Origin of the sequence: Catellatospora paridis, assembly GCF_009720365.1 — a bacterium.
Taxonomy (GTDB): domain Bacteria; phylum Actinomycetota; class Actinomycetes; order Mycobacteriales; family Micromonosporaceae; genus Catellatospora; species Catellatospora paridis.
This window is the reverse complement of sequence record NZ_WBZD01000037.1, coordinates 57,672-114,554: the sequence shown is the minus strand read 5'-3', so window position 1 is coordinate 114,554 and position 56,883 is coordinate 57,672. Positions and strand designations below refer to the sequence as shown.

Sequence of the window (56,883 nt, the reverse complement as noted above, 5' to 3'; positions counted from 1 at the left end):
GTGAGCACGGCCGCCGCCGTCACCAGCTTGGTGTTCGACGCCGGAGTGATCATCGCGGTGGGGGTGCGCTCGTAGAGGACCTCGCCCGTACCGACGTCGACCACCGAGGCGCTGACTTTGCTGCCCAGCGGCGAACCGGCGATCAGCGGGTCGAGCACCTGCTTGAGCAGCGCGGCGTCCGGCACCGGGGCACCGGTCAGCGCGGCCAGCACCGGCGCGGCCGCGGGCTCCGCGGGTGGAGCCGCGCTGGGCGACTGCCAGTCGGGCGCGGCCAGCAGGCTCGACATCAGGTCCGGCTTGAACACGGCGACCCCGCCGAGGCCCGCGCCGAGCGCGACCACCAGCGCCAGCACGGTGACGAGCACGCCCTTGCGGCGCTTGCGGGGCTTGCCGGCCTTGGCACCGGCGGGCGAGGGCTCGGCCGGGCGGCCGTACTCAGCGGGGCGGGGCTGCGCACTCTGGCCAGCGGGCGGCGCGCCGAACCCGGACGCGGCCCCGGGTCCTTGCTGGACCTGGGCCGAGCCGTACTGGCCCTGGGGCGCCTGGGGCGCGCCGTAGCCGGGCGACGCCTGGCCCTGCGGGACCTGGGCGGAGCCGTACTGGCCCTGCGGGGCCTGGGCCGAGCCGTAGCCGGGTGAGGCGTGACCCTGCGGGGTGCCGTAGACCTGTGGATTGCCGCCGTGGGGCTGGCGATCCTGGGGAGAGCTGTGCACATCCTGTGGATAAACACCCGGTCGCGGGGCCGTGTCCTGTGGATAAGCCGGTGGATACCCACTGCGCCCCTGGTCCGGGGCCTGTGGATAACCGCTGTGGAGCTGCCAGACCCACTCCTGGCCGTTCCACACCCACTCGCCCGGCGGGCCGGACGGCGAACCCGCGGCATCTCCGGGTTCGGCCCCGTAGTGTGAACCTTGCCTCCCCAACGCGGCCCTCCTCCAATGCCCGAAACCAGCCAGGCGAGACTAGCTAAAATTCGCCAACGTCGGCGAACTAACAGGCCAATGGGAGTGTGAAATGGATTTCGACGTCACGGTTGAGATCCCTAAGGGGCAGCGCAACAAGTACGAGGTCGACCACAAGACCGGGCGGATCCGGCTGGATCGCACCCTTTTCACCTCCACCCAGTACCCCGCGGACTACGGGTTCATCGAGAACACCCTGGGCGAGGACGGCGACCCGCTCGACGCGCTGGTGCTGGTCCAGGAGCCGACGTTCCCCGGTTGCCTGATCAAGTGCCGTGCCATCGGCATGTTCCGCATGCGTGACGAGAAGGGCGGCGACGACAAGGTCCTCTGCGTGCCGGCCGACGACCCGCGCCTGGAGCACCTGCGTGACATCCATCACGTCGCCGAGTTCGACCGGCTGGAGATCCAGCACTTCTTCGAGGTCTACAAGGACCTCGAACCCGGCAAGAGCGTCGAGGGCGCGACCTGGGTCGGCCGCACCGAGGCCGAGGCGGAGATCGTGCGCTCCTACGCGCGCGCCAAGGAGGACGGCGGCCACTGAGGCCGGACATGTCGAAGGGGCGCGGCCGGAGGGTTTCTCCGCGCCGCGCCCCTTCGTCGTGCTGCCGGGTGGCTCAGAACGCGGGCAGCTCGGCGAGCTGCACCAGGCGCGAGCCGCGGCGGGTGATGAGGCGGCCCCGGCCGGGCGGCATCCGGTCGTACTTCATCCGGCTGCCGAACGGCGCGGTCACGATGTTCTCGGCGGAAAGCATCAGGTACGGCGCGTTGGCGGCGGCGAGCCGCGACAGCGCCGTGTCGTAGCTCGACCGGTTGCCGCCCCAGTTGGCGCCGGCGGCCGCGATCAGGTGCAGGCCGACGTCGCGCGCCTGGAAGAGGAAGTCCGCCAGCGGCTCGATCGGGTGGCTGCCGCCGGAGACGACCACGTCGTAGTCGTCGACGATGAGGAAGAACTCGCCGCGCCCGGCCAGCCAGGGCCGCAGCGGCATGTCCTGCGGGCGGGTGCCGTCGGGCGGCCGCCGCTCCTCCATCCGGACCCGGATCGCCTCGACGTAGTCGCGGATCTGGGACAGGTTGCTGATGTAGGCGAGCTGGTGTTCGGTGGTCACCGCCCCGAGCAGGCTGCGCCGCGGGTCGATGATGATCATCTTGGCCTGGTCGGGGGTGTACCGCTGGGTGATCGTCCGGGCGATCTGGCGCAGCAGCGTCGACTTGCCGCTCTCGCTCTCCCCGAACGCGGTCAGGTGCACGTCGGCGTAGAAGTCGACGGTCGCCGGGGTGAGGTCGTCGGCGAGGCCGATCGGCAGCGTCCACTCGCCGCCGGTCTCCAGGGGCATTCGCTCGTACGCGTACACGTTGGGCAGCATGCGCACCCGCGGCGCGGGCATGCCGTCCCAGTGCTTGGCGATGTGCTGGATCAGGTCGTCGCGGTGGCCGACGGCGTCCACGTCCGGCCGCAGCGCGAGCGAGAACAGCCCGTCGGGGGTGAGGCCGAAACCGGGGCGCGACGGCACCTGCGGCGCGATCTTGCGGACCCGGCAGATGGTGTCGCTCGGGTCGCCCAGGCGCAGTTCGAGCTTGCTGCCGAACTGGTCCTGGATGTTGGCCCGGAAGTCGCGCCAGCGCAGCGAGGTCGCCACGACGTGCACGCCGTAGGCCAGACCGCGGGTCGCGAAGTCAGTGATGACCGGGTCCAGGTCCTCGTAGCTCTCCTTCAGCGTGCTCCAGCCGTCCACGACCAGGAACACGTCGCCGTACGGGTCGTCGGTGAACCGCCCCGCCGCGCGCAGCCGCCGGTACGCCGCCATGGACTCGATGCCCTGCTCGGCGAAGCGGGTCTCACGCATGTTGAGCAGCTGCGCGACCTCGCTGACGGTGCGCCGGACCATCAGCGCGTCCTGCCGTCCGGCCACGCCGCCGACGTGCGGCAGTTCGCGCAGCGCGCCGAGCGAGCCGCCGCCGAAGTCGAGGCAGTAGATCTGCGCCTCCTGCGGCGTGTGCGTCAGCGCCAGGCCGGTGATCAGCGTGCGCAGCAGGGTGGACTTGCCGCTCTGACCACCGCCGACGATCGCGACGTGGCCCGCCGCGCCGTCGGCCAGCCGCAGCCACTGCAGGTCGCGCAGCTGCTGCGCGGGCTTGTCGACGACGGCGACCGGCACCCGCAGCGCGCCGCGCAGATCCGGGTTGGCCACCGTCAGGCCCCGCCCCTCGACCAGGCCGAGCTGCCCGAAGGCGAGGTCGAGCGGCTCGGAGACGTCCAGCGGCGGCAGCCACACCTGGTGCGCGGGCGGGCCCTGGCCCACCATGCGCTCGATCATGACGTCCATCAGGCTCTCGCCCGGCTTGACGTCCCAGTTGACCTCGGGCTCGGCGTTGGCCGGGCGCTGCGGCACCGGCACGAAGTGGTTGCCGAAGTCGTAGACCAGGTCACGGCCGTCGACCCGGCGGGCGGCGGCGGTCTCGCCGGCCTTCTTGAACGAGCCGGACACGTACGCGCCCTTGAACCGCTGCAGCGGCTCCGAGCCGAACTTCAGGTAGCCGTGGCCGGGTGCCTTGGGCAGGTCGTACGCGTCGCCGACGCCGAGCACCGCGCGCGACTCCATCGCGGAGAAGGTGCGCAGGCCGATCCGGTACGACAGGTGGGTGTCCAGCCCGCGCAGGCGGCCCTCCTCCAGGCGCTGGCTGGCCAGCAGCAGGTGGATGCCGATGGACCGGCCGACCCGGCCGATCTGGACGAAGATGTCGATGAAGTCGGGGTTGGCGGTCAGCAGCTCGGAGAACTCGTCGCAGACGATGAACAGCGAGGCCAGCGGGGCCAGCGCCGCGCCGCCGGTACGCGCCTTCTCGTAGTCCTTGAGGTTGGCGAAGTTGCCCGCGGCCCGCAGCAGCTCCTGGCGGCGCAGCACCTCGCCGGTGATCGCGTCGCCCATGCGGTTGACCAGGTGGCTCTCGCCCTCCAGGTTGGTGATGACCGCGGAGGTGTGCGGCAGCCGGTCCAGCGAGGCGAACGTCGCGCCGCCCTTGAAGTCGACCAGCACGAAGTTGAGCTGCTCGGAGGAGTGCGTGGCGGCCAGGCCGAGCACCAGCGTGCGCAGCAGCTCCGACTTGCCGGAGCCGGTCGCGCCGACGAGCAGGCCGTGCGGGCCCATGCCGTCCTGCGCCGACTCCTTGATGTCCAGCTCGACCGGTGAGCCGTCCGGCCCGACGCCCAGCGGCACCCGCAGCATGTTGCGGTTCGCGCGCGGGGACCAGCCGTACGCCACGTCGAAGCGCTCCGGGTCGGGGATGCCGAGCAGGTCGGCCAGTCCCTTCTCGGACGTCATCGCGTTGCTGCTGGTGATGGTCGTGGCGGACAGCCGCAACGGGGCGAGCCGGCGGGCCAGCGCCTCGGCCTCCACCACGCTGAGCCGGTCGGCGACGCCGACCTCGGCGACCGAGGCGGAGGTGACGGTGTGCAGCGCCCGCTCCCGGCCGCGCACCTCCAGGGTCAGCATGCCGCGCTCCAGCAGCCGCGGCGGTGGGGAGTCCAGGTCCAGGATCGTCATGCCGGACAGGCCCTCGGGCACGGCCAGCGGCCCAGCCCCGGCCATGTCCGCGCCGTCGAGCACGATTACCACGTGCGGCGCGCCCTCGCCGGCGCCGAAGCGCGGCCGGCCCGCGAGCACCTCGGCGAGCAGGCCCTCCATCTCCTGGGCGGAGGTGGCGAACAGCCGGGCCGGGCCCAGCGCGTCGACCTTGCTCGGGTGCTGGTGGTGGGGCAGCCACTTGGCCCAGTCCCACGCCTCGCGGCGGTAGGACGAGCCGCAGATCGCGATGATCAGGTCGTCGGGCGCGTGGAACACCGCCAGCTGCGCGAGCATCGCGCGGGCCAGGCCGTGCACGTCGCCGCCGTCGCGGTGGTCGGCGGCGAAACCGGTGGTGTACATGCCGTCGTGGCGCGGGGCGGCGCTGTCGCCGCGCAGGAACACCCGGCCGAAGCCGCGCAGGGACAGCGCCACGGGCAGGTCGGGGACGACGGAGTAGGCGTCGAGGAAGCGCCGCAGCGCCCCCGCCGTCATCGGCTCCAGCTCCTCGAGCGGGCGGGTCTCCGGCGGCAGCAGCGGGGTGGCCAGCGACTGCGGGCCGAGGCCCACGCGCACGATGCCGAAGTCGGGGTCGTGCGGGCGGCGCTCCCAGAGCCGGAAACTGTCCACCGTGGACCACAGCCGCTGCGGGTCGGGGTGGCGGTAGAACAGGCCCGTACGTTGCTGCTGGACGGCTTGGCGAGCCCGGCGGCGCAGGCCCGCCAGGTGGCGCAGGTATTCCCGGCGCGCCGCCATCATCTCGGCCTTCTTCGGCTGGCCGGCGCCGTTCATCAGGCTCGCGGCGATCATGCCGAGGCTGGACACGCCCATCATGCCGCCGGCCACATAGGACATCTTGTCGCCGTTGCCGCGGCCGACCATCATCGCCATGCCCAGGCCGCTGCCCAGCATCGGCAGGATCATCATGGCCTGCTGCCACCGCCCGCCCGCGGCCTGCGGAATCTCCGGCGGCGCGTCGATGACGAGCTCCCCGGCCGGGATCTCCGGCGCGGGCCGCCGGGGCGCCCGCTTGACGATCACCGTTCCCATTGCGACGCCCTCCCCAAGACGGTCGGCCGCCCGTCATGCTAGGCCATCTCACGTTCGGCCGCCCGTGCGCGGGCTGCGCGGGATGACGCGCTGCGGCACGACGTGGTAGACGTACCGGGTGAGCTACCCCGCCGCCACGACCGCGTCCCCCACCGGCCTTGCCCGCATCACGCTGCACACGCCGCAGCGCCGCGTCGACGTGGCGCTGCCCGAGCAGGTGACCGTCGTGGATCTGCTGCCGGATCTGCTGCGCCACGCCGGGGTCGGCCTTGCCGACGACGGCGAGCAGCACGGCGGCTGGGTGCTGCGCCGGGCCGATGGCAGCCCGCTGACCGAGAGCATGTCGCTGCAGCAGCAGTCGGTGCGCGACGGTGAGATCCTGCACCTGGTCCCGGCCCAGGAACAGTGGCCGGAGCTGGAGTACGACGACGTCGTCGAGGCGATCGCCGAGGGCGCGCGCCGCCGCGGCACGGTGTGGACGCCTGCGGCCACCCGGATGGCCACCCTGGTCGGCGCGGGCGTGCTGCTGGTGGCGGGGGTGCTGGCACTGGTGCACGGCGGTCCGGAGTGGACGCCGGGCGGCTACCTCGGCCTGACCGTGGCGGTGCTGCTGCTGGTCGGCGGCGTGCTCGCGTCCCGGGCGTACGGGGACGGCGTCACCGGCAGCGCCCTGGCGGGCTTCGCCCTGCCGTACGCGTTCGCGGGTGGCGCACTGGTGCTCGGCGGTGCGGACGGCGCGGGCGCGCCGGGGCTGCCGTCCTGGCTCGGCGCGTCGCAGCTGCTGGTCGGCTGCGTGGCGGTGCTGCTGTTCGCGATGCTCGGCGCCGCGGGGGTGGGCCACGGCCTGCGGGTGTTCACCGCGGGCGGCACCGCCGGACTGCTCGGCGCGCTGACCGCGCTGCTGGCCGGGCTGGGCGCGGCCGGTGCGGCCGCCGTCCTGGTCAGCGCCCTGGTCTGCGGCATCGGCCTGGTGCCGGTGCTGGCCATCCGGTTCGGCAAGGTGCCGGTGCCCTCGGTCACCCCGCCGCGCCCGGCCGACGGCGAGAACGCGTTCGCGATGGTGCCGGCGAGCCGCGGGGCCGCCACGGACCTGCCCGACCGCTCCCGCGTGTTCGCCGCCGTGGCACGCTCGGAGGAGTTGCTCACGGGCATGCTGATCGGATACGCCGTGCTGATGGCGGCGGCCGGCCTGATCCTGGTCACCTCGGGCGGCACCGCCGGCCGGGTGCTGGTCGCGGTGTGCGCGACCGCGCTGCTGCTGCGCTCGCGCCTGTTCGTCACGGTGCGCCAGCGGGTGCCGCTGGTCGCCGCGGGCCTGTTCGGCCACCTGCTCCTGCTGGGCGCGGCGGTGTGGCTGTCCGAGGGCAGCACCCGGGCGTTCTTCGCGGTCGGCACCGTGGTGCTGGCCATGGTGATCGTGCTGGCCGGGCAGACCTGGTCCCGCAAGGCCCCCTCGCCGTACGTCGGCCGCGCCGCGGACCTGTTCGACCTGCTGGTGGTCGTCTCGGTGGTGCCGGTGGCGGCCTGGGTGCTGGGCATCTACGGACTGATCCAGGGCTGGGCGGCATAGTCGGCTCGTCGGCCCGTCTCAGTGAGACGGGCGGCGATTCTTCCTCCGCGCGGAAAGCCGTGTGAGAATGGCGGCACTGTGTCCAGACTCCGGACTCCCCGCCTGGTCAGCGCCGTGCCGCGAAAAGATGCGACGGCGCTGCTACGCGTCGTGGGGGCGCTGATACTGGCCGCGTTGGGCAGCCTGGCCGCGACCACGCCGCAGGACGCCGCCACGCCCGAGGTCGCAGAGCTGCGGGCAGGCGCCGCGGAGCAGCGCGCGTCCCGTGCCGGCACCGCCGACGACCAGTGGCAGCTGGCCACGCTGCACGCCACGCGGGCGTGGCAGCTGGCCGACGGCGCGGGCGTCACCGTCGCGGTGGTCGACTCCGGCGTCGGCGACCATGCCGATCTGAACGGCCAGGTGCTGAACGGCCTGGACCTGGTGGACAACTCCGGCGACGGCCGCGACGACCCGGTCGGCCACGGCACGACGGTCGCCGCGCTGATCGCCGGCCGCGCCGACGACGGCCGCGGGGTCGTCGGGCTCGCGCCGAAGGCGAAGATCCTGCCGGTACGGGTGCTCGACGAGGGCAACAAGTACGACGACGCGCGGGTGGTCGCCGAAGGGGTCCGCTGGGCGGTGGACCACGGCGCGCACGTGGTGAACCTGTCCCTGGGCGGCGGCATCGCCAGCGACGCGCTGGCCGAGGCCATCGACTACGCGTTCGCCAAGGACGTCGTCGTGGTCGCCTGCGTCGGCAACGTGAGCACCGGAGGCCCCACCGAGATCTGGTATCCGGCCCGCGAGCCGGGCGTGCTCGCGGTCACCGCGATCGCTCCTGGCACCCAACACCAGCTCTGGCAGGGCTCGCTCACCGGCGAGCAGGCCGTGCTGGCCGCGCCCGGCACCGACCTGGTCGGCGCCCGGCCCGGCGGCTACTGGAAGGTGCAGGGCACCAGCTTCGCCGCCCCGCTGGTGTCGGCGACCGCAGCCCTGGTCCGCTCCCGCTGGCCGGACATGCCCGCCGCCGAGGTGGTGCAGCGCCTGATCACGACCGCGCAGGATCTCGGGCCGGCGGGACGCGACGACGAGTACGGCTACGGCCTGGTCGATCCGGTCGCCGCGCTGACCGCCGAGGTGACACCGGTCCGGACGAACACGCTGGACACCGCGCCGCCGCCGGGCAAGGCGGGCTTCGGCACGGCACCGGCCCAGACGAGGAGCCCCTCGCCGGCCACATCGCCGTCCGCCACGGCCGAGGCCACCGCCGAGGCGCTGCCGCGCCGCGAGCGCGGTGGGCTGAACCTGGCCCTGGTCGGGGTCGTCGCGCTGGCGGGCGGCGCGATCACCGCGCTGCGCCGCGCGGACCTCAAATCGAGCAGGCTGCCCGACGGCCGGTGACACCGAGCCGGGCTGCCCGAAGCCGCTGAGTCCTCAGCAGGCGCCCGACGGCCGGTGACGGCTCAGGCGCACTTGCCGGTGCCCACCCCGCTGGTGCGGGTGCGGCCCATCAGCGCGACCGTGGAGGCCTCGTCCGCGGTGACCGCGTAGCCGACGTTGGGGTCGTCGGCGGCCGCCGCGAAGATCACACCGAGCACGCTGCCGTCCGCGGCGACCAGCGGGCCGCCCGAGTTGCCGCTGCGCACCAGGCCGCGGATGGTGTAGACCTCGCGGGTGACGGTGCCGTCCTCGTAGATGTCCGGGCCGGTGATGTCGCCGACGTCGCGCACCCGCGCCGACTGCGCGTCGTACGGCCCGTCCAGCGGGAAGCCCAGCACGATCGCGTCGGCGCCGGTCTTGGCGGGCGAGTTCGCGAAGCGCATCACCGGCGCGTTCAGCGACGGCACGTGGATCACGGCGAGGTCGCGCTCGGGGTCGTACACCACGACCTTGCCCGTAAGCCGGGCCCCGTTGAGCTCGATCCGGATCGTCTTCGTGCCGGCCACCACGTGCGCGTTGGTCATCACGTGCTCGTCGGCGAAGACGAAGCCGGAGCCCTCGATGCGGCGGCTGCAGCTCGGCGCGCTGCCGAGCACCTTCACCACGGACTTCTTGGCGTTCAGCACGACCTGCGACCCCTTCAGCTTCGGATCCGGCGCAGGCACCTCCTTGACCTGGGTCGGCACCAGGTCGCCGAACACCTCGGGGAAGCCGTTCGTGTCGACGGTGTCGCGCAGCGCCTCGGTCAGCGCCTTCGCCTCGCCCGGCATCACCGAGTCGATCGCCGCGAGCAGGCTGCTGCTGCGCACCGCCTTGGCCAGCCCGGGCTGCGCGGCGTCGCTCAGCGGCACCGCGACCAGCCAGGCCACCAGCGACACGGCGAGCACCGAGACCACCGCGCCGCCCAGGTCGTCGACGGTCTGCCCGGCCCGGTTGGTGATCGCCCGCCGCAGCTTGCCGCCCCACCAGCCGGCCAGCGACTGGCCGAGCACGGCCAGGCCGAACACGGCGATGAGCGACACCACGAGCTTGAGCACCGAGTCGTCGAGCAGCCCGGCGAGCAGCGGCCCGAGCTGGAGGCCGATCAGGGCGCCCCCGAAGAATCCGATGAACGAGAGCACGCCCACCACGAAACCCTGCCGGTAGCCGCTCACACCGAACAGCAACAGCAGGATGATCAGGACACCGTCGACGACCGACATCGGCTCAGCCTACGGAAGGGACATCGGCGGTGCCACTAAGCGTGGCGGGCGGGGTGGGCAGGGCCTCGATCCGGTCGGTGGGCCAGGGCCGCGCCCAGCCGCCGAGTTCGAGCAGCGTGGACAGCACGCCGGCGGTGAAACCCCAGACGAGCATGCCGCGCGACTGGAACGCCGGGCCGATCCACCCGCTGGAGTGGCGCACCCGCAGCCGGTGGTCCGGATCCGCGAGCTCGGCCAGCGGCAGCCGGGCCACGTGCGCCACCTCGCGCGGGTCGTGCGCGCCGACCGGGTGCGGCGCATGCCACCAGGCCAGCACGGGGGTGACCAGGAAGTCGGTGACCGGGATCCACAGCGTGGGCAGCTGCGCCAGCACGGTGACGCTGGTCGGGTCCAGCCCGACCTCCTCGTTCGCCTCGCGCAGCGCGGTCGCGGTCAGGTCGGCGTCCTCCGGCTCCACCGCGCCGCCGGGGAACGCGGGCTGGCCCGCGTGGTTGCGCAGGGTCGCGGAGCGCTGCATGATCAGCACGTCAGGGCCCTGCTCGCCCTCGGCCAGCAGGATGAGCACGGCGGCGGGCCGGCCGCCCTCGTCGGGGGTCGGGATGCGGGTGAAGTCGACGGCACGCGCGGCGCGCACCCGGGTCAGCAGCGGTTCGAACCATGCCGGCGGCTGCCTGGTGGCCACTTCGCTCATGACTTCCCCTCGTTGCGCCCGTTCATGCACGGCCGAAGTGCTGCTCGACCCGTTGCGCCAGGGTCTGGTCGGTCAGCGCGACGTCGCGGTAGACGGTCGCCCGGCCGTCCGCCCCGACGAACAGCGTCAGCGGCAGCAGGTTCTCGCCGACGGCGGTCTTAAGCCCGCCGGACCGGTCGTACACGGTCGGCAGGCTCACCTTCAGCTCGTCGGCGAGCCAGGCCGCCGCGTCGCGGCCGTCCTCGGTGACCACACCGAGCACCGGCACCCGGCCGCTCTCGGCCAGCCGCTGGAAGGCGGGCAACTCCTGGCGGCACGGCGGGCACCAGGACGCCCACAGGTTGATCACCAGCGGCCCGCGCAACTCGGCCAGGCGCACCGGAGCGCCCCCGGCCATGCAGTCGAGGGACAGGTCCGGCAGCCGGATCACGCGGGTCTTGCCGCCGCCCGAACCGGCCCCGCCGGACGCGGTGGCGGCCGTGCCGCCGGGTGCCGCGGTGTCGCTCGACGGGAGGGTCGCGTTCGGGGCGGCCGGGCCGCCGATGAGCGGAGCGCAGGCCGCGAACGGCTGCGGCACCGGCTCATCGGGCTGCGCCGCGCCCGAAGCCGTGCACCCGGCCAGCAGGGTCGCGGCGGTCACGGCCGCAGCCAGGGCGCCCGTCACGGAAAGACGCCGCTTCACGGCGGCGGGTGGCGACATTTTCCCGGAAAGCGCGGCCTGGTGCAGGCCCTGACGGCGGGCCCGCTGGGTGGGCAGGCTCATGCGCCGACCCCGGCGAGGGCGGCGATCTCCGCGGCACGCGGACCCTTGAGCAGCTTGACCGCCTCGGCGGGATCGGTCGGGCCGGTGCCGTACGACGGGCACATGCTCGCCAGCGGGCAGGCGCCGCAGGCGGGCTTGCGGGCGTGGCAGACCCGGCGACCGTGGAAGATCACCCGGTGCGACAGCATCGTCCAGTCGCGCTTGTCGACCAGCGCCCCGACCGCGTGCTCGATCTTCACCGGGTCGGTCTCCGCCGTCCACGCCCAGCGGTTGACCAGCCGCTGGAAGTGGGTGTCCACGGTGATGCCGGGGACGCCGAAGGCGTTGCCGAGGATCACGTTGGCGGTCTTGCGGCCGATGCCGGGCAGCGTCACCAGCTGCGGCAGGGTGCGCGGCAGCTCGCCGCCGAACCGGTCGACGAGCTGCTGGCCCAGGCCCATCAGGGAGGCCGCCTTGTTCCGGAAGAAGCCGGTCGGGCGGAGCATCTCCTCCAGCTCGACCCGGTCCGCCCCGGCGTAGTCGGCGGCGGTGCGGTACTTCGCGAACAGGGCCGGGGTGGTCAGGTTGACCCGCACGTCGGTGGTCTGCGCCGACAGGATGGTGGCGACCGCCAGTTCGAGGGGGTCAGTGAAGTCCAGCTCGCAGTGCGCGTCTGGATGGATGACGGCGAGTTCGCGCGCCATCCGCCGGACCCGGCGCTTGCGCGCCAGGTCGGTCTCGCCCGTCACCGATACCACGGCAGAGAGCCTACGTCGCGGGTGCGCTGATCGCCCCGTCCGCGCTCAGCACCGCGCCGCTCGCGCCGAAGTCCTCCTTGGTCATCTGGGTGATCAGCCCGAGCGCCCGCTCCTTGGTGTCGGGCTGCGGGACGCCGTGCGTGCCGCTGAAGATCGTGGAGTGGAACTGCCCGGAGACGAAGCCGCCGTCCGGGTTCAGGGTCACCTTCAGCACGCCGCCCCAGCCCAGCCGGCCCTCGCTGCGCAGCTGGCCGCCGCCGGCGAAGTTGCCCAGGCTGTACGCGATGAGCCGGCCCTTGTAGAACTCCATGCCGCGCACCACGTGCGGGCCGTGCCCGATGATCAGATCGGCGCCGGCGTCGATCACGGCACGGGCGAAGGCGTGCGGATTGCCCCGGTTCTCGCCCAGGAAGTTCTCGGTGCCCGGCCGGACGTGGCTCTTGTCCGCACCCTCGGCGCCCATGTGCACCTGCACCACGACCAGGTCCGCCTGCTCCGCGGCCTTCGCCACGATCGTCTTGGCCGCAGTCAGGTTGAGCAGGGGGTTGTTGCCGGCGTACGAGGAGAAGCCCAGCACCGCGACCTTCACGCCCTTGACGTCGGCGACGGTGATCTGGTTGGTGGCCCCGGTGTGCTTGAGCCCGGCGGAGTCCAGCGCCCGCTGGGTGTTGGTGAACCCGGCGTTGCCGAAGTCACGGCTGTGGTTGTTGGCCGTATTGAGCAGGTCGAACCCGGCGTCCACCAGGTGCTGGGCGTAGGACGGCGGCACCCGGAACTGGTGGCAGTTGACCGGCTCGCCCGGTTTGGGCTGCGGGCACTTGCCGGTGCCCGTCTCGTCCGTGATCGGCTGCTCCAGGTTGCCCATCACCAGATCCGCGGGCAGCAACGGCTTGATCTTGTCGAAGTAGCCCTTGCCGCCGTTCGGCGGAAGATCCTGCGGCGCGTCGCCCATGATGATGTCGCCGGTCGCGGACATACTGATGGCGTTGGCCGCCGGGTCCGCGGTGGGCTCGGCGGGGGCGGTCGTCGGCGTGACGGCGGCACCCTCCGGGGTGTGCCACTGCGCCGTGACGGCGTCGGCCGGCGAGGTCAGGGCCGAGAAGCCCAGGCCGACGACTGTGACAAGGAGCACGATCGCGCCCGCGGCAGAGACCCCCGGACGCGCGCGAAGCGACCCGAACACCCGGTCCATGGTGGAGCGGGGCGGCGTTTGCGCGGACGATGCGGGGGTATCGGGGCGGCTCAGGGGGTGTGTGGACATCGCCGGGCACTCTACCCGCCCGGTGCCACGACCGGCACCGGCCGAGGTCGCAGGATTACGGGGGTTGGCGTCCGGTTGCCACCTGCGTGCGCCTAGACTGACCTCGCGCGGCGTACGTGTAGCGACGAGTTAATCCACGGTATGCCCACGATCCGCGTCGATGGAGGTAGGCGATGGACGAGGTGCTGGCTCGTAGCGGGATCTTCCAGGGTGTCGACCCGGAGGCCGCCGAGGCACTTGCTCGTGAGATGGAAACGATCGAGATCCGCAAGGGCGAGATCGTGTTCAACGAGGGTGAGCCTGGAGACAGCCTCTATATCGTACTCTCCGGCAAGATCAAGTTGGGCCGACGCGCCGCCGACGGCCGGCAGAACCTCGTCTCCGTGATGGGGCCTTCCGACATGCTCGGCGAGCTCTCCCTGTTCGACCCCGGCCCGCGCACCGCCACGGCCACCGCGGTGACCGACGTGCGCCTGGCCCGGCTGCGCAAGCAGGCCCTGCGCCCCTGGCTGAACAACCGGCCCGAGATCGCCGAGCAGCTGCTGCGCGTGCTGGCCCGCCGCCTGCGCCGCACCAACGACGCGCTGGCCGACCTCATCTTCACCGACGTGCCCGGCCGGGTCGCCAAGAACCTGTTGCAGATGGCGGGCCGATTCGGCACCCGCGACGGCGGCGTGCTCCGGGTGACCCACGACCTCACCCAGGAGGAGCTGGCGCAGCTCGTCGGCGCCTCGCGCGAGACGGTGAACAAGGCCCTGGCCGACTTCGCCTCGCGCGGCTGGCTGCGCCTCGACGGCAAGAGCGTCATCATCCTGGACCCGGAGCGCCTGGCCCGACGCGCCCGCGTCTGACCTTCCGCACCACCCCGCGCCCACCTCCCGTGCCCACCGGCACGCGACGGTGGGCGCGACCATGTCCACACCCAATGCCCCACGACCACCCACGACCGCGCACCGCGCCGGACCGCGCCGGGCCGGGCATGATCGCTCGGCTTGCCCGGCACATGGGCGAATGCGCGCTCAAGATACGCACACCTGCCGGGCAAGTCGGATGATCTTGCGCGGCACGGCGTGGGCGCATCCGGGGCCGCGCAGGGGTGAGCGTCGGCGGGTGGCGACTGGTGAGGTCATACGTTCGGACGATGTGGGGCAGCCGAGCGACGGATGAGGGGCCGCGTCGTTAGGTGTTGCGGCGGGTGGTCCGTGGAACCTTCTGGATCGTGGTCAAATCCGGACAAACCTGTACATATTGGCTGGTCAAAGTGTCGGGAACTTGTCGCTGACATGTCAGCCCCAGTGGGACTTCGTTGGTCCGAGTGGTCGCGAACCTCGCAAATTGAGCGCGGCTAGACGTGTCCACATTGACCGATCGTGCGGTGACCTTTCGCCTGTGCCTGGGCGAACTGGACACCTCTTGCACCGCCTCGATCGGTCGGTCGGATGTCTCCGACGATCGAAAGAGGTCCCTACCACTATGAACACGTGGGTTCGACGCTCACTGAAGGCCGGCGCTCTCACTGCCGGCGCGGTCATGGCCACCGGCACCGCCGCGTACGCCGAGGCCACCGTCATCAGTGCGGGCAACACCGGGGTGCTCAACGGCACCCAGGTCTTCGCTCCGATCCAGGCTCCGATCAACCTCTGCGGCGTCGCCGCGAGCGTGGGCGGTGACGCGGTCGCCGGCTGCACCGGCGGCAGCGCCGCCGAGCTCGACGGTGTCTTCGACGCCCGTCTGATCAGCACCAACAACCACGGCATCCTGAACGGCACGCAGGTCTTCGCGCCGATCCAGGCTCCGATCAACGTGTGCGGCGTGGCCGCGGGCGTGCTCGGCAGCGCCTCGGCGTGGTGCGACGGCGGCGCGAGCGCCGACATCGACGGCGACCACCACAAGAAGAAGCACCAGTGCGACAGCCGCTGCGACCACGACGACGACCACGACGGGTACGGTCGCGAGTCGGCCGAGTCCGGCGACCTGCTGGGTGGCCTGCCGCTGGTGGGCGGCCTGGCCAACGGCGGCCTGCCGCTGGTGGGCGACCTGACCAAGGGCGGCCTCCCGCTGGTCGGCAACCTCGGCAACGGCGGTCTCCCGCTCGTCGGCAGCCTCGGCAACGGCGGCCTGCCGCTGGTCGGCGACCTGACCAAGGGCGGACTGCCGGTGGTCGGCGGCCTGCTGGGCAACCAGGGTGTGGCGCGCGGCGCCGACGCGATCGACATCGGCGCGCTGGACGCGGTCGGCACCATGGGCCGCTTCGACACCGAGAGCGACGCCACCGAGGGCAACAACAGCACCGGCGGCAACGGCGGCGGCAACGGCACGACCTGCAACAGCGGCTGCGGCGGTCACGGTGGCGGCAACAACCACCACCCGAAGCCCAAGCCGCGCCCGCGGCCGCAGCCCTGCCCGGACCACGGTCACGACCACAGCCACAACCACCAGGGTCGCCACCACCAGCACGACGGTGACGTCAAGATGATCAGCGCCGGCAACCACGGCATCCTGAACGGCACCCAGGTGTACGCGCCGATCCAGATCCCGATCAACGTCAGCGGCGTCGCCGTGGGCGTGCTGGGTGACGCGGCCGCCTGGAGCGTCGGCGGCGCGTCCGCCAACCAGTAACCGTCCGGCCTGCCGGCGGGCACGGCCCACGATGACTTGAGAAGTCACCCGCGGACCGGAACCGGCGAAACACTGCACCCGCCTCACCTCGCCGGCAGGCCGGCAACCAGCGCGACTCCCTTTCGCTGACCGAAGACCCGCGCTGACCAACGCACCACCGAAGGACGTCCCCCGGACCGGACACCATCCAGTCCACCGGGGGGCGTCCTTTCTCGTCCCCCGTCAGGCGCTCCCCCAACAACCGCCCCAGTCCCGATCCCTCGGCCACCCGGCCACCCGACAAGTCTTAAAGATTCGCGCCCACAGGAAGCTCCTGTGGGCGCGAGTCTTTAAGAGTTACGGCAGGTGGGGCCAGGTAGGACCGGATCAGGCCGGGGTGAGGACGGCGAGGAGGGCGCCGGTGTCGACGAGTACGCCGGGGCGGACCGTGACCACGGCGACCACGCCGTCCGCGGGGGCGTGCACCGGGTGCTCCAGTTTCATCGCCTCGAGGGTCAGCAGCAGGTCGCCGGCACCGACGCGCTGGCCGGGCGCGACCAGCACCCGGCCCACCGCACCGGGCAGCGGCGCGGTCAGCGAGCCCTCCTCCAGCTCCTGCACCGGCTCCGGGAAGCGGGGCAGCCGGCGCAGGGCGAGCGAGCCCTCGGCGCTGTCGACGTACGCGGTCTCGCCGACCTCGTGCACGTGCAGGGCGAGCCGGATGCCGGCCACGTCGAGCACGACCTCGTCCGGGGCGGCCGAGACGACTGCGACGGGCGGGTGGTCGTCGACCGGGCCGACCTGGCCCAGCCCGGCGAGGTCGAGCTCCTCGGGGTCGACCGCGCGGACCCACCACTGCGCGAGCGCGCCGGTGCCGTCGAGGCGGTAGCCGACCTCGACCGGGCCGGCGGGTCCGTCGTACACCACGGTCTGTGCACCGGTCGGCACGTTGCGCCAGCCGGACGGGATGCCGCGCTGCACCGGGGCCGCCGCCCGCCGCCCGGCGGCGGCGGCCAGGGCCGCGGCCAGGCAGCTGAGCCGGACCGCCTCCACCGAGGACAGCAGCGGCGCGAACACCTCGGGCTGCCGGTCCAGCAGGCCGGTGTCGATCTGGCCGGTGAGGAACGCCGGGTGCCGCAGCACCCGGACCAGCAGGTCGCGGTTGGTGACCAGGCCGTGGATGCGGGTCCGCGCCAGCGTGCCGGCCAGCATGCGGGCGGCCTCGTAGCGGGTGGGCGCCCAGGCCACGAGCTTGGCCAGCAGCGAGTCGTAGTGCACGCCGACGACGGTGCCGGGCTCGACGCCGGAGTCGACCCGGATGCCGGGCTGGAGCATGGGCCGGAACTGGGCCGAGACCTCGGGCACCTCGAACCGGTGCACTTGCCCGGTGGCGGGCAGCCAGTTGCTGGCCGGGTCCTCGGCGCACAGCCGCACCTCGATCGAGTGCCCGCGCATGGGCGGCGCGGACGCGAACGGCAGCTGCCCGCCCTCGGCCAGGTACATCTGCAGCCGGACCAGGTCGAATCCGGTGACGCACTCGGTGACCGGGTGCTCGACCTGCAGCCGGGTGTTCATCTCCAGGAAGTAGAACTCCCCGTCCGGGCTGAGCAGGAACTCCACCGTGCCGATGCCGACGTAGCCGATGGCCTCGGCGACCAGCACGGCCGCGGCGCACAGGTTCTCGCGCAGTTCCGGGGAGACGGCCGGCGACGGCGCCTCCTCGATGATCTTCTGGTGCCGGCGCTGGATGGAGCACTCGCGCTCGCCCAGCGTCACGATGTTGCCGTGCTGGTCGGCGACGATCTGCACCTCGATGTGGCGGGCCTGCTCGACGTAGCGCTCGCAGAACACCGTGGAGTCGCCGAAGGCGCCGAACGCCTCCCGCCGGGCCGAGGAGACCGCCTCGCCCAGTGATTCGGCGTCACGCACGATGCGCATGCCGCGGCCGCCGCCGCCGATGGCCGCCTTGACCAGCACCGGATACTCGTCCACCGCGGACGGATCGGTCCAGCTGGGCAGGACCGGCACCTCGGCCTCGGCCAGCAGCGCCTTCGCGTCGATCTTCGAGGCCATCACCGAGATGATTTTGGCGGGCGGGCCGACCCAGGTCAGCCCGGCGTCGGCCACCATCGCGGCGAAGTCGGCGTTCTCGGCGAGGAAGCCGTAGCCGGGGTGGATCGCGTCCGCACCGGTCTTGCGGGCGGCCGCGAGGATCAGGTCCCCGCGCAGGTAGGTCGCGCTCGGGGCGGAACCCGGCAGCTGTACGGCGTAGTCGGCCTCGGCGACGTACGGGGAGTCGGTGTCGGCGATCGAGTAGACCGCGACGGTCTCCACCCCGACCGCGCGGCAGGTCGCGAAGATGCGACGGGCGATCTCGCCCCGGTTGGCCACCAGCAGTCTGCGGATCATGACGCCACCTCACGCTCTGGCGCGTTGCCCGGTGCCTTGCGGGCCGGCGACGCGCTCACCGATAGGCAGATGCCCAGCACGGTCCTGGTGTCGCGCGGGTCGATCACGCCGTCGTACGGCTCAGTGGACCCCTCGCCCACCGGCCAGCTGAACCGGAAGCCCGGCCCGGCCAGTGCCCAGGAGCCGGGCGAGGTGCCCAGCACCAGGGTGATCCGGTCGGCCTGCGCCAGCGCCCGCAGCAGCAGCGCGGAGCTGTCCGGCAGGGTGTGCCCGGCCGGGTTGGCCAGCACCAGCACCGGCACGCCCGCCTTGCCGGCCAGCCGGACCAGCTCCACGCCCTTGTCGGCGCTGTCGGGGTCGATCGCCGGACCGGTCGCCGCCAGCACCGCCACCGGGTGGCCGTGCACCGCGCCGAACCCGGCCAGCAGCGCACCGCCCCGCTGCGGACGGAACTCGTCCAGGTCGGAGCCGTCGAGCACCCGGGCCAGCACCTCGCGCGGCTCGGTCACCGCGGCCGGGTCCGCGCTGGCGACGGCCAGCAGCTCCTCCACCTCGTACCGCGGCGGCTCGACCGCACTCGGCTGCGCCCCGTGCTGGTAGGTGACCAGCCGGCGCACCGTCTGACGCACCATGCGCAGCGCGTCGCGCTCGTCCTCGGCGACCATGTCCATCCGGGCCGCATCCCCGCGCCCGCGCACCGTGATGGTGTGGTCGGCCAGGTCGGGCAGCGGGCCGAGCCAGGCGTCCAGCGGGCCGAACACGGCACAGAGCACCGGTGCGGCCATCCGCCCCAGCCGCGCGAAGCAGGGATCGGGCACGCCGAAGCGGCCCGGCTCCTCCGGCGTCGACTCCAGCAGCAGCACCAGCGGCAGCAGGTGCCGGTCGGCCAGCTCGACGGCGCGGGCGAACTTCGCCCGTCCCGCCTGGGCCGGTCCGCCGACGTACACGGTCGGGTCGTTGGCGATGAGCATGCATTCGATGCCGTCGACCACGCCCAGCGCGGTCACCAGCCCGGCGCCGACCGGCTCGCCGGCCTCGCGGCCCGCCGTCGCGGCGAGTTCCAGCAGCGCCGTGTCGGAGTCCACGAGCAGCTCGATGCGCTCGCGGGGCAGCAGTTTGCCACGGGCGTGGTGCCGGGTGACCTCTTTCTCGCCGCCGCCGTCACGGGCCTGCCCGTGCGCCTGTTCCAGCGCACGCAGGGCCGCCTGGGCGGTGCTTCGGTTGTCCAGGAACGAGGGCGCGCGGGGGTCCAGCGCGGTGTCGAGAGTCGCCATGGTGAACCTGCTCCTCGGTGCTCCACCGCTTGTTGACACCAGAGCAACGAGTGGTTCAAGGAGGGCGACACGCGCCCGACGGCGCGTCGTGACTTACACCCGGGGGTGATCGAGGCCCCGGACGGGCCGCCGGGACGGCCCGGAACCCGGTTCGATCACTGGAACAGTTTGTCGATGAGGTTGCCGAAGAAGCCCTGGCGCTGGGCCGGGATCTCGGGCCCGGCGACGTTCGACACGTCCACCGTCGACTGGTTCTCCTGCGCCGGGCCGTCCAGGTCGACGTCGGCCAGCAGTTCCTCCAGCGCCCGCGCGGTGGGCCGGGCGGCGGGATCGTTGTCCATGCCCTGGCGCAGGATCGCGCACAGCGCGGCGGGCACCTCGGGCAGGTCCGGCACCGGTTGGGCGAACATCTCGATCAGCGTGAGCAGGCCGGGCGGGTGGTCGCGTTCCCAGCGCGGCGGGGCGCCGCGCAGCAGGGCGTACAGGGTGGCGCAGAGCGCGTACACGTCGCCGGGCGGCGCGGGCTCGGCGCGGCGGAACGCCTCGGGCGGCGCGTACGCCGGGGTCATCACGTCGAGGGTGATGTCGGGGTCGCGGATCTCGGCGAGGATGGCCAGCCCGAAGTCGGCCAGCGCCGGCTCGCCGAAGTGGCTGATCAGGATGTTCGCCGGCTTCACGTCGCGGTGCACCACGCCCCGCTCGTGCGCGTCGGCGAGCGCGTCGGCGATCTTCACGCCGAGGTCGCGCACCTCGTGCGGGCGCAGCGGCATGCGGTCCTGGTACGAGCCCGCGTACAACTCCATGATCAGGTAGGGGTGGTTGTCCGCGGTCACCCCCGCGTCGAACAGGTCGGCCACGTGCGGGTGGCCGGACATCTTGCCCGCGGCCCGCGCCTCGCGCAGAAAACGCGACCGGTCCCGGTCGCTGTCGATGGTGCGGTTCTCCACCTTGACCGCGACCTCACGCCCGACCGACCCCTGCACGGCACGGAAGATCGTCGCGTAGCCGCCGATGGCGAGCAGCGACAGATCCGTGAGTCCGGGGATCTCCGGGAAGGCGGGCGTGTGCTTCACGGGCTAGACGGTAGCGCCTCGCCCCGACGTGACGGCACCCCATGTCGCCAATGCAACGGCGCGCTCACTCGTCTGCTGGGTCCCGTCCGCCAGCGCCCGGGCCCGCTCGGCTGCGACCAGCGCCTGCTCGTCCCGCCCGGCCGCGGCGAGCACCCGGGCGTACACCGCGGCGGAGCGCACCAGGCTGCGCACGTCCACCGCGGGCAGCAACTCGGCCAGCTCGGCGGCGGCCAGCGCCTCCTCGATCTGCCCTGCGGCGAGCAGTGCTTCGGCGTACAGGGCGACGCCCTGGCGGCGGGAGTAGAGCATGGACGGCGCGTGCGGCGCGGCCGCCACCGGCGTCAGCAGGCGGATCGCCATCGCGGTGTCGCCCGCGGCCAGCCGGGCCGCGCCCAGCAGCGCCCGCGGGCCGACCCGCGCCGGGTCGAGCACGCCGTACGGCGACACCATGGTCAGCACGGACCGGGCGTCGAGTTCGGCGGCCTCGAAATCGCCGCGGTCCAGCGCCACGAAGCCGCGGACCGTGCCGGCCATGCCCACCAGCAGCGGGTGGCCGACCTTCTCGCCCTCCTCCAGCGCCTCGCCGAGCAGGTCCTCGGCGTGGCCGTACTCGCCCAGCCCGCGCGCCACGACGCCCCGGGCGACCAGCGCGAAGCCGCGCCCCCAGACGTCCTTGGCGGCGGCGAAGTCGCGGTAGGCGCGGCGTGCCTCCCGGTCGGCCTCGCCCAGCTCGCCCAGCTCGGCGGCGGCGAACGCGGCGACCGCGCGCAGAGTGCCGACCGCCCAGGCCTCGCCGACCCGCTCCCCGAACGGCAGGAACACGTGCGCCAGGCGCAGCGCCTCGTTGAGCCGGCCCGACAGCAGCCGGGCGAACGCGGTGGTGCCGCGCAGCCAGGCCCGGCCCACCGGGTCCTTGGCCTCGGCGAACAGCCTGGCCGCGCGGGCCAGCGCCGCGTCCGCGCCGGCGAAGTCGCCGCGGGTGGTGGTCACCCAGGCCAGATTCTGCAGCGACCAGGCCTGCGACTTGCGGTCGCCCGCGGTGACCGCGATCTGGTACGCCCCGGCGAACCGGCTGGACGCGTCGCCCAGCCGCCCGCCGAGGAAGTCGGCCATGCCCAGCCGGCGCATCGCCTCGGCGCGCTCGCCGGGCAGCTCGGCGTCGGTGGCCGTGGTCAGCGCCTCCGACCAGAGCCGGTAGGCGTGGTGCGGGTCACCCTGCGCCACCTGTGCCCGGCCCGCCAGCAGTAGCGCCCCGGCGCGGGTGCGCGGCTCCTCGGTGGCGTCGGCGACCAGCTTCTCGGCGTCGTGCAGCGCCTCGGCGATCCGGCCGTACTGCAGCAGCGAGCGGGCGTGCACGAGCCGGTCGGGCAGCGGCAGCGCGCCGGGGGCCAGCCGCGCGGCGCGCTCGCCGTAGCCGACGGCCTCGGCGGGTTCGCCGGACTGTCCCGCGCGGCGCGCGGCCCGGCCCAGCGCGGCCACGCCGAGCGGCGCGACCTGGCGGGCGGGCACGTCCGGGCGCAGCCGTACGGCGTCGGCCAGGCGGGTGGCGCGTTCGGCGTGCTCGGCCACGAAGGCGTCGCGCATCGCCTCGTCCACCCCGGTGAGGCCCGGCACGGTGCGGCCCGAGGAGACCTGCACCGGCGGCTCGCCGGGCGCCGCCCAGCGGGCCAGGAAGGCGTGCCGGTCGGCGAGGTCGGCCTTGCCGACGCCGCCGTACGCGGCCTCGCGCAGCAGCGGGGTGGCGAAGGCGAACCCGCCCCGCACCCGGCGCAGCATGCGGCGCTGCAGCAGCTCGTCGACGGCCCGTTCCAGCTCGACGGCGACCACGGCGGCGGGCCGCCCGTCCCGGCCGGAACGGCGTTCGCGCAGCGCCTCCAGCGCGCCGGTCGGCACGGTGTCGCCGACCACGGCCGCGTCGCGCAGCACCGCCCGCGCCTCGGTGGGCAGCGCGTCGATGCGGGCCGCGAGCACCGCGGCCAGGTCCCGGGAGAGCAGCTGGTTGCCCAGCGAGCCGGGGGTGAGCCGCCACTGCGCGCCGGCCTTGGTCAGGGCGCCGCGCTCCATCAGCAGCGTGGTCAGCTCCGCCAGGTAGAACGGGTTGCCCTGGGCGGTGGTCAGCAGCCGGTCCTCGTCGGCCTGCGGCAGCCGTCCGCCCTTGAGGTATGCGGTGAGCAGCCGTGCGGCGTCCGCACCGCGGAGCGGCGGCAGCGTGTTGGCCTCGGCGTCGGCGACCCGGGTCAGCTGCCCGGCCCGGCGCACCAGTTCGGGGCGGCCCAGCAGGATCACCAGCACCGGCCCGGTCAGTTCCTCCAGCGCGAAGCCGAGCGCGTCGAGGGTCTCCGGGGTGCCGTCGTGCAGGTCGTCCACGATCACGACCAGCGGCGACTCGGTGGCCAGCGCGTCCAGCAGCCGCGCCACGGCGACCGCGAGCGTGGCGGTCTCCCGGCCGGGCTGCTCGGGGTCGTCCCCGGACAGTCCGTGCCACTGCGCCAGCTCGTTCGGGTCGGCGTAGCCGAGCAGCGACAGCAGCGCGTCGACGTCCACGCTGACCGGCTTGCCTGGCTCGCTGCGCTGGGTCAGCCGGGTGGTCAACCGCCGCAGCCGCTCCTCGGCGACCTGCCGGGTGACCGCCGTGGCGGAGTCGGCGGGCAGGCCGATGGCAAGTTTGACCAGGTCGGACAGCGGCGCGAGGCGGCGGCGCTCGCCGTACGCGGCGCACCGCACCGGCAGCACCCGCGCCTGGGTACGCGCCGCGAAGCGGCCCGCGCTGACCTCATACCCGTTGGCGAAGCGCTCCACCTCGGTGGCGAACCGGGTCTTGCCGATGCCCGCCTCGGCGGTGAACACCAGCACCCGCGGCTCGTCGCGGTCCACGACCTCGGCCAGCCGGCCGGCGACCCGACCGAGTTCGGGCTCGCGGCCAACGAACGGGCCCTCCTCGCCCAGCCCGGCCCGGCTGCCCCGGGCATCGTGCAGGCCCAGCAGCTCGTACGTCTCGACCGGCTCGCGCTTGCCCTTCAGCCGCAGCGGCCGCAGGTTGCGCCAGCCGGCCACGGAACCGGTCGCCGCGACCGTGCGCGCCCCCGCGTAGACCGCGCCCACGGCAGCCGCGTCGGCCAACCGGGCGGCGGTGTTCACGGTGTCGCCGATGACCGTGTACTCCAGCCCGGCCTGCACGCCCGCGACCACCGGCCCGGTGTTCAGCCCCAGCCGCAGGCCGGTCGGCGCGCCGCCGCCGCGCTCGTCGTCGAGCACCCGGCGCACCGCGCGCTGCATCGACAGCGCGGCCCGCACCGCCCGCTCGGCGTCGTCCTCGTGCGCCACCGGGGCCCCGAACACGGCCATGATGCCGTCGCCGGTCAGCTTGTCCACGTGCCCGCCGAACGTCTTCACCGCGCCGGCCAGCGCGGACAGCACCCGGTCGGTGACCGCGCCGACCCGCTCCGGGTCCAGCTCCTCCGACCACGAGGTGAAGTCGGAGAGGTCGCCAAAGAGCACGGTGACGACGCGCCGCTCGGTGGCGGGCAGCGTCGCCGCCGCGGGCAGGGCCGCGCCGCAGTGGTGGCAGAAGCGGGCGGCGGGCACCGGCACGGTGCCGCAGACAGGACACGTCATGACGGCTTCACAGCTCGCTCAACGTCGCGAGGTACGCCAGTTGTGCCCGCACGGTCCACTCGGCCGCGAACCGGATCCCCGGCTCGACGTCGGCGTAGACGATGTTCACCACGTCCTCGGGGGTGCGGGCGCCCTGCTTCAGCGCCGCGCGCACCTGGTCGAGGCGTTCCAGCCGGTGGGCGCGCAGCCAGGCCGCGGCCACCGCACAGTTCGGCAGCACCGGCCCGTGTCCGGGCAGACCCGGCACGGGGTAGCCGGTCAACGTGTCCAGGCTGGCCAGGTATGCCCCGACGTCGCCGTCGGGCCAGGCGACCACACTGCTGCCGCGGCCGAGGACGGTGTCGCCGGTGAACACGACGCGTGTTCCGTCGCGCTCCGCGAGGAAACATACCGAATCGGCGGTATGTCCCGGACTGTCCAGGACGGTCAGCCAGTCCGGCGCTTCGCCGACGCTCGCGCCGGTCATCGCGGCCAGGCTGGCCACGCCCTCGACGTGGTCGTGGTGGCCGTGGGTGACCAGGATGCGGCGCACCGGCCCGGCCGCGACGATCGCGTCGAGGTGGGCGGGGTCGTCGGGGCCCGGGTCGATGACGGTGCCGTCGTCGAGCAGCCAGGTGTTCGTGCCGTCGAGGGTCATCGGGCCGGGGTTGGGTGCCCGTAGCCAGGTCACCCACGCCGGGAGGAGCTCCGAGGTCAGCCGCGCCGTCATGCCGAGAACTCTACTGAGCCCGGGGCGCGTCGCCCGCTCCCGCGGCGGTCAGCTTTCATCCCACTGGCCGCCCGCCCCGGCTTGACATAAACGTTGGCCTATCTGGATGAGAAATTCGCGATCGAACTCATCCAGATAGGCCGACGCCTATTGAAGTGCGGGGCGGTGAACCCGGGTCAGTCGCGGACCTCGGCGATCAGCTCCACCTCGACCGGGGAGCCCAGCGGCAGTTCGCCGACGCCGACGGCGCTGCGGGCGTGCTTGCCCGCCTCACCGAAGACCGCACCGAACAGCTCCGACGCGCCGTTGATGACGCCGGGCTGACCGGTGAAGCCGGGGGCGGAGGCCACGAAACCCACCACCTTGACGATTCGGACGACCTTGTCCAGGCCGACCAGCCATTCGAGTGCGGCCAGGCCGTTGAGCGCACACCGAGCGGCCAGCTCCTTCGCCTGCTCGGCGCTGATCTCGGCGCCCACCTTGCCGGTGGCCAGCAGCTTGCCGTCGGCCATGGGCAGCTGGCCGGAGACGTACACGTGGTTGCCGGAGCGCACCGCGGGCACGTACGCCGCCACGGGCGGGACCACCTCGGGCAGCTTCAGGCCCAGCTCAGCAAGCTTTTCGTACGGGTCAGACATCTTTGTCTCCTTCACCGCGGGATCCGCGGGGTTGTGCTCAGGCGGACTTCGGCCGCTTCAGGTAGGCCACCAGCTGCTCGGGGTTGGGGCCGGGCACGACCTGGACCAGCTCCCAGCCGTCGGCACCCCAGTTGTCGAGGATCTGCTTGGTCGCGTGGACCAGCAGAGGCACGGTGACGTACTCCCACTTCGTCATGGGCATAACCTAACGTGCCGGGAAGATCCGCCCGGTCGATCCCTGCTGCGACAGGGTGCGAGGTGCGGTTAAGCTGAGCCGCCGCGGGGGCAGCTGAGTGTCGCGGCCTCGTTAGAGAAGACCAGGGGAGATCGCATGACCCAGCCGCACGACGAGCAGCAGCCGACCGCGCCGCAACCGACGCAGCCCGCGTACCCGCCGCCGGCCGACCCGTTCGCGTCGGCGACGGTGACGCCGCCGACCGCGCCGCAGCCCGCGGTGCCGCTGCCGCCCGAGGCGGAGCCGACCCCGGCCCAGCCGGCCACGCAGCCGACCCCGGCCACGCCGACTCCGGCCACGCTGCCGATCGCGGAGGACCCGCCGGCCTCGCCGGCGTCCGGCGCCCCCGCCCCGGTCTCGGGCACTCCCGCACCGGCCTTCCCCACCCCGCCGCCGACCGCGGCGTACCCGACCGTGCCGCAGTCCGGCTACCCGGTCTCCGGCCAGCCCGCGTACCCCGCGCAGCCCGGCTACCCGGTCTCGGGCCAGCCCGCATACCCGACCTCGGGCCAGCCCGCATATCCGGTCTCGGGCCAGCCTGCGTATCCGGTCTCGGGCCAGCCCGCGTACCCCGTGTCCGGCCAGCCCGCCTACCCGGGCATGACCTACCCGGGCACGCCCGGGGTGCCCGGCGCGCCGGCCAAGAAGAGCAAGGCTCCGCTGATCATCGGCATCGTGCTCGGCCTGCTCCTGCTGCTGTGCGGTGGCGGCATCGGCGCGTACGTGCTGCTGACCCGCAACACCGAGGGCACCGGCGCGACGTCGGCCAAGGACGCCACGCAGAGCTTCCTCACGGCCGTCTACAAGAGCGGCGGCAACGCCGCGGCCGCCGAGAAGCTGGTCTGCGGTGACGCCCGCGACCGCAAGGAGATCGAGGCGAAGATCGCCGAGATCAAGTCCCAGACGGCGCAGCTCAAGGGCCCGAACTTCACCTGGGAGAGCCCGAAGATCTCCGGCGAGACGGCGACCCAGGCGACCGCCGAGGTCACCGTCAAGCTGGTCACCAGCGACGAGAAGATGTCCGAGCAGAAGCTCACATTGACCCTCGTCAAGCATGAGGGCTGGTTCGTCTGCGAGGTGAAGTAGCCACCTGGCACCATCGAGGGGTGCTGAACGACGGTAGTGACGGGCCGGCCCGGCGCAGTGCACATGACACTGCCTGGCCGGCCCGTCTGCATGTGGTGACCGGCAAGGGCGGGGTCGGCAAGACCACCGTCGCCGCCTCGCTGGCGTTCGCGCTGGCCGCGGGCGGGCAGCGCACGCTGCTGGTGGAGGTCGAGGGGCGGCAGGGCCTGGCCCAGCTGTTCGAACTGGAACCGCTGCCGTACGCCGAGCGCCGGCTCGGCGAGGTCGGCGTGGACGTGCGGCTGCTTGCCGTCGACCCCGAGGAGGCGCTGCTGGAATACCTGGAGCTGTTCTACCGGATGGGCGCGGCCGGGCGGGCGCTGCGCAAGCTGGGCGCGATCGACTTCGCCACCACCGTCGCCCCCGGCCTGCGCGACATCCTGCTCACCGGCAAGGTGAAGGAGGCGACCACCCGCACCGACGACAGCGGCCGGCGGGTGTACCGGTCGGTGGTGCTCGACGCGCCGCCCACCGGCCGGATCGGGCGCTTCCTGAACGTCACCGCGGAGGCCGCGAAGCTGGCCAAGCTCGGCCCGATCAAGTCGCAGAGCGAGGGCGTCGCCGCGCTGCTGCGCTCGCCGATGACTGCGGTGCACCTGGTCACCCTGCTGGAGGAGATGCCGGTGCAGGAGACCGCCGACGCGCTGCGCGAGCTGACCGCGCTCAACATCAGTGTCGGGAGGATCATCGTGAACTGCGCCCGCCCACCGCTGCTCGACGAGGGCAGGGTCACTCAGGCCGAGCTCAAGCGCGGGCTGGCCGCAGCAGGTCTGCCGACCGACCGGCGTACGGTGACGGCTCTGCTCGACGAGTCGCGCGACCACCAGGCGCGGCGCGCGTTGGAGGAGGAACTGCGCGGCGAGCTGGAGACGCTGGGCCGGCCCGTGGTCGAGCTGCCGCTGCTGCCGGACGGGGTGGATCTGGCCGGTGTGCAGCACCTTGCCGGACTGTTGCGCTCCGCCCCTTAGGCTGAGCACATGCTCGACGTGGACGCCCTGCTGGCTGATCCCGGCGTACGCATCGTGGTCTGCTGCGGTTCGGGCGGGGTCGGCAAGACGACCACCGCCGCGGCGCTGGCAGTGCGAGCCGCCGAGGAGCACGGCCGTCGCACCGTCGTGCTGACCATCGACCCGGCCCGGCGGCTGGCCCAGTCGCTCGGCCTCACCGAGCTGGACAACACCCCGCGCCCGGTGGAAGGGCTGTCCGGCGACGGCGACCTGCACGCGATGATGCTGGACATGAAGCGCACCTTCGACGAGGTGGTGCTGAGCCACACCGCGCCCGAGCGGGCGAAGGAGATCTTCGCGAACCCCTTCTACCAGGCCATGAGCTCGACGTTCTCCGGCACGCAGGAGTACATGGCGATGGAGAAGCTGAGCCAGCTGCGGGCGACCGACCGGTGGGACCTCATCGTGGTGGACACCCCGCCGTCCCGGTCGGCGCTGGACTTCCTGGACGCGCCCGCCCGGCTGGGCCGCTTCCTGGACGGCAGGATGCTGCGCCTGCTGATGGTTCCCGCGCGGGCCGGCGGCAGGAGCATGTTCAACCTGGTCACCGCCTCGTTCGGGGTGTTCTCCAAGGCGGTGCAGAAGATCCTCGGCGCGCAGCTGCTGACCGACCTGTCCGGCTTCGTATCGGCGCTGGACTCGACCTTCGGCGGATTCCGGGAGCGGGCCGACCGCACCTACCGGGTGCTGCAGGATCCGCAGACCGCTTTCCTGGTGGTGGCCGCGCCGGAGCCGGACGCCGTGCGGGAGGCCACGTACTTCGCCGAGCGGCTCGGCGCGGAACGCATGCCGCTGGCCGGGCTGGTGCTCAACCGGGTGCACCGGTCCGAGCTGCCGGAGCTGTCGGCGGCCGACAGCGCGGAGGCGGCCGAGAAGCTGTCCGCCGAGCACGCCGAGCACGCGCTGACAGCTCAGGCGCTGCAGGTGCACGCCCTGCTGATGCGGCAGGTGGCCCGGGAGACCGACGTGTCGACGGGCTTCACCGACGAGTTCCCGCAGGTGCCGGTCGCCTACGTGCCGGCCCAGCCGACCGATGTGCACGACCTGGTCGGCCTGCGGGCCATCGGCGCGGCCCTGGCCGCACGTCCCGAATGACCGCCATCGGGTGACCGAAGGGCCGTTCCCACCAATTCGGCAGAAACGGCCCTTCGATAACAAGATGGGTGGTATCAGTCAGACACGGACCAGCTCACGGCGGTCCTGCTCCTGCATGGCGACCTCGAAGGCGCGCTTCCAGCTGGCCACGTGCGGGTGCCGGCGCAGCAGTGCGCGGCGCTCCCGCTCGGTCATGCCGCCCCAGACGCCGAACTCGATGCGATTGTCGAGTGCGTCCGCCAGGCACTCGTACCGCACCGGGCACCCGCGACAGACTCTCTTGGCGACGTTCTGCTCCGCGCCCTGAACGAACAGCGCGTCCGGATCTCCGTTCCGGCACGCCGCGAGACTGGGCCAATCGTTGACCATGCCCATGTGTCCACGTCCCCCCTGACGTTCCCCTCACCGCTCGCGACCTGCCCGGCCCGCCCGACCCGAGGGTCGTTTGAGCAGGACACATCCCCCCGATGGTTCCCCCGAACCGACGCGAACGGTGTGCGTTACTCGCCCGCCCATCATGCTCCGTAGTCAGACGATTACGCAACGTTGTCAGCCAAAATGGCGGAAAAAGGTCTTTAACTGCGCTGAGCCAGTACCTGAGCAGCGAGTACGCGCGCCGGGGGTGACGTCCGCCCGCGGGCCGGGACGGGGGTCCGGCGGCCCGCGGCGGAGCGTCGTTTTGCGAGTAACGGGGCGGCCACGATGTCCGGGGGGACATCTCGTGACCGTGGCAACGCAACCACACGCCAGGGGTCGTGCGTCTTGGACAACGAACACATGCCCGGAACGGTTGCGGGCGACGGGGGCGTCACTGCGACGCACCGTGCCCACGCAGCCTGGCCCGGTATGGTGCGGCACTCGACACCGAAAATCGCTCACGTAACCTGAGGCGGTGACCCTGATGCGCAAACGCGACCACAACATACTGGCCAACGCCGCATCTCTGTTGATTTGCGGCTTGCTCGCCGGCGTGGTGGTGGCTGCGGCCGCGTTCCCGGCGGTGGCACTGTCCGGACTGGCCGCCAAGGCGGGCGGTGAAGCCTTCGGCCAGCTCCCCGACGAGCTGGTCGTCAAGCGCTCCCCCCAGATCAGCTACGTCTACGCCAACGACGGCAAGACGCTCATCGCGACGATGTACGACGAGAACCGGCGCGACCTGCCGCTGGATGAGATGCCCAAGATCGTCCAGCAGGCCATCCTCGCCGCCGAGGACCAGAAGTTCTACGAGCACAACGGCGTCGACGTGATGGGCATCGCCCGCGCGTTCGTGGCCAACAAGCAGGCCGGTGACGTGGAGCAGGGCGCCTCGACGCTGACCATGCAGTTCGTCCGACTGTCCATCTCCTACTCGGCCGACACCGCGCAGGAGGTCGTCGACGCGACCGAGGACACCAGCAAGCGCAAGGTCCGCGAGATGCGCTACGCGATGGCCATCGAGCAGCGGATGACCAAGGACCAGATCCTCGAGGGCTACCTCAACACCGCATACTTCGGCAACCGGGCATACGGCATCTACGCCGCGTCGCAGGTCTACTTCGCCAAGGAGCCGAAGACGCTGACCGCCGCCGAGGCCGCGTTCCTGGCCGCGCTGGTGAAGTTCCCCGGCACTTACAGCGTCGAGACCGGCTCCGGCGAGAAGACCGCCGTGGACCGGCGCAACTACGTGCTGGGCGAGATGGTGCAGACCGGCGCGCTCACCGAGCAGCAGGCCACGCTGGCCAAGGCCGAGCCGCTGAAGATCGTCGGCAAGATCACCCCGAACGGCTGCGTGCAGGCCACCAAGAACACCTGGGGCTTCTTCTGCGACTACTTCCAGCGTTGGTGGAACGACCAGGAGGTGTTCGGCGCCACCGCGTACGACCGCGAGCGCTCACTGAAGTCGGGCGGCTTCCGCATCGTCACCTCGCTCGACCCGGTCGCCCAGGACGCGGCGGACAAGAACATCCGGGGCCAGATCTCGGTCAACAACGACAAGGCGCTGATGCTGGCCGCCGTCGAGCCCGGCAGCGGCAAGGTCCGGGCGCTGGCCGTCAACCGCAACTTCAAACTCGACGACAAGAACAACCCGAAGAACAAGCTCAACTCCGACCCGGCCAAGAAGCGCAGGGGCCTGCTCGGCACCTACCCGAACACCACCAACCCGCTGATGACCGGCGGCGACGGGTTCACCGGCTACCAGGCGGGTTCGGCGTTCAAGCTCTTCAGCCTGGTCGCCGCGTTGGAGAAGGGCTATCCGCTCGACTTCACGATGGCGACCAAGAAGGTGTTCGTCACCAAGTTCCCGATCAGCGGCCCCAACGCCAACTGCGGCGGCTACTACTGCGCCAGCGGTCAGGGCGGCGGCGTGCACAACATGTGGACCGCCTTCGGCAGCTCGGTCAACACCTACTTCGTGCCGCTGGCGATCCTGGCCGGCGTCCAGAACACGGTGAACGTCGCCAAGAAGATGGGCATCACGTTCCACGACGAGCCCGGCACCACCCAGGACGACCTGGGCTACTCCAACAACGCCAGCCAGTGGGGCGCCTTCACGCTGGGCGTCTCCGCGACCACTCCGCTGGAGCTGGCCAACGCGTACGCCACGGTCGTCGCCGACGGGGTGTACTGCGAGCCCACCCCGGTGCAGTCGATCACCGACATCAAGGGCAACGAGCTCTCCGTCGCCGAGAAGCGCTGCAAGCAGGTCATGACGGCGGACGTGGCACGCGCGGCCGTCGACGCCGGCCGCTGCCCGGGCGGCGACAGATCCCCCTACGGCGAGTGCCGCGGCACGACCAACGGCGACTCCCGCCGTATCGTCGGCAAACCGATCACCGGCAAGTCGGGAACCACCGACAACAGCGCATCGGCGACGCTGACCCTGTCCACCAAGCAGCTCACCATCTCCGGCTTCCTCACCAACCCCGACTGGGCCCATGACTCACACATGGAGCACGGCGTGGTCAACCCGGCGGTGCAGAAGACGCTGAGCGATTACATGAAGAACAAGCCGGCGATCCAGTTCACCAAGCCCAGCTCCAAGATCGCATATGGCGACCAGATCTCCATTCCGAACGTCGAATGCAAGACGATCGACGAGGCCAGGGCGATCCTGCGGGGCAAGGGCTTCGACGTCGAGGTGGCACCGGAGCAGACCGACTCCAAGTGCCCCAAGGGCACCGCGGCCGGCACCAGCCCGAACGGCAAAACCATCCGCAAGGGCATGGTCCAGATCGAGGTCAGCAACGGCAAGAGCGCGCCGAATCCGGGCACCGGTCCCGGCAACGGCCCGGGCCAGCCCCCGCCGCCACGGGCCTGACAGACACAGCGAGGCCCCGTCCGCACACCGCGGACGGGGCCTCGCCCGTCTGTGCGCCCGCTCCGGCGGGCCGCAGACCGCGCTAGGCGCGCTAGGCGGCCAGCTGGCGGCGTACCTCCGCGGAGACCTTGCCGCCCTCGGCGCGACCGGCCACCGCGGCCTGCACGGCCTTCATGGCCGGGCCCATCGCGCCCATACCGCTGAAACCACCCGCGGCCAGCGTCTGCGACACCAGCTGGGCGATCTCGTCATCGGTGAGCTGCTTCGGCAGATACCGGGCCAGCACCTCCTCCTCGGCCCGCTCCTTCGCGGCCTGCTCGGCGCGGCCCGCGTCGGCGAACGCCGTCTCGGCCTCCCGGCGCTTCTTCGCCTCCTTGGCGAGCACCGCGAGCACCTCCTCGTCGTTCAGCTCACGCTTGGCCTTCCCGGCGACCTCGGCGACGCCGACAGCCGCCAGCGCCATGCGCAGCGTGCCCGTCACCACCTCGTCACGCGCCTTCATGGCCGAGCGCATGTCCTCGGTCAGGCGCTCCTTCAGGGTGCCCATACCCACCTCTCCGTGCTCCGCACATCCGACGGCACTGTGTTGCCCTCGGGCGATGAAACTACTCTTAGCCTCATGGGTCCGCTCGGAAAAATCGTGTTGGGCGCCGCCGTCGTCGGCGCGGGCGCGCTGGCATACGGCACGCTGATCGAACGCAACTGGTTCACGCTGCGCCGCTACGACGTGCCGCTGCTCGCGCCGGAGGCCGAGCCGCTGCGCGTGCTGCACCTGTCCGACCTCCACCTCACCCCGAAGCAGCTGCGCAAGCAGCGCTGGGTGCGCGAGCTGGCCGGCCTCGACCCCGACCTGGTCGTGGTGACCGGCGACAACATGGGCCACCCGGACGCGGTGCCCGGCGTGCTCGCCGCGTACGAGCCGCTGCTGGAGCTGCCCGGCGCCTTCGTCTTCGGCTCGAACGACTACAGCGGCCCGGTGCTCAAGAACCCCTTCGGCTACTTCCGCGAGGACCGCGAGTACGAGCACGGCGTGGAGCTGCCCACAGAGGACCTGCGCGCGGCCTTCCTCGACGCCGGCTGGGTCGACCTCAACAACAACCGTGCCACGCTCAAGGCCGGCGGCCGCGTCGTCGACCTGGCCGGGGTCGACGACCCCCACATCGACCTCGACGCCTACCCCGCCGGCCCGGCCGACCCGGCAGCCGCGGTGCGCATCGCCCTCAGCCACGCCCCGGAGCCCCGGATCCTCGACGCGTTCGCCGCCGACGGCTTCGAGCTGCTGCTGGCCGGCCACACCCACGGCGGCCAGGTGCGGGTGCCGGGCGTCGGGGCGCTGGTCACCAACTGCGGGCTGGACCGCAAGCTGGCCCGCGGGCTGCACCGTTGGGACCGCGCCTGGCTGCATGTCTCCGCGGGTCTGGGCACGCATCCGACCGCTCCCGTGCGCTTCGCATGCCGCCCGGAGGCGACCCTGCTGACGCTCATCCCACGCTGAGGGGGATACCCGTTTTGGCGACGGGAACCGGGTCAGCTAGTATTTCGGAGCACCGCTTCGGGGTATAGCGCAGCTTGGTAGCGCGCTTCGTTCGGGACGAAGAGGCCGTCGGTTCAAATCCGGCTACCCCGACCCGAGAAGGCCCAGGTCAGAGAAATCTGATCTGGGCCTTCGGTGCGTTCTGGGCCAGATTCTCCGGCCGGAGGCAGCGGTTAGGCAGCGAAGGACCGCAGGACCCTGCTGTCCCGCTCTCGCGATGGGTGCACGTATCGGTCGAGAGTCGTGGATGTCTGCTCGTGTCCGAGTACCGCCGCCACGTCGTTGATCGGCACACCATCGGAGACGAGCCACGTCGCGTATGAGTGACGCAGGTCATGGAAGCGGAGCGCCTCGGGCAGTCCGGCCCGCCGTAACGACGGCTTCCACACGCGGGCGCGGAACGTGCCCCGCTTGAGCGGCTCGCCTGTCCTGGCCACGAAGACCAGGCCGTCACTCCCGACCGGGTAGTCCCGCAGGTGCAAGGTCAGCAGCTCTCGCACGAACGGCGGCAGCGGGACCGAGCGCCGACCGGCCCGCGACTTCGGGTAGGGCTTGAGGCTGACATGCCCGGAGATCTCCTCCGCGACCCGGATCACGCGCACCATCCCCGCAGCGAGGTCGAGGGCATCGGTCCGCAGCCCGGCGCACTCACCCCAGCGCAGCCCGGTTCCGCCGGCAAGGGCCACGATCGCGCGGTAACGATCAGGCGTTGCCGGAAGAAGCTTCGCCGTGAGTTCGTCCAGGCTGAGGGTCAGATCATCGGTGTCCTTCCGTCGTCGTGCAGGTAGCCGGACACCCTCGCAGGGGTTGAACCCGATCAGGCGGTCGCGGACCGCCGAGCGCAGCACGCCCGAGGTGAGCCGCAAGCACTCGGCGATGCTGGCGGGGGCCAACCTCTCCCCCAGCTCCGTGACCCACGCCTGCACGTCGGAGTGCTCAACGCGGGCCAGCGGCAGCGCGCCCCAGCGCGGGACCACGTGGTTTCGCATGATCGAGGCGTCACGGGCTGCGGTCGCCCGCTCGTCGTTCCGGGCGCTCAGCCACTTGACGGCGTAGTCGGCGAAGCGCAGCTTTCCCGCTGACGGCGAGACGTAGGTGCCGCGGTTCACGGCCGCCTCCACCTCGGAGAGGAAGGCCGACGCCTCCTTCTTCGTCCGGAACGTCTTGGAGCGCTGGCTACCGGCGGGGTCTCGCCAGAACGCCTTGTGCTTGCCGCTGGGCGTCTTGCGGATGAAGCTCACCGGCGACCTCCGGTCCGGTCGCGATCACGGGTTGCCGAAACAGCGTCGGGCTCGTCGCCCTGGTCCTCGCTGTCGAGCCAGGCGTGGAAGCGGTTCTTCGGGATGACCCAGCGCCCGCCGAGCTTGCGCGCGGGGATCGTGCCGTCCCGGACGAGTTCGTACGCACCGCCGAGGGCGAGGCCGAGCAGGTCGGCGACCTCGGCGACGGTGTAGACCTCGGGGGCGAGCCGTCTTCTGTACTGCGACGGGACGGCTGTGGGACGACCGGGGACGATCATGGGGACGGCGCGGACGGACGGGACGGCGGCGGTTTTCACGCTTCCTCCACGAGATCGAGCACCTTGGCGGTGACCAGGTAGACCCGTCCGCCGAGGCGACGGGAGGGCAGTTCGCCGCTGTTCGCGGCCCGGTAGGCGGCGGAGCGAGAGATGCCCAGCAGCCTTGCGGCAGCGGTGACCTCCAGGAGCAGGGGCAAGGTTGCGCGGTCGGTGTGGTTCACGATGCGGTCCTCCGATCAGGCGGCCAGGGCAAGGGCTGTGGGCGGTAGTGCGGTGTTGCGGGCATGTTCAAGTTCGGTGTGCCAGCGGCGGCGTTCGGAGACGGCGCGCATGAGCCGGACGGCGAGGCTGCTCACGTCGGGGTCTTCCGGCCGGGCCAGCTCGAACGAGTAGCGCCGGGCATCCTCGGCCGGGGCCGTCTCGTCGTCGGCGAGTGCGCCGGCAAGGACGGTGCGGACCCAGGCGCGGTTGTCAGCGCGGTGGTCGGCCAGGGTCTTACCCGACCACTGCCGCGATACGAGGACCCGGCGACCGGTGAACCCGAGCGTGGTCCGTTGGTGGACCTTGCCCGAGCAGCGGCCCGGCACCAGGCCCGGCTTGGCTGCGTCCGGCTGGACGCCGTAGAGCAGCCAGTTGGCGCATGTCGGAGAGCAGGGCAGCACAGCGAGTTCGGCGTGGAGGCGGTCGAAGTGGGCCTGCTGCGGGTCGGTGCGCGGGTGGGTGGTGTCGACCAGGTCTTTGGTCAGGTACTTGGTCACGTACCGGATGGCCCGCTCGGCGTCCTTGGTGCCGTGCTCGATTCCGCGTGCGTCAACCCTGCCGAGGCGGATCACGTCGCCGGGGGTGGCGTGCTCGTCGTCCAGGGCGTCCAGGGCGGCTTGCCAGCTCGTGAGCGGCTGGCCGGTGGCCGGGTCGCAGTACTCGCCGACCTCCGGACTCCAGACAGGGACCTTGCCGCCAACGTCGTAGACCGGGGCGTCGAAGTGGGGCCACCAGACCTGGTGGTAGGTCGCGGCGGCTACCTGGCGCATCAGTGCACGCGGCACAGTGCCGCGTACGGCGAAGTGGGCGTGTGGGGCGAAGCGCTTCTGTAGCTCGACTGCTCCGGCGTACTGGACGTTCCAGCCGGCGGCCCGGCGCAGGTTCTGCCAGAACCGGTCCAGGACCTTCGCGAAGTGGATCGCGTCCAGGGCAGCGCGCCGGTAGTCGTAGGTGTCGGGGTCGACGGGGGTGCCGATCAGCGGGTCGAACTCGGCGTGCAGCCGACCGCACTCACACGGCGCGACCCAGCTGCCGCGACGGCGGGCCGAGTGCACCGGACCATGCGACCCGAGCGTCAGGGTGAGCAGCGTCGACGGGCGGTGTGTCTTGCCGTCTTTACCGCGGTAGACCCTGCCGACCGTCTTGGCCTGCACCGGCAGCTTCGGCAGGTCGATCGCGTCAGCGCGGCGGCGGGTCGAGCGGACGCGCTTCGGGGTGGCGTCGGCGGCGGGGACCAGGGCTCCACGGATGCGGCACTCCGCTAGCTGGGCGTCGATGTCGGCCACGGCGGAGTCGATGTCGGCCAGCTGCGCGGCCCGCTCGACCGGGGGCAGCTGCTCGTAGGCCAGGGCGGCGCGGTCGAACTCCAGATGCGCCCGCGTGGTCACCAGCGCCACCACGTCATCAGCCGGAGCCTCCACCGGCACCGTGGGTTCGTCTTCGAGGTGCCAGCCCTCGCGGATCTGCTGACGGCGCAGCTTGCGCGCACGCTCGGCACAGGGCTTGCACTTGGAAGCCAGCCGCGCCCCGCACGGCACGTCGATGACCTCGGTCCGGCCCGTCTCCAGGTCGGTGCGCCGGATCGCGAGGGGTCGGACGCAGACGCCGTTGTGCTCGGCGAGGGTGACCAGGACCTCACGCGCGATCGGCATAGCCAACCGGTCGGCGCGCGACCCCGGCCGCACAGGCTCAGGGTCACGTGCGACTGGTTCGGTGGGTGTGGTCACCGCAGTTCCCACACGTACAGCAGGTCATCGGCGTCGCTGCCGTAGCAGACCAGCTCCGGACGGCCCACCGGCTTCGGGGCGGGCTGGGTGTTCTGGGCCTCGGCCAGCAGCTGCGCGACCCGCGACGACGGAGCCGGGACCTCCATCAGGCCGCCCGCGCACGGGCACCCGCCGACCTGGGAACCGTCGCACTCCGAGCAGAGCTGCCACACCGACTGGTCGTGCAGGTCCACGCACTTGGGCGACTGGCACCAGCGGTCGCCGCACCAGAGGCAGAACTGGGCGAAGTTCAGCCGAACGGGCTTGAGGACAACCCCCGCAGGGGCGGTAGTCTGGGTGTGCATCGTGATCCTCTCCGAAAGGACTCGTTGCGTCGGCCTCGGCGAGTTCCAGCTCACCGGGGCCTTTATTTGTCTTCGCGAACCTCTCTAGAGAAGCTCACCTGTCCCAACCGTACCACCACTTCTCTAGAGATCTCGCGGAAATCTGTGCCAACCCGTGGGGTTGGTTCCCGTTCAGGCCGGGCATCCGTAGCCTGTGCTCTAGAGAGGTTGCTCCCGAGGAAGAGAGCCATGGCCGAAACACCTGACCGTGCCCAACACCGGTACGAGGAGATCGCGAACGACCTGCGGGCAGCGATCATGCGGGGGGAGTACCGGGAAGGCGACAGGCTTCCGGGCGAGAACACGATCATGCAGCGATACGCGGTCGCGCGGATGACCGCCCGCGACGCGCTTGCCGTGCTCCGGCACGAGGGAATCGCCATCGCGCGACAGGGAGCCGGGGTGTTCGTCACCTCCCGGAAGCGCCTGGTTCGCGACAGCATGGGCCGGTACTCCCGAAAGGCGGTCAGTACCTCACAGTTCAAGGCCGACACCACGAACTCCGGCCAACAGGCGAACTGGGACCACGAGAGCGCGGAGAAGCCAGCCACCGGCCGTGTTGCCCAGATGTTGGGGGTTGCGCTGGGCGAACCTGTGATGGAGACCGTCTACCGGTTCTTCTCCGATCATCGGCCGGTTCAGCTGTCCTGGTCGTGGGAACCCCTCGCGATAACGCGCGGCACGCCAATCGTGCTGCCCGAAGATGGGCCTACAACCGGTGTGATCGCCAGAATGGACAGCATTGGCATCCACGTTGATCGAGTGGTTGAGAAGGTGACCGCCAGAGCGGCTACGGCAGCCGAGTCGGAACGCCTTGCTCTATCCGGACGTGGTGCCTACGTGATGGTCATCGAGCGCACGCACTATGCCGGTGATCTCGCCGTTGAGGCTTGCGACATCGTGTTTCCCGGTGACCGCTACGAGCTGACGTACACGATCCCGGTTCCGGCTCTAGCCGAGTGATTGCCGAATTAGTCTCTATGGGATCAAGGCGGCGCTGAAGCGCCGCACCGTGGGCGCTCGCCCTTCCCCCCGCGCTCTGCCTCCGGCCCGCGCGGGGGAGGGCGGCGCCCCGCACCGACGCACTTCCCTCAGATCTCTAGCGACACTCGGAACCCTCGCCAGAGCCTCCCAGGGCTATTTACGGCCGCTCCAGCGTGACACCGTAAACCGCTAGATCGCAGCCTGCACATCAGATCAGGGCTAGCACGAGTGCTAGACCTAGGCAGTCCCGGCTGCTAGAGCTAGCGCCTCCGGCGGGGGCCGCCCCGGCCCCGGGATGGATGAGGAGTCTTCTGCGTCTTGCGGTCCGAAGATTGGTGGGGTGGGGCCATCCCGCCCACCGCCGACCCAGGCGATGCCTACGCGGAACCTGGCTCCCTGGTCAAGGTCGTTCCTCCGGTTGGGGGCTCCACCTTGACCAGGGAGCCAGAACCCGCGTCCACTGCGTGTGGGTCGACGGCGGACGGGATGGCAAGGTTGCGTGGCCGGCGGTAGCCACGTGACGAACCAGTTCCCACCCCGCTGCCAGCACATTGGGTTCGTACGGCTTCCCTACACCAGCGGAACGCGGCTACCTTCCTGGCGTGAGCGTTGACGATCGTCCTCTGTCGCTTGACTCCTGCTGGAACTACTGGCTCTGCGTCGCGGGTGGTGACCAGGCAGGCATCATGGCGATGCTCGGATTGACCGACCCACAACCGACGACCTACGCGCTCGCCAGGGAAGTGGTGGACGACGCCAGTCACGGCAAGGACGCGGGATTGGTGTGCGTGACGGGCGAGATCAACGGATGGACTGCCGTAGTTGGTCCCTGGTGCGATCCCGCCAGCCCGAGCCGCCGGGAAGAAGTGCGGCTACTTGTCGAGGCGCTGAGTGGGACCTACGGCGAAGCTCATGCCTTCTACTGGGATGCGCAGGGCGGCGCGTCTGCCTGGCTCGTCGCTCGTGACGGCCGCACCGTGCGCCGTTACAACAGCCTTGCCACTTGGACATCGTTGGGCGACCCGCTCCCGATCGAGCAGCACTACCTTGATCAGTTCAACATCCCAGGTCGGCCAGAAGACCACGGCGATGACGACGACATGAGCGACGACATCGGCGAGTTCGAGTTCGCGTGCTCGGCTCAGAAGGTGGCGGAGACGATCAGCCTTGACGTGGTGTGGGGCATGCCTACCGATGCCATCGTGCGTGGCCAACTCGTCTTGGCACGAGTGCCGGACTGAACTCCTGGTGCACAGCAGAGGCACACCGAGATCTGAAGCGCCGACGATGACTCGCAGACTGTCGAGAGCTCGCAACCCCAGGTAGGAGCTGGCCGGAGAGGCATAGCGGCAAGCTCTGAACGGTCCGCAAACCGCCTCAACCTCTGATCAACTCACCCCGGAGGAACGTCCCCTACTGCGTACTCCGACTCGTCGACGAGCCCACGCACGAAGGACTCGAAGTCGGTGGCGATGGCCGTGATCTGGTAGTCCCAGTCCTGGTCGACGTGGACCACGGTTGGCTCGCCTGGTGAGCGATAGTCGAGAGCGATCATGTCGTGCCCAGCCGAGGGGCACTGCGCGATGTAGACGCCGATGTCGGGATACCCCCACTCGGCCACCCAGAAGGCGTTACCGCGCGTCCCGCACAGGCTATAGCTCGCGGTTCGGCCGATTGCGGCTAGCGAAACCACCCCGACGTGGTCCTCAGCCCAGCTCGTCCGAGAGGGCGCAGGATGGGCGTCGCGAGCAAGCCAGCCTCCGTTGTGACGACGAGCCAGGTCGACGTAGGCACGTGGCAGCCGTAGCCCGAGCTGTGCCTCCACAGCTTGCAAGACCTCGTCTGTGAGCGGGTCCTCAAAGGGGTCGGAGTTGTCGAAGATGGTCGAGGGATCGAGCACGGACACACGGTACTTCCTGGCGCGCCGCGCAGGCAGCATGGAGGCAGCAACAGCTGAGCGAAGTGGCCATCAGCGGACGACAGCAGACACCGTCGGCGGCGAGTTGCCGGGGCGAACGACGGCACTGGACCATCGCAGTCGAGCACGATGGTCGCGTTCGGGACGAAGAGGCCGTCGGTTCAAATCCGGCTACCCCGACCAGAGTAAGTGCAAGTGAGGGCCGGTCTTCCGCCAAGGGAGACCGGCCCTCACTGGTTTCAAGATCAGTTCTGGGAGAATTCTGGGAAAGATCTTGAAATCGGGCGGTCGGCGAGTGCCGCTCCGCTCCCCAGAAGGCGGTCAAGTACGCGCTGGTCCACAGCAAGTCGGAGGTTGCGAGCGGCGAGGCCGTCGGAACGCCCCCGCCGGACGGTCACGATTTGTCCAGCAGCGTGGCGAGTGCGGCGTTGCCCTGCGCAAAGACCGTGCCGCCGCTGTAGGTGAGCACGCGGTGGCAGTTGTCGAGTTCGACGTAGATGTCGAGGCCGCCCCCGACCGGCTGCAGCATCGCGAAGCGGCTGGCCCGGGTGTTGCAGGGCTTCGCGGCCCCGGCTGCCCGCAACGCCCGCTCGATCGCGGTACGGCGGTTCGCCGGCAGCACCGTACCGTGCACGAACTCGCCGGTCCCCCAGTCACTGTTCGACGTGGCGTAGACGCAGAGCCGGATCTCGCGCCCGGCGGGGAACGGCTCGCGGAGGACGCTCCGGCGGCCGACCGTGTTCGCCGGTCCCTCCAGCGCGATCACGTGCTTGATCTTCTGGCCGCAGCGGGCCGCGGCCGCCTCGGCCGATTCGAGCTGTTCGATCGTCCAGGTCGACACCGTCGTGAACGGCGTGGCTTGGACAGCTTGGGAGAATTCCTGCCGTGGCTTATGGCACGAGTCGACGGGTACCGCAGGCTGCATCCACCGGCCGTCGGCGTCGATGACAGCGAGCCAGGGCGGCACGACCTCCATGAGGAAACACCCGCCTGTCGTCCTCGGCTCGTCCGGGAGGCGAAGTGCGGCGACGAGGGCAGCCACGTCGTCGGTACGGCGTTCCCTGCCCACCCGGTCCGTGCCGCCGTCGCTGCGCTGCTGTGTCAGTTCGTCGCAAATGACCACCGAGACCGGGGCGATGTCGTCGCCGAGCCGCAGCGGCGGCGCCGGTGGGGATGCCGTGGGGCGGTTGCGTGCCTCGGCCCACTGCGCATCCTTCACCGCGCACGAGGTCCAGCGATCCGGTCCGGCAGCAGGGGGTGGCGGGGTCTGGTCGTCGCCGGTGAGCAGCCGGCCCCCGCCGATGCCCAGCCCCACAGCCAGCGCGATGGCGAGCGTGCTGTTCGCCAGCACGCGCCGCCGGCGCCGGCGGACCCGCGCGGCCACCGCGCCGAGCCGGTCCTCCGGCGGGGGCAGGGGAGGTACGGCGTCGGTCAGCAGGCGTCTGATGTCCTCGTCCTCGTGCGTCATCTCATGACCTCCAGGCGGCGAACAGCTCAAGGTTCGGATCGGCACGAAGAACCCGCAGGGCACGGGAGGCCTGCACCTTGACCGTGTTGTCCGAGCAGCCGAGCACTTCCGCGGTCCGCTGCACCGACAGGTCCTCGACGTAGCGGAGCACCACGACCGCCCGCTGCTGCCGGCTGAGCCGGGCCAGGGCGCGGCGTACCGCGTCCCGGTCCGCGTACTCCGCGGCCAGGTCGCCGTTTCCGGACCTGTCCGGCGGCTCGCTGGGAATCTCGCCGCGCCAGCGCCGCCGCCACCAGGAGACATACGTGGTGAACAGGGCCTTGCGTGCGTACGCCTCGGGATGCCCGCCGGCAGTGATGGTGGCCCAGCGCCGCCAGACCTCGACCAGGACCGTCTGTAACAGGTCCTCAGCCCGGCCGACGTCACCGGTGAGCAGCCAGGCCGAACGCAGCAGCGCTTCGGAGCGCGCCGCGACGAACGGGGCGAAGCCCTCCGGCGGCGTCAGTTCCCAGGGTCGTTGCATGTGTGATTGAACCTCCCCACCACCTGAACGCGCCGACGGGCCGGTGAGGTTAACGCAGCAGCCGATCAGATCCGTCCTGGCCGCTGGAGGAGGCGTTCGCGGAAATGGCCGAGGGTCGACTGCGACCGCAAGCCGTAAATGCCCGATGGCACGGGCTCAGGCCTCCCCTAGGATCGCCTGATGCCCCAGCCGACGTATCCGATCCGCACGCCCCGCCTCACGCTGCGCCCGGTCACGCTGAACGACCTCGACGACGTGTACGCGTACCAGAGCCGGCCCGACGTCGTCCGCTGGATGCTCGGCACCGGCCCCCGCACCCGGGAGCAGTCGCGGTCGTCGGTGACCGCCATGGCAGGCGAGGACGCGCTGCGTGCGGTGGGCGACTGCCTGACCCTGGCCGCGACGACCGACGCCGGGGTGATCGGAACCGTGGAGCTGGTCTGGCGCAGCGAAGAAGACCGGACGGCCGAACTCGGCTACGTCTTCCACCCCGACCACGGAGGTCGCGGGCTGGCCACGGAGGCCGCCACGGCGCTGCTGGACTGGGGCTTCGGCGAGTTCGGGCTGCACCGCGTCTTCGCTCGGTGCCACGGCCGCAACGAGGCCTCCGCCCGCCTGATGAGCCGGCTCGGCATGCGCCAGGAGGCGCACAACGTCGAGAGCTACCTGTTCGGCGGCGAGTGGGCCGACCAACTCGTCTTCGCGGTGCTGGCCCGCGAGTGGCGGGCACGAGCCACGGCGGCGGCCGGCTGACGCCCCCTACGACTGGCCGTGCTGTCGTACGCTGCGCGCAGTTTCCGCCTTGAGGAGGCGACGTGCGCCATCCGGCACAGACCGGCCGATTCTTTTATGTCGCGGTCGTTTTCACCTTGTTCGGCCTGATCTGCGTCGTCGCGGCGTTGTCCGGGCAGGACACCGATCTTGTCCCCGCGGGCTTGATGCTCGGCGGCGTGCTGCTCGGCATCGGGCTGATCAACTTCGCCGTCCACGCGCTCGCGCTGCTGCTGCGCGATCACGAGATGTGGCGCAACACCCACTTCACCGAGATCATCGAAACCGAGGATTGAACTTCCCGGGCGGTCTCGATGTTGTCACCCAAACGAGTGAACCCCGCGCTGTCGATCACGGCCGGTGACAGACCGTCGAACATCGCGCCCTGTCGATGATCAGCCCATATGGTCGCCGATGTCCCGGTGTATGGGACGAAGAGGCGTGGATCACGTCAGGCGTGACCGGTGAGCAGCACAGGGTACCCACTCATCCGATGGTCACGCCCGGCGAACGATTTTCATAATGGCCGCTGTACCCGCCTACGGTGAGTAAGCTTGGCCGCCGTAAGCCCCTCACCCCGGACAAAGAGCGAAAATCCTGCCCCGTGCCCCTTCCTCGCATCATTGATGATGTTTCCGCAGCACTGCGAACCTCCCGCAGCGCGGTAGAAGCCTGCAATGCCACGGTCTCCGTGCTCAGCCGGCATACTCCCGCCCTGATCGAGGCGCTGCTGCATGTGAAGGACCAGCTCCGGTGCGTCTCGGCGAGCGGCGCCTGGCAGGTGTTCTCCGCCGTCCCGCTGGGCCACGGCGTGGTCGGCCGGGTCTACGCCAGCGGCAAGCCCGTCACGATCCTGGATGTCGCCAACGACCCGGACTACATCCGGCTCGGGCCCCCGATCACCTCCGAGATCTGCACGCCCATCATCGACCGCACCGGGCACCCGGTCGGCGTGATCAACGCCGAGTGGGCCGAGGCGCAGCCGCTGGACGGCTGGGAGGAGACCCTCACCGAGGCCGGGCGGCTGCTCGGGGCACGCCTGAGCGAGCTCGGCGGCCCGCCGGCCGAGACCCGCAGCGAGCAGCTGCTGCGCCACGCGCTCGCGCTCACCAACGCCGAGACCGACGCCGACGTGCTGGTCCGGGCCTGTCGCGCGGCGCGCGAGGTGACCGGCCTGGCCGCCGCCGTGCTGCTGCGCCCGGCCCCGGACCTGCTGCCCGACGAGCAGGAGCTGCGGGTGGTCGTCGCGGCCAGCTCGCCGGAGCCCCGCGACCGGCCACTGGTCGCCCGGCTGGCGCAGATCGACCCCGACCGGCTCGCCGCGCTGCTCGACGAGGCCTGCCGGTACGGAGCCTCGTACACCCTGGGCGATCCCGCGGTGCTCGACGCCCGCGGTTTCGAAGCGCTCACCGACGCGGGGGTGCGCACCATGATCGCCGTACCGCTCGGGGCCGGCACGCCCGTGGTGTCCTCCTCGGTCGGCGCGCTGGTGGTGCTGGACGAGACCGCGATCGTGCCGGACAGCGCGCTGGTGAACCTGCTGGAGCTACTGGCCGCGCAGGCCAGCACCTGCCTGGAGAAGCTGGCCACGCTGCGCCGCCTGCACCTGCAGGCCAGCTCCGACCCGTTGACGGGGCTGCGCCACGGCGGGCCGTTCGGCGACCGCCTCGCCAACGCCACGCCCGGCCGGACCGCGCTGCTCGCGATCGACATCGACCAGTTCAAGGCGGTCAACGACACCCTCGGCCACGCCGCGGGCGACCGCGTGCTGGTGCAGATGTCCAGCGCGCTGCAGCAGGCGCTACGGCTCGGGGACGAGCTGTTCCGGGTCGGCGGGGACGAGTTCGTCGCGGTGATCGACGTGCCCAGCGCCGCGGAGGCGCTGCTGGTCGCCGAGCGCCTGGTCGCGGCGGCCCGGGCGACCGGGCGCACGATCAGCGTCGGGGTGGCGGTGCAGGGCGAGCTGGAGCCGCCGGAGGCCGCGATGTACCGCGCCGACCAGGCCCTCTACGCCGTCAAGCGCAACGGCCGCAACGGCGTGCGCCTCGCCGCCCCCTAGCAGCCGCCCGCACCTTCCGCCTTCCCGCCGACCCGACGCAGGTTGGACGTAAAGAGGGGCACCTTCCATAACGCTCCGCGTTACGAAAGGTGCCCCTCTTTCGTGCTGGTCAGTGGCGGAGTTCGGCGGCCAGGAGTTCGGCGATCTGGGCGGTGTTGAGGGCAGCGCCCTTGCGGAGGTTGTCGCCGGTGACGAAGAAGTCGAGGGCGCGGGGGTCGTCGACGGCGCGGCGGATGCGGCCGACCCAGGACGGGTCGGTGCCGACGGCGTCGATGGGCATGGGGAACTCCCCGGCGGCGGGGTCGTCGACGACGATCACGCCGGGGGCGCCCTGGAGGACCTCGCGGGCGCCGGGGGCGTCGACCTCGGAGCCGAAGACCGCGTGCACGGCGACCGAGTGGCCGGTGACCACGGGGACGCGTACGCACGTCGCGCTGACCTTCAGGTCGGGCAGGCCCAGGATCTTGCGGGACTCGTTGCGCATCTTCAGCTCTTCGCTGGACCAGCCGCCGTCCTTGAGGGAGCCGGCGAACGGGACCACGTTCAGCGCGACGGGCGCGGCGAACGGGCCGAGGTCGTCGCCGACCGCGTTGCGGACGTTGCCGGGCCGGGTGCCGAGCACGCGGTCCCCGGCGACCTTCGCGATCTGGTCGTGCAGCGTGTCCACGCCGACCTGGCCGGCCCCGGAGACGGCCTGGTACGAGGCCAGCACCAGCTCCTTGAGGCCGTACGCGTTGTGCAGCGGGGCGATCGCCACGATCATCGCCAGCGTGGTGCAGTTGGCGTTGGCGATGATGCCCTTGGGCCGGTTGCGGATCTGCGCCGGGTTGATCTCCGGGACGACCAGGGGGACGTCCGGGTCCATCCGGAACGCGCCGGAGTTGTCGACCGCGATCACGCCACGGGCCGCCGCGATCGGCGCCCAGTAGGCGGAGACCTCGTCGGGCACGTCGAACATGGCGACGTCGACGCCGTCGAACGCCTCCTCGGTGAGCGCGACGACCTCGATCTCCTCGCCGCGCACCAGCAGGCGGCGGCCCGCCGAGCGCGCGGAGGCGATGAGCCGGATGTCGCCCCACACGTTGCGGCGGTTGCTGAGGATGTCGAGCATCACCGTGCCGACCGCGCCGGTGGCACCGACGACGGCGAGGGTGGGCAGCTTATGGCTCATGCCGTCGGCTCGTTTCGGTCGTCGGGGTGAGCCGGGCGTGGCCGCCCGATCAGATCGTTCATGGTCACCGGCCGGTCCCGGCGTACACCACGGCCTCTTCGGTGCCGCCCAGCTCGAACGCGTCGTGCACGGCGCGCACGGCGGCGTCGAGGTCGGTGTCGCGGCAGACCACCGAGATGCGGATCTCGGAGGTGGAGATGATCTCGATGTTCACACCGGCGCGGGCCAGCGCCTCGCAGAAGGTGGCGGTGACGCCCGGGTTGGAGCGCATGCCCGCGCCGACCAGGGAGATCTTGCCGATGTGGTCGTCGTAGAGCAGGCCCTTGAAGCCGACCCGCTCCTGGATCTTCTGCAGGGCGGCCATCGCCGTGGGGCCGTCGTCCTTGGGCAGCGTGAAGGAGATGTCGGTGCGCCCGGAGGCCTCGGTGGATACGTTCTGCACGATCATGTCGATGTTGATCTCGGAGTCCGCGAGCGCCCGGAAGATCGACGCGGCCTCGCCCGGCTCGTCCGGCACCGAGACGATGGTGATCTTCGCTTCGTTGCGGTCGTGCGCGACGCCGGTGATGAGTGCTTGCTCCACGGAAAGGTCCTCCATTGATCCCGTCACGAGGGTGCCGGTGTTGTTCGAGTACGACGAGCGGACGTGGATCGGCAGCCCGAACCGGCGGGCGTACTCCACGCTGCGCAGATGCAGGATCTTGGCCCCGGAGGCGGCCAGCTCCAGCATCTCCTCATAGGTGATCTGGTCGACCTTCTGCGCGTTGGGCACGATGCGCGGGTCGGCGGTGTACACGCCGTCGACGTCGGTGTAGATCTCGCAGACGTCGGCCTTCAGCGCGGCGGCCAGCGCCACCGCGGTCGTGTCCGAGCCGCCCCGGCCGAGCGTGGTGATGTCCTTGGTGTCCTGGGCGACGCCCTGGAAGCCGGCCACGATCACGATCGCGCCCTCGTCGAGCGCGCCGCGCAGGCGGCCCGGGGTGACGTCGATGATGCGGGCCCGGCCGTGCACCGAGGTGGTGATCACACCCGCCTGCGACCCGGTGTACGAGCGCGCCTCGTAGCCCAGGTTGTGGATGGCCATGGCCAGCAGCGCCATCGAGATGCGCTCACCGGCGGTCAGCAGCATGTCGAACTCGCGCCCCGGCGGCAGCGGGCTGACCTGGTGCGCCAGGTCGATCAGCTCGTCGGTCGTGTCACCCATCGCGGAGACGACCACACACACGTCGTTGCCGGCCTTCCGCGTCGCGACGATGCGCTCGGCGACCCGCTTGATCCGCTCAGCGTTGGCGACTGACGAGCCGCCGTACTTCTGCACCACGAGGGCCACGGTTGCACGGCTCCTCTCCACCTCAGGGACTAAGGACGCTTCAGCTTAGCGGCGGCTTCCGCCGCCCCGGTCGGGTCGATCCCAGCTGTCGGGCAGCGTGGCCCGAGAAGTCCGAGATCCTCTTTCGTACGGCCGCCCGCGCCGTGCAGTCACCCGCCCCCTCCGCATCGCCGCCGCAGGATTTAACGGCTGTGACGCGCACCACAGACCGGCGGTTGCCTCGACAAGCACCGATCATGCGCGACGCAAGGCGCGTCATGGGCGAAGATGACGCATGCAGGGGTCAGAATGGGCGCGTGCGCCGGGCTGTCCTCTCCCTCTGTCTCATCGCCGCCTGCTGGTCGGTGTCCGCCTGCGGTGGCGGCACGCCGGAGACGGCGGCGTCGTCGGCTGCCCCGCTGTCCACCGTCGCGGCCGGGCCGACCGAACCCCGCGCGCAGCTCGCCGCCCGCGCGGCCGCCGCCAAGGACCTGCGCCAGGTGGCCGCCTACACGTTCAAGAGCCCGAAGCGGCCGGACCGCCGGGTGGTGGTCACCCGGGCCGTCGACGGCACCTGGCGCATCGACGTGCCCGGCGGGGCACACAGCGGCGCGGTCGACATCGCGCTGGTCTTCGCCGCCAACTCGCTGCACCAGTGCGCGCTGGCCGCGGGCAACCACCCGTACTCGGGCTGCGTGCGGATCGCCGGGGCGCTGCCCGCCAAGGCCGACCTGAAGATCCAGCACCTGATCACGGACTGGCAGAACCTGCTCACCGACCGGCGGCTCGCGCTCGCCGTGGCCGAGGTCGCCCCGCTGCCCGGGGCGCGCGGCAAGTGCTACTCGGTGGAGTCGTCCGCAGCCAGCCTGACGCTGCCGCTGGACGCGGGCATCTACTGCTACGAGATCGACGGCACGCTCACCGCGGTCAAGGTCGCCTTCGGCACCCTGCTGCTGGAGGGCACCCCGGGGCTCGCCCCGCCGTCGGTGCAGCTGCCCGGCCCGGTCGTGCCCGGCCAGCCGCTGCCGCTGACCGCGCCGCCGTCGCCGAAGCCCTCCGCCAGCTCGTCCGCGTCGCCGTCGCCGAAGGCCTGACGCGCCCTAGCAGAGGCGGACGAGGCCCGCTGTCCCGTGCCTGGCGTTGTGTGAATCATGTGAAGGAAAGCGCCGGATCGTGGATATCGACTGGAGAGATCCGGCCGACTCCGGCTGGAATCGGGGCATGGCCCTACGCGACAACCTCATCCCGCCGCCCGGACTCCCCCGCCGCCTCGCCACGCAGAACCTCCTCTTCGGAGTCGGTGCGGGCACCTTCCTCACGGGCAGCGCGGTGTTCTTCACCCGCGTGGTCGGCCTGCGGCCGCACGAGATCGGTATCGGCTTGTCGCTGGCCGCCGCGATCGCGCTGGTCACCGCGGTGCCGCTGAGCGCGCTGACCGACCGGTTCGGCGCGCACCGGATGTGGACGGGCGGCGTCGTCGCCCAGGGCCTGCTGTTCGCCGCGTGGCCGTTCGCCCGGGGCTTCTGGAGCTTCCTGCTCGTCATCGCCTGCCTGGAACTGGTCGCCACGGTGGGGCAGGCCGGGCGCAACGTGTACCTGATCGAAGCGCTCGATCCGGAGACGCGGGTTCGCACCCAGGCGTTCTCCCGCTCCTGGCTGAACGTCGGCTGGTCGCTGGGCGCCGGGCTGGCCGCGCTGGCGCTGGCCGTCGACACCGTTCCCGCGTACTACACGCTGGTGCTGCTCAACAGCGCACTGCTGCTCGCCAACGCGTACTTCATCAGCCGCCTGCCGGAGGTGCCCCGGGCCGCGGCCGGGACGGCCCGGCGGCGGGTGGGCGCGGTCTTCGCGGACCGGCCGTTCCTCGCGGTGACCGCGGTCTGCGCCGTGCTGACCTGCTACATGACCGTGCTGATGGAGGTGGCCCCGCTGTGGCTGCTGCACCGCACGGACGCCCCGAAATGGTGGCTGGGCGTGATGACGGTGACCAACACGCTCATGGCCACGACGCTGCAGGTCGCGGTGACGCGGGGCGCGCACACCGTCGGCGGCGCCGCGGCGGCCTCCCGCCGGGCAGGCCTGGTCGCCGCACTGGGCTGCCCGGTCTACCTGCTCACCGGGGCCACCAGCGGGGTCCTCACGATGGTGCTGCTGGTGGTGGCGACGATCCTGCTGACCATGGCCGAGCTGTGGCACTCGGCAGGCTCGTGGACGTTCATGGCGGAACTGCCGCCGGCCGACCGGCGCGGTGAGTACATCGGCGCGTTCCGGATGGGCGGCTCCGCCCAGTCCATGATCGCCCCGGCGTCGCTGATCGCGCTCGCGGTGACGTCCGGCGGCTGGGGCTGGTTCGCCATCGCCGGGCTTTTCCTGGGGGCGGCACTGCTCATCGGGCCCGCGGCCCGGCACGCGGCCCGCTCCCGGGAGCAAATGCCCAGCGTGCCGGCCCCGGTGCCTGCCTGACGGGACACGGTGTCCCATTTCGTGGACATCGGGCCCAGACGCAGGTCTATGGGCGTACAGTGGCCGACATCATGTGCTGCGTGAGCCTCCTGCTTCGCCGCCGCGACGAGGTCTGACCGACCGGCACCTCGTCGCGGAGTAGCGACGTGCGCTCGCCCGCTGGTCCCTCACATTCTCGGTTTTCGGCAGAAGTTGCCGATTCAACGAATCTTGATAGCGGCCGATGTTCTCTTGGGCACAATCCGCCGCTGGATTACGCGCGAAACACATGATGTCTAGGAGCATGGAAGCCATGTCTGCTGCTGCTCAGCGCCCCAGCAAGATGCCGTACCAGCGTTACCGCGGCTACCACGAACAGTTCCAGGTCGAGGTGCCGGACCGCGCCTGGCCGACCCGCCGCGTGACGACCGCCCCGCAGTGGTGCGCGGTGGACCTGCGCGACGGCAACCAGGCCCTGATCGACCCGATGTCCCCCGACCGCAAGCGCCGCATGTTCGAGCTGCTGGTGCGGATGGGATACAAGGAGATCGAGGTCGGTTTCCCGGCCGCCAGCGAGACCGACTTCTCGTTCGTACGGCAGCTCATCGAGGAGCAGCTGATCCCGGACGACGTGACCATCCAGGTGCTGGTCCAGTGCCGCGAGCACCTGATCGAGCGCACCTTCGCGAGCCTGCGCGGCGCGAAGCGGGCCATCGTCCACTTCTACAACTCGACCTCCACGCTGCAGCGTGAGGTGGTGTTCGGCCTGGACAAGGACGGCATCACCGCGATCGCGACGGACGGCGCGCGGCTGTGCCAGAAGTACGCCGAGATCATCACCCCGGACACCGAGATCCGGTACGAGTACTCCCCCGAGTCCTACACCGGCACCGAGCTGGAGTACGCGCTGGAGGTGTGCTCGGCGGTCATCGACGTCATCGACCCGACGCCGGAACGCCCGCTGATCATCAACCTGCCCGCCACCGTCGAGATGGCCTCGCCGAACGTGTACGCCGACTCGATCGAGTGGATGGACCGCCGCCTGCCGCGGCGCGACTCGGTCATCCTGAGCCTGCACCCGCACAACGACCGGGGCACCGGCGTCGCCGCCGCCGAGCTGGGCCTGCTGGCCGGCGCGGACCGGATCGAGGGCTGCCTGTTCGGCAACGGCGAGCGCACCGGCAACGTCGACCTGGTCACGCTGGGCCTGAACCTGTTCAGCCAGGGCATCGACCCGCAGGTCGACTTCTCCGGCATCGACGAGGTCAAGCGCGCCGTGGAGTACTGCAACCAGCTGCCGGTGCACGAGCGCCACCCGTACGCCGGGGACCTGGTCTACACGGCGTTCTCCGGCTCGCACCAGGACGCGATCAAGAAGGGCCTGGACGCGCACGCCCGCAAGGCGGACAAGGCCGGGGTGCCGGTCGAGCAGTTCGAGTGGGCGGTGCCGTACCTGCCGATCGACCCGAAGGACCTGGGCCGCTCGTACGAGGCCGTGATCCGGGTCAACTCGCAGTCCGGCAAGGGCGGCGTCGCGTACATCATGAAGTCCGAGCACCAGCTGGACCTGCCGCGCCGCCTGCAGATCGAGTTCTCGGGCGTCGTCCAGCGCCGCACCGACGACGCCGGTGGCGAGGTCACCCCGGCCGAGATGTACGCCGCGTTCGCCGACGAGTACCTCACCGATCGCCGCCTGGCGGTGCGCTCCTACTCGGTGTCCACCGTCGACGGCAAGGTGGAGCTGGTCGCCGAGGCCGATCTGGACGGCACCGCCTGTCGCCTGACCGGCGTGGGCAACGGCCCGATCGACGCGTTCATCCATGCGCTGAGCGACCACGCGGTCGGCGTGCGGGTGCTGGACTACGCCGAGCACGCGCTGACCTCCGGCGGCGACGCGCAGGCCGCCGCGTACGTCGAGTGCGACGTGGACGGCGAGACCCGCTGGGGCGTCGGCATCGACGCGAACATCGTGACCGCCTCCCTGAAGGCCGTCGCCAGCGCCGTCAACCGCCACTGACCAAGACGAAGGAAGGGCGCCTTCCACACGGACGTCCGTGTGGAAGGTGCTCTTCCTTCGTTCCGCCGGGTGCGCGGGGGTCAGGGGCAGCGGCCGCGCTGGAGGACCTGCGGGAGGTGGCCTTCGCGCTGTTCGGGGGCGACTTTGCGGTCCGGGCGGTCCAGGCGGACCTTGCCGCACACGAACAGGGCCAGCGCGGCGGCGACGACCATCGCCCCGGCGCACCACATCCCGGCGTCGTAGAACGCCGTGCCCAGGGCCGCGCCGTTCTCGTACTCCTCGCCCGACAGGCCCACCACCAGCGGCAGCGCCGCCACGGCGAGCAGTGAACCGGCACGTGCCGCGGTGTTGTTGACGCCGCTGGCGACCCCGGCGAAACGCACCTCGACGGCGGACAGCACGGACGCGGTCAGCGGCGCGACAATCAGCGTCAGCCCGATGCCGTAGGCGAGGACGCCGGGCAGGATCCCGGTCCAGTAGCTCACCCCGGGAGTGATCTCGCGGATCAGCATGATGCCGACCGCGCAGCACAGCGGGCCGAGCGTCAGCTGCACCTTCGGGCCGAACTTCGTGGCCGCCGCGCCGGACAGTTCCGAGCCGATCAGCATCACCAGAGTCATCGGCAGCGTGGCCAGACCCGCCTCCAGGGCGTCGTAGCCGAGGCCCGTCTGCAGGTAGATGACGAGCAGGAAGAAGAAGCCGCCGAACGCGCCGTAGGTCAGCACCGTGTACAGGTTGAGCACGGAGAACACCCGTGAGCTGAACAGCCGCAGCGGCATCATCGCGGCCATCGCGCGAGCCCGTTCCACCAGCAGGAAGCCGACTGCCGCGGCCAGGCCGACCGCGAAGCCGCCCAGCACCGGGAGCGAAACGAAGCCGCGTTCCGGCCAGGCGATCAGGGCGTAGGTGACCCCGCCCAGCGCGGCCGCGCCCAGCAGCGCCCCGGCCACGTCGAAGTGGTGGGCCGTCGCGTTGTTCCGGCTCTCCGGGACGTACACCTTGCTCAGCCAGACGACGACCACCGCCAGCGGCAGGTTGATCAGGAAGATCCAGCGCCAGGACACCTGGTCGATGAGCACGCCGCCGACGAACGGGCCGAGCGCCGTGGTGGTGCCGGCCAGGCCGGACCAAGCGCCGATGGCACGGGCCCGATCGGACTCCCGGAACGACGACTGCAGCAGCGCCAGCGAGCCGGGTGCCAGCAGCGCCCCGCCCACGCCCTGCACCACGCGGGCGGCGATCAGCGTCTCGACGTTCGGGGCGATGCCGCACACCAGCGAGGCCAGGGTGAACCAGACGACGCCGGTGACGAATACCCGACGCCGTCCGAGGTGGTCGCCCAGCGCGCCGCCGAGCAGCACGAACGCGGCCAGGGTCAGGGTGTATCCGTTGATCACCCACTGCAGCTGGGCCAGGCTCGCGCCGAGCTCGCGCCCGAGCGTCGGCAACGCGACGTTGACCACGGTGGAGTCGAGGAACGCCATGCCGGAGGCCAGCACGGCCGCGGCGAGCGTGCCCCGCCCTGCGGCGCTGCTCAGGCGCAGTCCGGTCGTCTCCATTCGCTCCATTCTCGTCGCCCGCCCGCCCGCCGCGCCGGGGAACGCGAAGGTGAGGGATACGAGGTGATGGTGAGGACTGCTCGTATGGTGAGCGGGTGCGATCCCTCAAACCCCCCAGACGTACCAGAATTCTCCTGCTCCTGGTGGCGGCCGTCGCGGCCGCCGCGACCACCGCGTGCGACCCGGTCGACAGCGGTCCCGGCAACCCGGCGGGGCCCGGCGGCGTCAACGTCGACCCCAACGCCGGCGGCAACGCGCTCGCGTCGCTGTCCACCCTGAAGGTCGCCACCGCACGCGCGATGACCGGCTACACGCGGGAGAAGTTCCCGCACTGGAACAAGGCCGGGTCCAACTGCGACGTGCGCGACACCGTGCTGGCCCGCGACGGCAAGAACATCAAGCTGAACGGCTGCAACGTCACCGGCGGCGAGTGGTCCAGCGTGTACGACGGCCTGAAGACCACCGACCCGCTGAAGATCGACATCGACCACATGGTGCCGCTGGCCAACGCCTGGCGCTCCGGTGCGGACGAGTGGACCAACGAGAAGCGCTCGCAGTTCGCCAACGACCTGGAGCGGCCGCAGCTGTTCGCGGTGTCGGCCACCAGCAACCGGTCCAAGGGCGACCAGGACCCGTCGACGTGGAAGCCGCCAACCAGGGAATATTGGTGCACCTATGCGCAACAATGGGTCACGGTGAAGACCTACTGGAAACTCACCGTGACCACGGCCGAGAAGGCCGCCCTGACCGACATGCTGGGACTCTGTGTATGACCGAGCACGCCCGCACTCCTGTGGTGGACACGCGTAGCGGGTACGCGGCATGAGTGACTTGACCACGAACATCGTCGCCGGGCCTGGAGGAGTCATGACCGACGAGGTGGGCGTGGTCACCGGTGAGCTGACGCTCGCCACGGAGCCGGTCGGCGACGGCACCGTCCGGCTCCGCGTGCAGTACCTGGGCGCCGAGGAGTGGTACACGGTGACCGGCGCGACCGTGCCGGTCACCGACCCCGCCCAGGCCGCGTCCCTGCATGCGCTGGCCGTGGGCCTGCTGAACCGCCCGGAGGGCTGACGCCGGGCGTCAGCCCCGGTCGGCGGCGCGCTTGCGCAGGGCGAGGGCGATGCTGGTGCCGACGATGAGCAGCGCCAGCAGGGAGTACATCAGGATCCCGGTCACCTCGTCGAGGAAGCTGTACGGCTCCTCCTCGGCCAGGTCCTCCTGCACCGCGACCGGCAGGTGCTCGGGCTGGGTCAGGGCGACCGCCTGGTTCTCCGCGTCCGGCCCGTCCACGACCGGCGCCGGGTCGGCCGGCACGGCCCGCGGCGCGGGCGGCGCGAACACGTCGCTCCGGGTGCCGGGCAGGTGCCTGGTGCAGCGGCCGGTGTCGTACACGCACACCATGTAGACGGCCAGGTTGTCGGTGACGATCCGGTCGTACGCGCCCTCGACCGTCATCGCCACGTGCGGCTCCGCCGGCGCCGGCCCGGTCAGGCGCATGGTGAAGGCGAGCCGGCGGGACTCGCCCGCCGGCAGCTGGACAAGGCAGGCGTCGCCGTCGTCCTCGGGGCAGTCGAGCCAGGTCACGTCGTCGAACCCGGCCGCGACGGGGTCGGCGACGCGCAGCCGGGCGGGCACGGCGGCGGTGTTGCGGTAGAGCACGCCGAACGTCGCGGTGTCCCCGGTGTGCAGGTCCACCCGCGCCTGCTCGACGGTCGCCGCCACATCGGTGTACGGCGGCGACGAGACCGCCACGCCGAACGTGCCCACCGCGGCGGGCGTGCCGACGGCACGGGCGCTGACCGACACCGTGCCGGCCGCGCCCAGCGGGGCCTTCTCGCGGGCCCGCAGGTCCAGCCGGATGGTGAAGCCCTGGCCGGGGCTGATCCGGTCGACCTTGCAGGTGGCGGTGGTCTTCGTGTGGTCGCACCAGTCCGCCGACGCCAGTTCCACCCGCTGGGCGAGGCCCCCGGTCAGCCGCACCTGCAGCACGACCTTGCTCAGGTCGTGGCCCGTGGTGTTGGTCAGGCCGACGACGTTGTCGCCGCCGCCGAGCGCGGTGGCTCCGGCCGCGGCAGGCAGGTCGAGTTTGAACCCGTCCCCGGTCGGTGCGGCGGCCGCGGGCAGGCCGGCGGCGAGTCCGAGCGCGGCTCCGACGGCGACGGTCATCCAACCACGAACCACGATTCCCCCATCGAGCGCGGCACGGCGCCCGTGCGCGCAGCGCCGGCCCGCGCGACGCGGGTCGATTTGCTCTGGCAAGGTGGCAGGCTACCGCTTATCACTACAGAAGCTGACATTCCACCCGATGCGACACGCGGCGTTACCGCGCCGGAGTCGGCCCGGCGCAGGTCAGGTGAACAGCGCCGCGGCGAAGTCCTCGTCGGTGAGCGGGCTGGGCGTGATCCCGGTCAGGTTCTTGTCCAGCACCAGCGCGTCCGGCCCGTGCACCAGCGGCACCGCGGGCAGCAGTTCCAGCAGCCGCGCGTTCAGCTGCTCGTACAGCGGGCGGCGCTGGACCGGGTCGCCGATCCCGTCGACCGCCTTGAGCCGCGCGAACAGGTCGGCGTCGGTGACGCCGAACTCGGCGTTGGGGGCGGCGAACAGCTGGCCCATGAAGTCGTAGGCCTCGCCGTAGTTGCCGGTCACCCCGTACAGGTGCAGGTCGTGGGCCGTGCCCTTGGCGACCGCGTTGAGGTAGTCCGGCGTCCACCGCAGCTCGACCCCCTCGACCTCGATCCCGGCCGCACGCAGGTCGGCGGCCAGCAGCTCGAAGATCTTCTTCGGGTCGGGCAGGTAGGGCCGGGTGACGTTGCGGGGGTAGTGGAAGCGCAGCTTCAGCCCGCTGCCGTAGCCCGCCGCGGCCAGCAGTTCCTTCGCCTTCGCCGGGTCGTGCGGGTAGGCCGCGACGTCGGGGTTCCAGCCGGGGAGCAGCTCGGGG

General features: G+C 71.6%; 48 protein-coding genes, 1 tRNA gene and 1 pseudogene (2 of these 50 running past the window's edge). 21 read left to right on the top strand and 29 right to left on the bottom strand.

The window, feature by feature from the left end:
• Positions 1-713: the beginning of a D-alanyl-D-alanine carboxypeptidase/D-alanyl-D-alanine endopeptidase gene (gene dacB, locus F9C41_RS35890; RefSeq protein ID WP_230690260.1), read on the bottom strand. It extends 1,063 nt beyond the left edge of the window; only the first 713 of its 1,776 coding nucleotides appear in the window; its start codon is at positions 711-713; its stop codon lies beyond the left edge, outside the window.
• A 301-nt stretch (positions 714-1,014) separates the two neighbouring features.
• Between dacB and F9C41_RS35885 the strand changes: the two genes are divergently transcribed.
• Complete coding sequence (locus F9C41_RS35885; protein WP_155391294.1) at positions 1,015-1,506, top strand: inorganic diphosphatase; 492 nt, start codon at positions 1,015-1,017, stop codon at positions 1,504-1,506.
• Positions 1,507-1,579: 73 nt separating this feature from the next.
• Here the strand turns inward: F9C41_RS35885 and eccCa are convergent, their stop codons facing one another.
• On the bottom strand, positions 1,580-5,575 hold the full coding sequence (gene eccCa / locus F9C41_RS35880) for a type VII secretion protein EccCa (protein WP_155391293.1): 3,996 nt from the start codon (positions 5,573-5,575) through the stop codon (positions 1,580-1,582).
• A 118-nt stretch (positions 5,576-5,693) separates the two neighbouring features.
• Between eccCa and eccD the strand changes: the two genes are divergently transcribed.
• Both eccD and mycP read left to right on the top strand, forming a co-directional pair.
• Positions 5,694-7,145, top strand: a complete 1,452-nt coding sequence (gene eccD, locus F9C41_RS35875) for a type VII secretion integral membrane protein EccD (RefSeq protein ID WP_155391292.1) — start codon at positions 5,694-5,696, stop codon at positions 7,143-7,145.
• A gap of 78 nt (positions 7,146-7,223) precedes the next feature.
• Complete coding sequence (gene mycP, locus F9C41_RS35870; protein ID WP_230690259.1) at positions 7,224-8,528, top strand: type VII secretion-associated serine protease mycosin; 1,305 nt, start codon at positions 7,224-7,226, stop codon at positions 8,526-8,528.
• Between the two features lie 62 nt (positions 8,529-8,590).
• Here the strand turns inward: mycP and F9C41_RS35865 are convergent, their stop codons facing one another.
• The 5 genes from F9C41_RS35865 to F9C41_RS35845 are packed head-to-tail and all read right to left on the bottom strand — an operon-like array spanning position 8,591 to position 13,152.
• On the bottom strand, positions 8,591-9,769 hold the full coding sequence (locus tag F9C41_RS35865) for a MarP family serine protease (protein WP_155391291.1): 1,179 nt from the start codon (positions 9,767-9,769) through the stop codon (positions 8,591-8,593).
• A gap of 4 nt (positions 9,770-9,773) precedes the next feature.
• Positions 9,774-10,460, bottom strand: coding sequence for an NUDIX hydrolase (locus tag F9C41_RS35860; RefSeq protein WP_155391290.1), 687 nt, complete (start codon positions 10,458-10,460; stop codon positions 9,774-9,776).
• A 22-nt stretch (positions 10,461-10,482) separates the two neighbouring features.
• On the bottom strand, positions 10,483-11,223 hold the full coding sequence (locus F9C41_RS35855; protein ID WP_155391289.1) for a TlpA family protein disulfide reductase: 741 nt from the start codon (positions 11,221-11,223) through the stop codon (positions 10,483-10,485).
• On the bottom strand, positions 11,220-11,960 hold the full coding sequence (gene nth / locus F9C41_RS35850) for an endonuclease III (protein WP_230690258.1): 741 nt from the start codon (positions 11,958-11,960) through the stop codon (positions 11,220-11,222). Before nth ends, F9C41_RS35855 begins: the two co-directional genes overlap by 4 nt.
• A gap of 10 nt (positions 11,961-11,970) precedes the next feature.
• Positions 11,971-13,152, bottom strand: coding sequence for a CapA family protein (locus F9C41_RS35845; protein WP_155391354.1), 1,182 nt, complete (start codon positions 13,150-13,152; stop codon positions 11,971-11,973).
• Positions 13,153-13,394: 242 nt separating this feature from the next.
• On the opposite strand from F9C41_RS35845, the gene F9C41_RS35840 reads away from it, so the two are divergent.
• A complete protein-coding gene (locus F9C41_RS35840; RefSeq protein ID WP_120317442.1) occupies positions 13,395-14,072 on the top strand; it encodes a Crp/Fnr family transcriptional regulator in 678 nt (225 codons plus the stop codon).
• A 679-nt stretch (positions 14,073-14,751) separates the two neighbouring features.
• Positions 14,752-15,840 carry a chaplin family protein gene (locus tag F9C41_RS35835; protein ID WP_196280093.1) on the top strand — a complete coding sequence of 363 codons (1,089 nt, stop codon included), beginning with the start codon at positions 14,752-14,754 and terminating at the stop codon, positions 15,838-15,840.
• Positions 15,841-16,206: 366 nt separating this feature from the next.
• On the opposite strand, the gene F9C41_RS35830 is transcribed toward F9C41_RS35835, so the two are convergent.
• The 7 genes from F9C41_RS35830 to F9C41_RS35800 all read right to left on the bottom strand — a co-directional run bounded on the left by F9C41_RS35830 (position 16,207) and on the right by F9C41_RS35800 (position 25,733).
• Positions 16,207-18,228 carry an acetyl/propionyl/methylcrotonyl-CoA carboxylase subunit alpha gene (locus tag F9C41_RS35830; protein WP_155391287.1) on the bottom strand — a complete coding sequence of 674 codons (2,022 nt, stop codon included), beginning with the start codon at positions 18,226-18,228 and terminating at the stop codon, positions 16,207-16,209.
• The gene (locus F9C41_RS35825) at positions 18,225-19,502 is read right to left on the bottom strand and encodes a carboxyl transferase domain-containing protein (RefSeq protein ID WP_155391286.1); all 1,278 of its coding nucleotides are present in this window, start codon (positions 19,500-19,502) and stop codon (positions 18,225-18,227) included. The genes F9C41_RS35830 and F9C41_RS35825 overlap by 4 nt, the downstream gene beginning before the upstream one ends.
• Before the next feature lie 155 nt (positions 19,503-19,657).
• Positions 19,658-20,575 (bottom strand): serine/threonine-protein kinase, encoded by a 918-nt coding sequence (locus F9C41_RS35820; protein ID WP_230690257.1) that lies wholly within the window; start codon positions 20,573-20,575, stop codon positions 19,658-19,660.
• A 3-nt stretch (positions 20,576-20,578) separates the two neighbouring features.
• The gene (locus F9C41_RS35815) at positions 20,579-24,190 is read right to left on the bottom strand and encodes an adenylate/guanylate cyclase domain-containing protein (protein ID WP_155391285.1); all 3,612 of its coding nucleotides are present in this window, start codon (positions 24,188-24,190) and stop codon (positions 20,579-20,581) included.
• Positions 24,191-24,197: 7 nt separating this feature from the next.
• Positions 24,198-24,899: an MBL fold metallo-hydrolase gene (locus tag F9C41_RS35810; RefSeq protein WP_155391284.1), complete on the bottom strand. Its 702-nt coding sequence runs from the start codon at positions 24,897-24,899 to the stop codon at positions 24,198-24,200.
• Between the two features lie 176 nt (positions 24,900-25,075).
• Positions 25,076-25,537 carry a RidA family protein gene (locus F9C41_RS35805; protein ID WP_155391283.1) on the bottom strand — a complete coding sequence of 154 codons (462 nt, stop codon included), beginning with the start codon at positions 25,535-25,537 and terminating at the stop codon, positions 25,076-25,078.
• 37 nt (positions 25,538-25,574) lie between these two features.
• Entirely contained in the window at positions 25,575-25,733 is a 159-nt protein-coding gene (locus tag F9C41_RS35800; protein ID WP_120317449.1) for a DUF4177 domain-containing protein, read from the bottom strand.
• Positions 25,734-25,868: 135 nt separating this feature from the next.
• On the opposite strand from F9C41_RS35800, the gene F9C41_RS41930 reads away from it, so the two are divergent.
• From F9C41_RS41930 to F9C41_RS35785, 3 genes are read left to right on the top strand one after another with little or no spacing between them, the layout of a single operon-like run.
• Positions 25,869-26,858 (top strand): Rv0361 family membrane protein, encoded by a 990-nt coding sequence (locus F9C41_RS41930; protein WP_155391282.1) that lies wholly within the window; start codon positions 25,869-25,871, stop codon positions 26,856-26,858.
• A 23-nt stretch (positions 26,859-26,881) separates the two neighbouring features.
• A complete protein-coding gene (locus F9C41_RS35790) occupies positions 26,882-27,865 on the top strand; it encodes an ArsA-related P-loop ATPase (protein WP_155391352.1) in 984 nt (327 codons plus the stop codon).
• Between the two features lie 9 nt (positions 27,866-27,874).
• On the top strand, positions 27,875-28,999 hold the full coding sequence (locus tag F9C41_RS35785; RefSeq protein ID WP_155391281.1) for an ArsA family ATPase: 1,125 nt from the start codon (positions 27,875-27,877) through the stop codon (positions 28,997-28,999).
• 78 nt (positions 29,000-29,077) lie between these two features.
• Here F9C41_RS35785 and F9C41_RS35780 read toward each other — a convergent pair whose 3' ends face one another.
• Positions 29,078-29,374, bottom strand: a complete 297-nt coding sequence (locus tag F9C41_RS35780) for a WhiB family transcriptional regulator (protein WP_120317452.1) — start codon at positions 29,372-29,374, stop codon at positions 29,078-29,080.
• 526 nt (positions 29,375-29,900) lie between these two features.
• On the opposite strand from F9C41_RS35780, the gene F9C41_RS35775 reads away from it, so the two are divergent.
• Positions 29,901-32,297, top strand: coding sequence for a penicillin-binding protein (locus tag F9C41_RS35775; RefSeq protein ID WP_155391351.1), 2,397 nt, complete (start codon positions 29,901-29,903; stop codon positions 32,295-32,297).
• A gap of 91 nt (positions 32,298-32,388) precedes the next feature.
• Here the strand turns inward: F9C41_RS35775 and F9C41_RS35770 are convergent, their stop codons facing one another.
• The gene (locus F9C41_RS35770) at positions 32,389-32,844 is read right to left on the bottom strand and encodes a GatB/YqeY domain-containing protein (RefSeq protein ID WP_155391280.1); all 456 of its coding nucleotides are present in this window, start codon (positions 32,842-32,844) and stop codon (positions 32,389-32,391) included.
• 72 nt (positions 32,845-32,916) lie between these two features.
• On the opposite strand from F9C41_RS35770, the gene F9C41_RS35765 reads away from it, so the two are divergent.
• Positions 32,917-33,792 (top strand): metallophosphoesterase, encoded by an 876-nt coding sequence (locus F9C41_RS35765; RefSeq protein ID WP_155391279.1) that lies wholly within the window; start codon positions 32,917-32,919, stop codon positions 33,790-33,792.
• A gap of 58 nt (positions 33,793-33,850) precedes the next feature.
• A tRNA-Pro gene (locus F9C41_RS35760) sits at positions 33,851-33,924 on the top strand.
• Between the two features lie 80 nt (positions 33,925-34,004).
• Here F9C41_RS35760 and F9C41_RS35755 read toward each other — a convergent pair.
• From F9C41_RS35755 to F9C41_RS35735, 5 genes are all read right to left on the bottom strand, one after another.
• A complete protein-coding gene (locus F9C41_RS35755; protein ID WP_155391278.1) occupies positions 34,005-35,072 on the bottom strand; it encodes a tyrosine-type recombinase/integrase in 1,068 nt (355 codons plus the stop codon).
• A complete protein-coding gene (locus tag F9C41_RS35750) occupies positions 35,069-35,389 on the bottom strand; it encodes a helix-turn-helix domain-containing protein (protein ID WP_230690256.1) in 321 nt (106 codons plus the stop codon). Before F9C41_RS35750 ends, F9C41_RS35755 begins: the two co-directional genes overlap by 4 nt.
• Positions 35,386-35,571 (bottom strand): helix-turn-helix domain-containing protein, encoded by a 186-nt coding sequence (locus F9C41_RS35745; RefSeq protein ID WP_230690255.1) that lies wholly within the window; start codon positions 35,569-35,571, stop codon positions 35,386-35,388. Before F9C41_RS35745 ends, F9C41_RS35750 begins: the two co-directional genes overlap by 4 nt.
• Before the next feature lie 15 nt (positions 35,572-35,586).
• Positions 35,587-37,263 carry a replication initiator gene (locus tag F9C41_RS35740; RefSeq protein ID WP_230690254.1) on the bottom strand — a complete coding sequence of 559 codons (1,677 nt, stop codon included), beginning with the start codon at positions 37,261-37,263 and terminating at the stop codon, positions 35,587-35,589.
• Positions 37,264-37,334: 71 nt separating this feature from the next.
• Complete coding sequence (locus tag F9C41_RS35735) at positions 37,335-37,682, bottom strand: hypothetical protein (protein WP_155391275.1); 348 nt, start codon at positions 37,680-37,682, stop codon at positions 37,335-37,337.
• A gap of 228 nt (positions 37,683-37,910) precedes the next feature.
• Here F9C41_RS35735 and F9C41_RS35730 point away from each other — a divergent pair, with 228 nt between their 5' ends.
• A complete protein-coding gene (locus tag F9C41_RS35730; RefSeq protein WP_155391274.1) occupies positions 37,911-38,684 on the top strand; it encodes a GntR family transcriptional regulator in 774 nt (257 codons plus the stop codon).
• A 623-nt stretch (positions 38,685-39,307) separates the two neighbouring features.
• Positions 39,308-39,946 (top strand): hypothetical protein, encoded by a 639-nt coding sequence (locus tag F9C41_RS35725; RefSeq protein ID WP_155391273.1) that lies wholly within the window; start codon positions 39,308-39,310, stop codon positions 39,944-39,946.
• A 152-nt stretch (positions 39,947-40,098) separates the two neighbouring features.
• Here F9C41_RS35725 and F9C41_RS35720 read toward each other — a convergent pair whose 3' ends face one another.
• The 3 genes from F9C41_RS35720 to F9C41_RS35710 form a co-directional block, all read right to left on the bottom strand.
• Positions 40,099-40,605, bottom strand: coding sequence for an SMI1/KNR4 family protein (locus F9C41_RS35720; RefSeq protein WP_230690253.1), 507 nt, complete (start codon positions 40,603-40,605; stop codon positions 40,099-40,101).
• 412 nt (positions 40,606-41,017) lie between these two features.
• The gene (locus tag F9C41_RS35715) at positions 41,018-42,007 is read right to left on the bottom strand and encodes a hypothetical protein (RefSeq protein ID WP_155391271.1); all 990 of its coding nucleotides are present in this window, start codon (positions 42,005-42,007) and stop codon (positions 41,018-41,020) included.
• Positions 42,008-42,092: 85 nt separating this feature from the next.
• Positions 42,093-42,614, bottom strand: a complete 522-nt coding sequence (locus tag F9C41_RS35710; RefSeq protein WP_155391270.1) for a SigE family RNA polymerase sigma factor — start codon at positions 42,612-42,614, stop codon at positions 42,093-42,095.
• A 180-nt stretch (positions 42,615-42,794) separates the two neighbouring features.
• On the opposite strand from F9C41_RS35710, the gene F9C41_RS35705 reads away from it, so the two are divergent.
• The 3 genes from F9C41_RS35705 to F9C41_RS35695 all read left to right on the top strand — a co-directional run bounded on the left by F9C41_RS35705 (position 42,795) and on the right by F9C41_RS35695 (position 45,444).
• Positions 42,795-43,367 (top strand): GNAT family N-acetyltransferase, encoded by a 573-nt coding sequence (locus F9C41_RS35705; RefSeq protein WP_155391269.1) that lies wholly within the window; start codon positions 42,795-42,797, stop codon positions 43,365-43,367.
• Positions 43,368-43,429: 62 nt separating this feature from the next.
• The gene (locus tag F9C41_RS35700; RefSeq protein ID WP_155391268.1) at positions 43,430-43,681 is read left to right on the top strand and encodes a hypothetical protein; all 252 of its coding nucleotides are present in this window, start codon (positions 43,430-43,432) and stop codon (positions 43,679-43,681) included.
• Between the two features lie 308 nt (positions 43,682-43,989).
• Positions 43,990-45,444, top strand: a complete 1,455-nt coding sequence (locus F9C41_RS35695; RefSeq protein ID WP_155391267.1) for a diguanylate cyclase — start codon at positions 43,990-43,992, stop codon at positions 45,442-45,444.
• A gap of 109 nt (positions 45,445-45,553) precedes the next feature.
• Here F9C41_RS35695 and F9C41_RS35690 read toward each other — a convergent pair whose 3' ends face one another.
• Positions 45,554-46,615, bottom strand: a complete 1,062-nt coding sequence (locus F9C41_RS35690; RefSeq protein ID WP_155391266.1) for an aspartate-semialdehyde dehydrogenase — start codon at positions 46,613-46,615, stop codon at positions 45,554-45,556.
• A 64-nt stretch (positions 46,616-46,679) separates the two neighbouring features.
• Complete coding sequence (locus F9C41_RS35685; RefSeq protein WP_155391265.1) at positions 46,680-47,945, bottom strand: aspartate kinase; 1,266 nt, start codon at positions 47,943-47,945, stop codon at positions 46,680-46,682.
• A gap of 296 nt (positions 47,946-48,241) precedes the next feature.
• On the opposite strand from F9C41_RS35685, the gene F9C41_RS35680 reads away from it, so the two are divergent.
• From F9C41_RS35680 to leuA, 3 genes are all read left to right on the top strand, one after another.
• On the top strand, positions 48,242-49,018 hold the full coding sequence (locus F9C41_RS35680) for a hypothetical protein (protein ID WP_155391264.1): 777 nt from the start codon (positions 48,242-48,244) through the stop codon (positions 49,016-49,018).
• Positions 49,019-49,145: 127 nt separating this feature from the next.
• Complete coding sequence (locus F9C41_RS35675; protein WP_155391263.1) at positions 49,146-50,387, top strand: MFS transporter; 1,242 nt, start codon at positions 49,146-49,148, stop codon at positions 50,385-50,387.
• 292 nt (positions 50,388-50,679) lie between these two features.
• Entirely contained in the window at positions 50,680-52,383 is a 1,704-nt protein-coding gene (leuA, locus tag F9C41_RS35670) for a 2-isopropylmalate synthase (RefSeq protein ID WP_407924770.1), read from the top strand.
• An 80-nt stretch (positions 52,384-52,463) separates the two neighbouring features.
• Here leuA and F9C41_RS35665 read toward each other — a convergent pair whose 3' ends face one another.
• A complete protein-coding gene (locus F9C41_RS35665; RefSeq protein ID WP_155391262.1) occupies positions 52,464-53,942 on the bottom strand; it encodes an MFS transporter in 1,479 nt (492 codons plus the stop codon).
• Positions 53,943-54,037: 95 nt separating this feature from the next.
• Between F9C41_RS35665 and F9C41_RS35660 the strand changes: the two genes are divergently transcribed.
• Together F9C41_RS35660 and F9C41_RS35655 are read left to right on the top strand one after the other, a co-directional pair.
• Positions 54,038-54,715, top strand: coding sequence for an HNH endonuclease family protein (locus F9C41_RS35660; RefSeq protein ID WP_230690251.1), 678 nt, complete (start codon positions 54,038-54,040; stop codon positions 54,713-54,715).
• 61 nt (positions 54,716-54,776) lie between these two features.
• Positions 54,777-55,016: pseudogene (locus F9C41_RS35655) on the top strand (hypothetical protein); the annotation flags it as partial.
• A 9-nt stretch (positions 55,017-55,025) separates the two neighbouring features.
• Here the strand turns inward: F9C41_RS35655 and F9C41_RS35650 are convergent.
• Positions 55,026-56,111, bottom strand: a complete 1,086-nt coding sequence (locus F9C41_RS35650; protein ID WP_155391260.1) for a hypothetical protein — start codon at positions 56,109-56,111, stop codon at positions 55,026-55,028.
• Between the two features lie 183 nt (positions 56,112-56,294).
• Positions 56,295-56,883, bottom strand: the 3' portion of a protein-coding gene (locus tag F9C41_RS35645) for an ABC transporter substrate-binding protein (protein WP_155391259.1). The gene runs 1,082 nt beyond the window's last position; only the last 589 of its 1,671 coding nucleotides appear in the window; its start codon lies off the right edge, out of view; it ends in the stop codon at positions 56,295-56,297.

What these genes read in the sequence shown, in the direction of transcription:
- F9C41_RS35710 (WP_155391270.1), bottom strand. Translation starts at nt 42,614, where the DNA reads ATGCAACGACCCTGGGAACTGACGCCGCCGGAGGGCTTCGCCCCGTTC.
- leuA (WP_407924770.1), top strand. Translation starts at nt 50,680, where the DNA reads ATGTCTGCTGCTGCTCAGCGCCCCAGCAAGATGCCGTACCAGCGTTAC.
- F9C41_RS35675 (WP_155391263.1), top strand. Translation starts at nt 49,146, where the DNA reads ATGGCCCTACGCGACAACCTCATCCCGCCGCCCGGACTCCCCCGCCGC.
- F9C41_RS35705 (WP_155391269.1), top strand. Translation starts at nt 42,795, where the DNA reads ATGCCCCAGCCGACGTATCCGATCCGCACGCCCCGCCTCACGCTGCGC.
- F9C41_RS35815 (WP_155391285.1), bottom strand. Translation starts at nt 24,190, where the DNA reads ATGACGTGTCCTGTCTGCGGCACCGTGCCGGTGCCCGCCGCCCGCTTC.
- F9C41_RS35825 (WP_155391286.1), bottom strand. Translation starts at nt 19,502, where the DNA reads ATGGCGACTCTCGACACCGCGCTGGACCCCCGCGCGCCCTCGTTCCTG.
- F9C41_RS35845 (WP_155391354.1), bottom strand. Translation starts at nt 13,152, where the DNA reads ATGGACCGGGTGTTCGGGTCGCTTCGCGCGCGTCCGGGGGTCTCTGCC.
- F9C41_RS35780 (WP_120317452.1), bottom strand. Translation starts at nt 29,374, where the DNA reads ATGGGCATGGTCAACGATTGGCCCAGTCTCGCGGCGTGCCGGAACGGA.
- F9C41_RS35650 (WP_155391260.1), bottom strand. Translation starts at nt 56,111, where the DNA reads ATGACCGTCGCCGTCGGAGCCGCGCTCGGACTCGCCGCCGGCCTGCCC.
- F9C41_RS35835 (WP_196280093.1), top strand. Translation starts at nt 14,752, where the DNA reads ATGGCCACCGGCACCGCCGCGTACGCCGAGGCCACCGTCATCAGTGCG.
- F9C41_RS35885 (WP_155391294.1), top strand. Translation starts at nt 1,015, where the DNA reads ATGGATTTCGACGTCACGGTTGAGATCCCTAAGGGGCAGCGCAACAAG.
- F9C41_RS35690 (WP_155391266.1), bottom strand. Translation starts at nt 46,615, where the DNA reads ATGAGCCATAAGCTGCCCACCCTCGCCGTCGTCGGTGCCACCGGCGCG.
- F9C41_RS35865 (WP_155391291.1), bottom strand. Translation starts at nt 9,769, where the DNA reads ATGTCGGTCGTCGACGGTGTCCTGATCATCCTGCTGTTGCTGTTCGGT.
- F9C41_RS35740 (WP_230690254.1), bottom strand. Translation starts at nt 37,263, where the DNA reads ATGCCGATCGCGCGTGAGGTCCTGGTCACCCTCGCCGAGCACAACGGC.
- F9C41_RS41930 (WP_155391282.1), top strand. Translation starts at nt 25,869, where the DNA reads ATGACCCAGCCGCACGACGAGCAGCAGCCGACCGCGCCGCAACCGACG.
- eccCa (WP_155391293.1), bottom strand. Translation starts at nt 5,575, where the DNA reads ATGGGAACGGTGATCGTCAAGCGGGCGCCCCGGCGGCCCGCGCCGGAG.
- F9C41_RS35840 (WP_120317442.1), top strand. Translation starts at nt 13,395, where the DNA reads ATGGACGAGGTGCTGGCTCGTAGCGGGATCTTCCAGGGTGTCGACCCG.
- F9C41_RS35805 (WP_155391283.1), bottom strand. Translation starts at nt 25,537, where the DNA reads ATGTCTGACCCGTACGAAAAGCTTGCTGAGCTGGGCCTGAAGCTGCCC.
- F9C41_RS35785 (WP_155391281.1), top strand. Translation starts at nt 27,875, where the DNA reads ATGCTCGACGTGGACGCCCTGCTGGCTGATCCCGGCGTACGCATCGTG.
- F9C41_RS35765 (WP_155391279.1), top strand. Translation starts at nt 32,917, where the DNA reads ATGGGTCCGCTCGGAAAAATCGTGTTGGGCGCCGCCGTCGTCGGCGCG.
- F9C41_RS35855 (WP_155391289.1), bottom strand. Translation starts at nt 11,223, where the DNA reads ATGAGCCTGCCCACCCAGCGGGCCCGCCGTCAGGGCCTGCACCAGGCC.
- F9C41_RS35800 (WP_120317449.1), bottom strand. Translation starts at nt 25,733, where the DNA reads ATGACGAAGTGGGAGTACGTCACCGTGCCTCTGCTGGTCCACGCGACC.
- F9C41_RS35665 (WP_155391262.1), bottom strand. Translation starts at nt 53,942, where the DNA reads ATGGAGACGACCGGACTGCGCCTGAGCAGCGCCGCAGGGCGGGGCACG.
- F9C41_RS35730 (WP_155391274.1), top strand. Translation starts at nt 37,911, where the DNA reads ATGGCCGAAACACCTGACCGTGCCCAACACCGGTACGAGGAGATCGCG.
- F9C41_RS35830 (WP_155391287.1), bottom strand. Translation starts at nt 18,228, where the DNA reads ATGATCCGCAGACTGCTGGTGGCCAACCGGGGCGAGATCGCCCGTCGC.
- F9C41_RS35860 (WP_155391290.1), bottom strand. Translation starts at nt 10,460, where the DNA reads ATGAGCGAAGTGGCCACCAGGCAGCCGCCGGCATGGTTCGAACCGCTG.
- F9C41_RS35735 (WP_155391275.1), bottom strand. Translation starts at nt 37,682, where the DNA reads ATGCACACCCAGACTACCGCCCCTGCGGGGGTTGTCCTCAAGCCCGTT.
- F9C41_RS35770 (WP_155391280.1), bottom strand. Translation starts at nt 32,844, where the DNA reads ATGGGCACCCTGAAGGAGCGCCTGACCGAGGACATGCGCTCGGCCATG.
- F9C41_RS35810 (WP_155391284.1), bottom strand. Translation starts at nt 24,899, where the DNA reads ATGACGGCGCGGCTGACCTCGGAGCTCCTCCCGGCGTGGGTGACCTGG.
- F9C41_RS35775 (WP_155391351.1), top strand. Translation starts at nt 29,901, where the DNA reads ATGCGCAAACGCGACCACAACATACTGGCCAACGCCGCATCTCTGTTG.